Source organism: Chitinophaga cymbidii (assembly GCF_007992715.1).
GTDB classification, from domain to species: Bacteria; Bacteroidota; Bacteroidia; order Chitinophagales; family Chitinophagaceae; genus Chitinophaga; species Chitinophaga cymbidii.
Window position 1 is genome coordinate 519,043 of sequence record NZ_BKAU01000004.1, and the last position, 57,671, is coordinate 576,713.

40 protein-coding genes (2 of these 40 only partly in view) are annotated in these 57,671 nt (G+C 54.7%); 29 read left to right on the top strand and 11 right to left on the bottom strand.

Annotation, left to right across the window (positions count from 1 at the left end; all coding sequences use genetic code 11):
- From CCY01nite_RS18345 to CCY01nite_RS18365, 5 genes are all read left to right on the top strand, one after another.
- Positions 1–1,394: the 3' portion of an FAD-dependent oxidoreductase gene (locus tag CCY01nite_RS18345; RefSeq protein ID WP_146864849.1), read on the top strand. The gene continues 247 nt to the left of window position 1, outside the view; the window shows 1,394 of its 1,641 coding nt (coding positions 248–1,641); its start codon lies beyond the left edge, outside the window; the stop codon is at positions 1,392–1,394.
- Positions 1,395–1,703: 309 nt separating this feature from the next.
- The gene (locus CCY01nite_RS18350) at positions 1,704–2,072 is read left to right on the top strand and encodes a hypothetical protein (protein ID WP_146864851.1); all 369 of its coding nucleotides are present in this window, start codon (positions 1,704–1,706) and stop codon (positions 2,070–2,072) included.
- A gap of 97 nt (positions 2,073–2,169) precedes the next feature.
- Positions 2,170–3,288, top strand: coding sequence for an efflux RND transporter periplasmic adaptor subunit (locus CCY01nite_RS18355; protein ID WP_146864853.1), 1,119 nt, complete (start codon positions 2,170–2,172; stop codon positions 3,286–3,288).
- A 31-nt stretch (positions 3,289–3,319) separates the two neighbouring features.
- Positions 3,320–6,454: an efflux RND transporter permease subunit gene (locus CCY01nite_RS18360; RefSeq protein ID WP_146864855.1), complete on the top strand. Its 3,135-nt coding sequence runs from the start codon at positions 3,320–3,322 to the stop codon at positions 6,452–6,454.
- A complete protein-coding gene (locus CCY01nite_RS18365; RefSeq protein WP_186831133.1) occupies positions 6,447–7,853 on the top strand; it encodes an efflux transporter outer membrane subunit in 1,407 nt (468 codons plus the stop codon). Before CCY01nite_RS18360 ends, CCY01nite_RS18365 begins: the two co-directional genes overlap by 8 nt.
- Here CCY01nite_RS18365 and CCY01nite_RS18370 read toward each other — a convergent pair whose 3' ends face one another.
- The gene (locus CCY01nite_RS18370; RefSeq protein ID WP_146864859.1) at positions 7,854–8,567 is read right to left on the bottom strand and encodes a Crp/Fnr family transcriptional regulator; all 714 of its coding nucleotides are present in this window, start codon (positions 8,565–8,567) and stop codon (positions 7,854–7,856) included.
- A gap of 63 nt (positions 8,568–8,630) precedes the next feature.
- On the opposite strand from CCY01nite_RS18370, the gene CCY01nite_RS18375 reads away from it, so the two are divergent.
- Both CCY01nite_RS18375 and CCY01nite_RS18380 read left to right on the top strand, forming a co-directional pair.
- Entirely contained in the window at positions 8,631–9,038 is a 408-nt protein-coding gene (locus CCY01nite_RS18375) for a glycine cleavage system protein H (RefSeq protein ID WP_146864861.1), read from the top strand.
- Positions 9,031–9,618 (top strand): methyltransferase domain-containing protein, encoded by a 588-nt coding sequence (locus tag CCY01nite_RS18380; RefSeq protein ID WP_146864863.1) that lies wholly within the window; start codon positions 9,031–9,033, stop codon positions 9,616–9,618. Before CCY01nite_RS18375 ends, CCY01nite_RS18380 begins: the two co-directional genes overlap by 8 nt.
- Here CCY01nite_RS18380 and CCY01nite_RS18385 read toward each other — a convergent pair.
- A complete protein-coding gene (locus CCY01nite_RS18385; RefSeq protein ID WP_146864865.1) occupies positions 9,608–10,942 on the bottom strand; it encodes a sensor histidine kinase in 1,335 nt (444 codons plus the stop codon). The genes CCY01nite_RS18380 and CCY01nite_RS18385 overlap by 11 nt on opposite strands.
- Before the next feature lie 177 nt (positions 10,943–11,119).
- Between CCY01nite_RS18385 and CCY01nite_RS18390 the strand changes: the two genes are divergently transcribed.
- Both CCY01nite_RS18390 and CCY01nite_RS18395 read left to right on the top strand, forming a co-directional pair.
- Positions 11,120–12,697: a calcineurin-like phosphoesterase C-terminal domain-containing protein gene (locus CCY01nite_RS18390; RefSeq protein ID WP_146864867.1), complete on the top strand. Its 1,578-nt coding sequence runs from the start codon at positions 11,120–11,122 to the stop codon at positions 12,695–12,697.
- A 281-nt stretch (positions 12,698–12,978) separates the two neighbouring features.
- Positions 12,979–15,618, top strand: coding sequence for an alpha-L-rhamnosidase (locus CCY01nite_RS18395; RefSeq protein ID WP_146864869.1), 2,640 nt, complete (start codon positions 12,979–12,981; stop codon positions 15,616–15,618).
- A 2-nt stretch (positions 15,619–15,620) separates the two neighbouring features.
- On the opposite strand, the gene CCY01nite_RS18400 is transcribed toward CCY01nite_RS18395, so the two are convergent.
- Positions 15,621–17,159 carry a BT2802 family ribose utilization protein gene (locus tag CCY01nite_RS18400; protein WP_146864871.1) on the bottom strand — a complete coding sequence of 513 codons (1,539 nt, stop codon included), beginning with the start codon at positions 17,157–17,159 and terminating at the stop codon, positions 15,621–15,623.
- Between the two features lie 590 nt (positions 17,160–17,749).
- On the opposite strand from CCY01nite_RS18400, the gene CCY01nite_RS18405 reads away from it, so the two are divergent.
- From CCY01nite_RS18405 to rbsK, 11 genes are read left to right on the top strand one after another with little or no spacing between them, the layout of a single operon-like run.
- The gene (locus CCY01nite_RS18405) at positions 17,750–20,677 is read left to right on the top strand and encodes a SusC/RagA family TonB-linked outer membrane protein (RefSeq protein ID WP_146864873.1); all 2,928 of its coding nucleotides are present in this window, start codon (positions 17,750–17,752) and stop codon (positions 20,675–20,677) included.
- Position 20,678: 1 nt separating this feature from the next.
- A complete protein-coding gene (locus tag CCY01nite_RS18410; RefSeq protein WP_146864875.1) occupies positions 20,679–22,190 on the top strand; it encodes a RagB/SusD family nutrient uptake outer membrane protein in 1,512 nt (503 codons plus the stop codon).
- A 17-nt stretch (positions 22,191–22,207) separates the two neighbouring features.
- Entirely contained in the window at positions 22,208–23,779 is a 1,572-nt protein-coding gene (locus CCY01nite_RS18415; protein ID WP_186831134.1) for a carbohydrate-binding protein, read from the top strand.
- Between the two features lie 23 nt (positions 23,780–23,802).
- Complete coding sequence (locus CCY01nite_RS18420) at positions 23,803–24,846, top strand: DUF5007 domain-containing protein (protein WP_146864879.1); 1,044 nt, start codon at positions 23,803–23,805, stop codon at positions 24,844–24,846.
- A 33-nt stretch (positions 24,847–24,879) separates the two neighbouring features.
- Positions 24,880–28,014 carry a SusC/RagA family TonB-linked outer membrane protein gene (locus CCY01nite_RS18425; RefSeq protein WP_246129974.1) on the top strand — a complete coding sequence of 1,045 codons (3,135 nt, stop codon included), beginning with the start codon at positions 24,880–24,882 and terminating at the stop codon, positions 28,012–28,014.
- A gap of 17 nt (positions 28,015–28,031) precedes the next feature.
- Positions 28,032–29,564, top strand: a complete 1,533-nt coding sequence (locus CCY01nite_RS18430; protein ID WP_146864883.1) for a RagB/SusD family nutrient uptake outer membrane protein — start codon at positions 28,032–28,034, stop codon at positions 29,562–29,564.
- A 10-nt stretch (positions 29,565–29,574) separates the two neighbouring features.
- Entirely contained in the window at positions 29,575–30,291 is a 717-nt protein-coding gene (locus CCY01nite_RS18435; RefSeq protein ID WP_146864885.1) for a hypothetical protein, read from the top strand.
- 19 nt (positions 30,292–30,310) lie between these two features.
- On the top strand, positions 30,311–31,897 hold the full coding sequence (locus CCY01nite_RS18440; RefSeq protein ID WP_186831135.1) for a DUF5008 domain-containing protein: 1,587 nt from the start codon (positions 30,311–30,313) through the stop codon (positions 31,895–31,897).
- Positions 31,898–31,909: 12 nt separating this feature from the next.
- Positions 31,910–33,637 carry an alkaline phosphatase family protein gene (locus CCY01nite_RS18445; protein WP_146864889.1) on the top strand — a complete coding sequence of 576 codons (1,728 nt, stop codon included), beginning with the start codon at positions 31,910–31,912 and terminating at the stop codon, positions 33,635–33,637.
- 34 nt (positions 33,638–33,671) lie between these two features.
- Positions 33,672–35,039, top strand: coding sequence for a BT_3987 domain-containing protein (locus CCY01nite_RS18450; protein WP_186831136.1), 1,368 nt, complete (start codon positions 33,672–33,674; stop codon positions 35,037–35,039).
- A 9-nt stretch (positions 35,040–35,048) separates the two neighbouring features.
- Entirely contained in the window at positions 35,049–36,017 is a 969-nt protein-coding gene (gene rbsK, locus CCY01nite_RS18455) for a ribokinase (protein WP_146864893.1), read from the top strand.
- Positions 36,018–36,110: 93 nt separating this feature from the next.
- Here rbsK and CCY01nite_RS18460 read toward each other — a convergent pair whose 3' ends face one another.
- The gene (locus CCY01nite_RS18460) at positions 36,111–37,187 is read right to left on the bottom strand and encodes a Gfo/Idh/MocA family protein (RefSeq protein WP_146864895.1); all 1,077 of its coding nucleotides are present in this window, start codon (positions 37,185–37,187) and stop codon (positions 36,111–36,113) included.
- A gap of 57 nt (positions 37,188–37,244) precedes the next feature.
- On the opposite strand from CCY01nite_RS18460, the gene CCY01nite_RS18465 reads away from it, so the two are divergent.
- Entirely contained in the window at positions 37,245–37,898 is a 654-nt protein-coding gene (locus tag CCY01nite_RS18465; protein ID WP_146864897.1) for a class I SAM-dependent methyltransferase, read from the top strand.
- Positions 37,899–37,900: 2 nt separating this feature from the next.
- On the opposite strand, the gene CCY01nite_RS18470 is transcribed toward CCY01nite_RS18465, so the two are convergent.
- Together CCY01nite_RS18470 and CCY01nite_RS18475 are read right to left on the bottom strand one after the other, a co-directional pair.
- Positions 37,901–38,290 carry a VOC family protein gene (locus CCY01nite_RS18470; protein ID WP_146864899.1) on the bottom strand — a complete coding sequence of 130 codons (390 nt, stop codon included), beginning with the start codon at positions 38,288–38,290 and terminating at the stop codon, positions 37,901–37,903.
- A gap of 6 nt (positions 38,291–38,296) precedes the next feature.
- A complete protein-coding gene (locus CCY01nite_RS18475) occupies positions 38,297–39,145 on the bottom strand; it encodes an AraC family transcriptional regulator (protein WP_146864901.1) in 849 nt (282 codons plus the stop codon).
- A gap of 99 nt (positions 39,146–39,244) precedes the next feature.
- Between CCY01nite_RS18475 and CCY01nite_RS18480 the strand changes: the two genes are divergently transcribed.
- The gene (locus CCY01nite_RS18480; protein ID WP_146864902.1) at positions 39,245–40,408 is read left to right on the top strand and encodes an MFS transporter; all 1,164 of its coding nucleotides are present in this window, start codon (positions 39,245–39,247) and stop codon (positions 40,406–40,408) included.
- A gap of 5 nt (positions 40,409–40,413) precedes the next feature.
- Positions 40,414–41,601: an MFS transporter gene (locus CCY01nite_RS18485; RefSeq protein ID WP_146864904.1), complete on the top strand. Its 1,188-nt coding sequence runs from the start codon at positions 40,414–40,416 to the stop codon at positions 41,599–41,601.
- On the opposite strand, the gene CCY01nite_RS18490 is transcribed toward CCY01nite_RS18485, so the two are convergent.
- Both CCY01nite_RS18490 and CCY01nite_RS18495 read right to left on the bottom strand, forming a co-directional pair.
- A complete protein-coding gene (locus CCY01nite_RS18490) occupies positions 41,543–42,379 on the bottom strand; it encodes a hypothetical protein (RefSeq protein ID WP_146864906.1) in 837 nt (278 codons plus the stop codon). The two genes, CCY01nite_RS18485 and CCY01nite_RS18490, sit on opposite strands and share 59 nt — an antisense overlap.
- Positions 42,380–42,728: 349 nt before the next feature.
- The gene (locus tag CCY01nite_RS18495) at positions 42,729–43,517 is read right to left on the bottom strand and encodes a hypothetical protein (RefSeq protein WP_146864908.1); all 789 of its coding nucleotides are present in this window, start codon (positions 43,515–43,517) and stop codon (positions 42,729–42,731) included.
- Positions 43,518–44,107: 590 nt separating this feature from the next.
- On the opposite strand from CCY01nite_RS18495, the gene CCY01nite_RS26910 reads away from it, so the two are divergent.
- Both CCY01nite_RS26910 and CCY01nite_RS18510 read left to right on the top strand, forming a co-directional pair.
- A complete protein-coding gene (locus CCY01nite_RS26910; RefSeq protein ID WP_246129975.1) occupies positions 44,108–45,883 on the top strand; it encodes a 3-keto-alpha-glucoside-1,2-lyase-like domain-containing protein in 1,776 nt (591 codons plus the stop codon).
- A 20-nt stretch (positions 45,884–45,903) separates the two neighbouring features.
- A complete protein-coding gene (locus tag CCY01nite_RS18510; RefSeq protein ID WP_146864910.1) occupies positions 45,904–47,904 on the top strand; it encodes a hypothetical protein in 2,001 nt (666 codons plus the stop codon).
- Positions 47,905–48,022: 118 nt separating this feature from the next.
- On the opposite strand, the gene CCY01nite_RS18515 is transcribed toward CCY01nite_RS18510, so the two are convergent.
- From CCY01nite_RS18515 to CCY01nite_RS18525, 3 genes are all read right to left on the bottom strand, one after another.
- Complete coding sequence (locus tag CCY01nite_RS18515) at positions 48,023–49,597, bottom strand: Na+/H+ antiporter (RefSeq protein WP_146864912.1); 1,575 nt, start codon at positions 49,595–49,597, stop codon at positions 48,023–48,025.
- Positions 49,598–49,664: 67 nt separating this feature from the next.
- Positions 49,665–50,684 carry an LLM class flavin-dependent oxidoreductase gene (locus CCY01nite_RS18520; RefSeq protein WP_146864914.1) on the bottom strand — a complete coding sequence of 340 codons (1,020 nt, stop codon included), beginning with the start codon at positions 50,682–50,684 and terminating at the stop codon, positions 49,665–49,667.
- 63 nt (positions 50,685–50,747) lie between these two features.
- Positions 50,748–51,413 carry an MCP four helix bundle domain-containing protein gene (locus CCY01nite_RS18525; protein WP_186831137.1) on the bottom strand — a complete coding sequence of 222 codons (666 nt, stop codon included), beginning with the start codon at positions 51,411–51,413 and terminating at the stop codon, positions 50,748–50,750.
- Between the two features lie 128 nt (positions 51,414–51,541).
- Between CCY01nite_RS18525 and CCY01nite_RS18530 the strand changes: the two genes are divergently transcribed.
- The 4 genes from CCY01nite_RS18530 to CCY01nite_RS18545 all read left to right on the top strand — a co-directional run.
- Complete coding sequence (locus CCY01nite_RS18530; RefSeq protein ID WP_146864918.1) at positions 51,542–52,135, top strand: RNA polymerase sigma factor; 594 nt, start codon at positions 51,542–51,544, stop codon at positions 52,133–52,135.
- A 69-nt stretch (positions 52,136–52,204) separates the two neighbouring features.
- The gene (locus CCY01nite_RS18535) at positions 52,205–53,359 is read left to right on the top strand and encodes a FecR domain-containing protein (protein ID WP_146864920.1); all 1,155 of its coding nucleotides are present in this window, start codon (positions 52,205–52,207) and stop codon (positions 53,357–53,359) included.
- 259 nt (positions 53,360–53,618) lie between these two features.
- A complete protein-coding gene (locus CCY01nite_RS18540; RefSeq protein ID WP_146864922.1) occupies positions 53,619–56,975 on the top strand; it encodes a TonB-dependent receptor in 3,357 nt (1,118 codons plus the stop codon).
- A 20-nt stretch (positions 56,976–56,995) separates the two neighbouring features.
- On the top strand, positions 56,996–57,671 hold the 5' end (the start) of the coding sequence (locus CCY01nite_RS18545) for a RagB/SusD family nutrient uptake outer membrane protein (protein ID WP_146864924.1). It continues 878 nt past the right edge of the window; the window shows 676 of its 1,554 coding nt (coding positions 1–676); the start codon lies at positions 56,996–56,998; the stop codon falls past the right edge of the window.

The window sequence follows — 57,671 nt, forward strand, 5'->3', positions numbered from 1 at the left end:
AGTTCTACCACCGCGTATACCTCCATTACCAGGAGTCCGGCGCCTGGCAATGGCAGAAAAAGGAAGAATATGGCAACAAGGGGCAGGGAACACCCGCCATGGACGGCGCCGAGCGCACCATGTGGATCTTTGAGCCGCATGTGGCCGAGCAGATCTTCGAAGACTTTATTAAAGAACATAATATCCAGGTATACCGTGACGAGTGGCTGGACCGCGAGAAAGGCGTGAAGAAAAAGAAAGGCCGCATCGTTTCTATCAGAACGCTCAGCAACAAGACCTTCACCGGTAAAATGTTCATCGACGCCACTTATGAAGGCGACCTGATGGCCGCCGCCGGCGTAAAGTACCATGTGGGCCGCGAGGCGAACAGCGTGTACGGCGAGGAGTGGAACGGCATACAGGTAGGTGTGCTGCATCACGGGCACCATTTCGGCAAAATGAATATCAGCCCCTACAAAGTGCCCGGCGATCCCAACAGCGGCCTGCTGCCCAAGGTGTCTGGCAAAGATCCCGGTAAACGCGGGGATGGTGACGACAGGATACAGGCTTACTGCTTCCGCATGTGCCTCACCAACCTGCCCGAGAACCGCATTCCTTTCCCCAAACCGGAAGGATATGATCCCGGCCAGTATGAGCTGCTGCTGCGCGTGTTCAATGCCGGCTGGCGCGAAACTTTCAATAAGTTCGACCCGATCCCGAATAAAAAGACAGACACCAATAACCACGGGCCTTTCAGCACCGATAACATCGGCATGAACTACGATTATCCGGACGCTACTTACGTTAGAAGAAAAGAGATCATCCAGGAGCATGAGCAATACCAGAAAGGGCTAATGTACTTCATCGCCAACGATCCCCGCGTACCGGCAGACGTGCAGAACAAAATGAAAGAGTGGGGCCTCGCCAAAGACGAGTTCAGGGATAACGGCGGCTGGCCGCACCAGCTCTACATCCGCGAAGCACGCCGCATGATCGGCCAGCATGTGATGACCGAGCATGAAACCCTCAGCAAACGCGACGTGCCGCACTCTGTGGGCATGGGCTCTTACACGCTGGACTCCCACAACGCACAGCGCTATGTAATGCCCAACGGTTTCGTGCAGAATGAAGGCGACATCGGCGTGTCCGCCAAGAAACCTTACCGCATTTCCTACGGCTCCATCATCCCTAAAAAAGAGGAATGTAAGAACCTGCTGGTGCCGGTATGCGTATCCAGCTCGCACATCGCCTTCGGCTCCATCCGCATGGAGCCCGTGTTCATGATCCTCGGTCAGAGCGCCGCCACCGCCGCCGCGCTGGCGATCGATGGCAAGGACGCCGTGCAGGACGTGGATTACGAAAAGCTGAAAACACAGCTGCTGAAAGACAAGCAACGCCTGGAATCAGCCAGATAAATTCATATCTTAAACGCATAAACGACAGAAGCCCTGATCATTCAGGGCTTTTGCCGTTTATATAATAAATACCCGCCCCGGAAATTTTAACATTTTAATGGCTGTTCACATTTGCACCCGCCGCATTACCGCTGCTTTCCTGCGTTTCAGGGCATCCTTCCGCTTCATAATTTGTTAAAAACGAACTAAATAACACAGCTGTTGGTATAACACCAATGTACCATTCTGACGCAAATCATTTTGACTTCTTCGGGTGAAATTTTAATTTTGCGTTTCATGTATCCGGACTGGCACATATTAAAAAGATGGATGATCTGCGCCGTCCTGCTGACCATTCAGCTGGCCAGCTTTGCCATGCCCGTAGCGGCCGCCCATCGCCAGCTGGCGGATGGCGCATGGCGTTTTTACGACGAAGGGCACCGCGCGCCGGAGCATGTGGAAGCGGATGAACAGCCCGCTCACGAAGTCGGTAAAACGCAAAAGCACCGCCGCAAGCACCGCCTCTATATTCCCGCGCCCTCACGGCAATATACCTACGAAAATTACGCGATTTTCCAGCTTTCGCAAGACTACTCCCTCAGCATCTTCATCCCGGAGAATAAAACCGGCGAATACCGTTTCCAGCACGCATTTCTGCCTGCCTATTATCACTTCCTCTTCCGGCTGACCCCGTTCTGAACAAGACACTATTTCGGGTTTTTATTTGATTGTAACCGGCCGCCAGCGCGGCCAGGAGTTGTTTTTTGTTGATTTTAAAGACCAATAATATTTTGTTATGCGCCTGATCAAGTGGATTTATATGTCGCTGCCCGCCTTTGCTATGGCCGGATGCGCCGCGAAAGGAGAGAAAACGAATGAAAATGAAATCAAGGTATTGCCTGTTACGCAGCTGATCGCAAAAGATACCATGCTGTACCGGTCTTATGTGACCAATATACAGGCCGTGCAGAATGTGGAGATACGCGCACGGGTAAGCGGTTTCCTTGAAAAGATCTATGTGGATGAGGGACAGGAAGTGAAAAAAGGACAGCTGCTCTTCAGCATCAGCGATGCGGAATACCGCGCGGAGCTGGCGAAAGCCAAAGCCGTGCTGAGCAATGTGATCGCGGAAACAAAGGCCGCCGAGCTGGAAACCGAGCGCGTAAAGCTGCTGGTGGAAAAGAAAGTGGTCGCCGAATCCGAGCTGGATGTGGCAAAGGCAAGACTGCTGGCCGCCGAAGCGAAGATCGACGAAGCCCGCTCCGCGGAAGCTAACGCAGAAAGACGCCTTTCCTACACCGAAGTCCGAGCGCCGTTCAACGGTATTATTGACCGCATCCCGCTGAAGACAGGAAGCCTCATCAACGAAGGCTCCCTCTTCACTACGGTATCGGACACACGTGAAGTATACACCTACTTCTCCGTTTCGGAGACAGAATATCTTCGCTATACAAAATCCCTGGCCAAAGGAGCCGATCATTACAAAAAGGTGCAGCTGGAACTGGCGGATGGTACCAGGTATCATCATACCGGCACCATCGAAACCATCGAAGGAGAGTTTGAAGAAAACACCGGCTCCATCGCCTTCCGCGCCCGTTTTCCCAACCCGGACAAGCTGCTCAAGCACGGGGCCAGCGGTAAAATAAAGTTGTCCAGCGAGCTGGACAGCGCCGTGATCATTCCGCAAAAAGCGGTCTTTGAGATGCAGGACAAAAACTATGTTTTCGTGGTAGATGCGGACAACAGGGTAAAGATGAGAAGCTTTACGCCACAAACCCGCTTCGCACATTTCTACATTGTGGAAGCCGGCCTGAAGCCCGGTGACCGCGTGGTTTGCGAAGGCGTCCGCAGCATCCGCGACGGCGTGCAGATAAAGCCACGCCCGGTTGCGATGGACAGTTTGCTGCGTATTTGATCAAAGACCTTTATCGGAAAATCACGAGAACATGTTTGACACTTTTATAAAAAGACCGGTGTTATCACTGGTCATATCTCTTATTATCGTATTGATAGGCTTGCTGGCATTGTTCACATTGCCGGTAACCCAGTTCCCAGACATTGTGCCGCCCTCTGTAACGGTGACTGCCCGTTACACCGGCGCCAATGCGGAAGTTTGCGCCAAGGCCGTGGCCACGCCGCTGGAACGCGCCATCAACGGCGTGCCGGGCATGACCTACATGTCATCCGTATCCAGTAACGACGGCATCACGGTGATCACCGTCAATTTCAACGTGGAAACAGACCCGGACCAGGCCGCGGTGAACGTGCAGAACCGCGTTGCCACCATTATCGACGAATTGCCCGAAGAGGTGATCAAAAGCGGCGTCACCACCGAAAAGGAAGTGAACAGCATGCTGCTCTACCTCAACATCATGAGCGAAGACACTACGCTCGACGAGCAGTTCATCTACAACTTCGCGGACATCACGGTGCTGCAGGAGCTGAAACGTATAGACGGCGTGGGCCGCGCCGAGATCATGGGCGCCAAGGAATACGCCATGCGTATCTGGCTGAAACCCGACCGCATGCTGGCCTACAACATATCGGCCGATGAGGTGATCGCGGCCATCCGCCGCCAGAACATTGAAGCGGCGCCGGGCAAGACCGGCGAAGGCTCCGGCAAGCATCCCCATATGCTGCAATACGTGCTGCGCTACACCGGCAAGTTCTTTGAGCCGGAGCAATACCGGCAGATCGTGCTGCGCGCGGGCAGTGATGGCGCCGTGCTGCACCTGAAGGATGTAGCCGATGTGGAATTCGGTTCGCTCACTTACAGCATGGTTTCCAAAACAGACGGAAAGCCATCCGCCTCCATCATGCTGAAACAGCGGCCCGGCTCCAACGCGCGGGATGTGATCAACAACGTGAAGGCGAAAATGGAAGAGATGAAGACCACGTCCTTCCCGCCGGGCATGACCTATAATTTCAACTACGACGTTTCCCGCTTCCTGGACGCATCCATCTCCGAGGTGATGCATACGCTCATCGAAGCGTTCCTGCTGGTGTTCATCGTGGTGTTCATCTTCCTGCAGGATTTCCGTTCTACATTGATTCCCGCGCTGGCCGTACCGGTAGCCCTTATCGGTACGCTGGCCTTCATGCAGATGATGGGCTTCTCCATCAACCTGCTCACCCTGTTCGCGTTGGTGCTGGCCATCGGTATTGTGGTGGACAATGCGATCGTGGTGGTGGAGGCCGTGCATGTGAAGATGACGGAGGAGCATATGCCGCCGATGCAGGCCACGCTGGCGGCCATGAAGGAGATCAGCGGCGCATTGGTGGCCATTACGCTGGTAATGTCCGCCGTATTCATACCGGTGGCTTTCCTGTCCGGCCCCGTGGGCGTGTTCTACCGGCAGTTCTCGCTGACGCTCGCCATCGCCATCGTGATCTCCGGCATCAACGCAGTAACGTTAACGCCTGCACTCTGCGCCATTATGCTCCGGCATGATCCGGGCAAAAAACGCGGCCTGCTGCAACGGTTCTTTAACGGCTTCAACCGCGGCTACAACGCCACGGAGCGCGGCTATTCCAAATTCATTAGCCTGATCGCCGGCAGAAGGCTGATCACCATGTTATGCCTTGTGTTCTTCTTCATCGCCACCTGGGGGATCAGCGCGATCCTGCCGTCAGGCTTCATTCCCACGGAGGACCAGGGAATGATCTACGTGAACGTGACCACGCCGCCCGGCGCTACGCTGGAACGTACGGAACAGGTGCTGGACCAGGTGCAGGAGATCGCGGAGCAGTTCGGAGAGGTGGAATCTATCTCCACACTGGCCGGCTACAGCCTCGTGAACGAAGTGGCCGGCGCATCTTACGGTATGGCGATGGTGAACCTCAAACCCTGGGACGAGCGCGAAGCGAACGTGAGCGCCATGATCGCGAAGCTGCAAAAAGAAACCCGCAGCATCACCGACGCTTCCATAGAATTTTTCCCGCCGCCCACCGTTCCGGGATTCGGTAACTCCAGCGGCTTTGAGCTGCGCCTGCTGGACCGCAGCGGCAGCGGTGATCTCATACAGACCGCCCGCATCACCAACCAGTTCATCGAATCGCTGAACAACCGCCCGGAGATCAGCGGCGCTTTCACCAGCTTCGACGCGGAATTCCCGCAATACATGATACATGTGGACCAGGCCATGGCCGCCAAGAAAGGCGTGAGCATCGACAACGCCATGAGCAACCTGCAAACCCTGCTGGGCAGCTATTATGCTTCCAACTTCATCCGCTTCGGACAGATGTACAAGGTGATGGTACAGGCCCTGCCGCAGTACCGCACCAAGCCGGAAGACCTGCTGCTGCTGCACGTGAAGAACGACAAAGGAGAGATGGTGCCTTATGCCGACTTCATCCAGCTGGAACGTGTATACGGTCCCGAGCAGCTGACGCGCTATAACATGTACACCGCCGCCATGATCAACGGGGACGCGGCTTCCGGCTTCAGCAGCGGCGACGCCATCCGCGCCGTGGAAGAAGTAGCGTCCAAAGAGCTGCCGCGTGGCTTCACCTACGAATGGAGCGGCATGACGCGCGAACAGATCGCTTCCGGCAACCAGGCCATCTTTATCTTCCTGATCTGCCTGGTATTCGTATACCTGCTGCTGGCCGCACAGTATGAAAGCCTGCTGCTGCCGCTGCCCGTGATCCTTTCATTGCCCGCCGGCATATTCGGCGCCTTCCTGTCCCTGCAATTACTCGGACTGGAAAATAACATTTACGCGCAGGTGGCGCTGGTGATGCTGATCGGCTTGCTGGGCAAGAACGCCATCCTGATCGTGGAGTTTGCGATCCTGAAGAATACGCAGGGCGCGTCTGTGCTGGAAGCGGCCAAACAGGGCGCTGTATCCAGGCTGCGGCCCATCCTCATGACCTCCTTTGCGTTCATCGCGGGGCTGATACCGCTGTGTATCGCTTCAGGGGCGGGCGCTTTGGGGAACCGTTCCATTGGTACCGCCGCCGCGGGCGGGATGTTGATAGGCACGCTGTTCGGTGTGCTCGTCATCCCCGGATTGTATGTGCTGTTTGCCTCCATGACCAGGAAAAAGAATGTTGAACTTAAAGCCTACACGAATGAATAAGATAAGCAGGGGATTATTTGTACTGACGATCGCGGGGATAAGTGCCTGCAGCCTGCCGAAGCCGCTAACGTTGCCGGAAACGGTGGCGTTGCCCGTAACGCAGAAGGATACGTTATCGCTTTCCGGCTTTTCACAGATATTCCGCGACCCGCATCTGCGGTCGTTGATAGATACCGCGCTGGTGCGCAACAACGATCTGCTGGCCGCCGCGCAGCGCATACAGGCCGCGCAGGCCAACCTGCTCATGGCCCGGAGCGCCTGGCAGCCTTCGGTGGACCTCGCTGTTTCCGCGGGCGTGGAGAAATATGGCGATTACACGATGAACGGCGTAGGTAATTTCGATACGAACCTTTCGCCGAATATCAACAAGGACCAGCGCATCCCGGACAAGGTGCCGGATTATTTCGTAGGGCTCAGAAGCTCCTGGGAGATCGATCTGTGGGGCAAGCTGAAAAGCAGGAAGAAAGCCGCGTACGCCCGGTTCCTGGCTTCCCGCGAAGGGCAGCGCCTGCTGAAAACGCAGGTGGTGGCGGGTATTTCGTCCATGTACTACGAGCTGGTGGCGCTGGACCAGGAGCTGGCCATCATCCGGCGCAATATCACTTTACAGGAAAGCGCGGTTGCTACCGTGAACATCCAGAAAGCCGGTGGACGCGCTACAGAGCTGGCAGTGCAGCAATTCACCGCGCAGCTGCTGAGCACGCAGGCGCTTGCTTTCCAGGTGAAGCAGGAGATCACCATGCTGGAAAACCAGCTCAATGCCAGCCTGGGCCGCCTCCCAACGCCCATCACCCGCAGCGTTACCACCGTACTGCTCGACGCCGTGAACGGCGGCATCCCGGCCAGCCTGCTGTTGCAGCGGCCCGATGTGCGGCAGGCGGAACTGGAGCTGCTGGCGGGGAAAGCGGACATTGAAGCGGCGAGAGCCTCTTTCCTGCCTTCATTGACGCTGACGCCATATGCGGGGTTCAACGCATTCAAGGCAGGCTTGCTGTTCCAGACGCCCGCCTCGCTGGCCTGGGGCCTTGCGGGCGGCCTCACGGCGCCGGTCTTCAATAAAAGACAACTGAAAGCGCAGTTCAATATCTCCACCGCCGGTACCATGACCGCGTTCTACAACTGGCAGCAGTCCATCATCAACGGTTACCAGGAGATCGCCACGGCATTGAGCAAAGTGGAGAACCAGCAACAGGCGTATCAGCTGAAAAATAAGGAAGTAACGGTATTGCAGGGAGCAGTGGCTACGGCCAATACCCTGTTCTCCACCGGTTATGCCTCGTACCTGGAGGTGATCACGGCGCAGAAAAGCGTGCTGGAAGCGGAATTGGCGCTGATCACATCGAGAAGGGAAGTCTATCGCGGCCTGGTATCGCTGTACCGCGCGCTGGGTGGCGGCTGATCAGCGGATGCCGTAGCTGGATATCTCGATCAGCTGTTTGATATCCTGGATGAAGATCCGCCTGCCCGTAGTATAAAGAATGCCGGCGAGCTTGAATTCCTTGAGGATGCGCACAACATTCTCCTTGGCGGTGCCTACGATGTTCGAAAGATCGTCCCGCGAGATGTTGATGCTGGTTTCTTCAGCAGGCACGCCGGGTTCTTTGTATTTCTCCCGCAGCACTATGAGGGCAATGGCCAGCCGTTCCTTCACCGAGCGGTGCGCAAATACGGAAATGCTGTTGGCGAGCACGGCGAACTCGTGGCTAAGGGCTTGTAACAGCCGCCGGGAGAGGAGGGGGGACTGCTGTAATGTTAAGAGGAAGTCTTCTTTCGGGATGAAAGCGATCAGGCTGTCTTCGATCGTTGCGGCCGCGTCGGGGTAACGCTCTTCGGCCAGGATGGCGTGGTAGCCCAGCATTTCACCGGCGTTGGCCACGTAGATGATCTGTTCCCGGCCTTCCCGGTCCACCTTGTATTTCTTCACCTTGCCCTCCCTGACGAAGAAGATGCCGTCAGGCGCCGCACCCTCGCGGAAGAGCACGCTGCCCTTCGCATATGGCTGTTCGGTCATATGCTTTTTCAGCTGCGAAGTCTCCGCCTCCGGCAGGTTGGTGAAGATGGATTGCGATTTAAAATTCCATTTGTCAATCGGGAATAGTCCGGTCAGGCTCATGGCGGTGTATGAAAATTGATAATTTGCAATTCGCGGTAAGCGGTATAAAGTTACCTTTGTAAGATGAATATATCAACTAATGTAAGGCCGCGCATACATTTTACGAAAGAGCATGAGTGGGTGGATTTCAATGGCACCGTAGGTTTTGTGGGTGTTTCGGCATTTAAATTATCTGGTATCTCGAAGATCGACCGCATCCAGTGGTCCAGGCACAAGGGGACTTATGAACGGGGCGCCCTGGTAGCCAGCATCATAACGGGGGAAGACGAAATACACGTACACGCGCCGGTCACCTGCAAGGTACTCGGCCCGAACGCCAAGCTGCAGGGCAACCTTGAGCTGGTGCTGCGCAGCCCGGAAGACCAGGGCTGGCTGTTTTTCATCACGCCGATGAAGTTCCAGGATAAAAGCATGGATGAGCTGTTGCCGCCGGATGACTATAAAAAGATAATCAGGAAAAAAAATGTATAACCCGCGTATCAAGAGCCTGACAGATACACTATTCGACCTTTATTATCCCGAGCATATCCAGCGTCTTTCAAGACGCCACTGGTCTCCCGTGGTGATCGCGGAAAAAGCGGCTGCTTTCCTCGCCGAAGGGCAGGGTAACAGGATACTGGACATTGGCAGCGGGGTAGGGAAGTTCTGCATCGCCGGCGCACAGCTGTTCCCGGACGTTCAGTTCTATGGCGTGGAGCAGCGAGAAACGCTGTACAACTTCGCTGTAGCCGCCAGGGACAGCATCGGCCTGAAAAATGTCCATTTCATACATGACAATTTCACGCACATCGACCTGGATGCGTACGACAACTTTTACTTCTATAATTCCTTCTTTGAAAATATCGATGAGCAGGACCGGATAGATCACGAGATCGCTTACTCCGCTTCGCTTTATACGTATTATACAAGATATCTTTATTCGGCGCTGGATAAAAGGCCGCGCGGCACAAGGCTGGTGACCTTTCACAGCCTGGAAGACGAAGTGCCGCCTTCTTACCGGATGGTGCACCGGTCTGACGACCTGGTGCTGAAGATGTGGATCAGGCAATAGGGGGCTGCGCCGCCGGTAAAGCCACATAAAAAGTGGTGCCTGCATCTACCTCGCTTTCAAACCAGATACGGCCATGTTGCAGCTCAATGCACTGCTTGCAAAGGAACAGCCCGACGCCTGTTCCTTTTTCATTGGCGGTGCCGTACCGCACGTTCTGCTTCAGCGCCTGGAACTGCCCGTCCCGCAGATGTTCCGCGATCCCTACGCCGTTATCCTTCACCAGGATATATCCTTCACCGTTATCCAGGTATGCAGTTATTTCCACCAGTCCACCAGGGCGGGTGAACTTGATGGCGTTGCCCACGAGGTTGCGCATCACGAGTTGCAGCAGGTCAGTGTCCGCCATCACATACAGCTCCGGGGGCACGTGCTGCTCCAGCCGGATGGATTTTATGCCGGCGGTGATCCTTTGCTGCTCAATTTCTTTTTCCGCTACCTCCCGCACGCATACCGGCGCAAGCCGTGTATGGCCGCCCTCCATGCGCGCCCGCGACCAGGAGAGGAGATTCGCCAGCAGCTCGCTCGTATGCTGTGAAAGCGTAAGCAGCCGCTCTTCCAGCGCCCGCCTTTCCTGTTCCCCAAAGCTGTATTGCTCCATCATCTGCATATAGCTGATGATCGAATCCAGCGGCTTTTTCAGGTCATGCGAAATAATGGAGAACATACGGTCCTTTTCCCGGTGCATCTCTTCCAGCTCCCGGTTCTTCGCCATCAGCGCATCGGTAATGCGGTCCGCTTTCTCTTTTTCCCGCTGGTAGATGTTTTGCAGGTATTTTGTGAGCAGCAGCGTCAGCAACAGGCAGATGATGTAGGTGGATACGATGTCCATGAAACGGTGCTGGGGCGATGTGTACGGATCATAAATGAACCCCTTGTGAAAATACTCCACGTACAACATGGCGGACCCCACAAGGGCATGCAATCCCAGCCACACGAGATGCTGTCGTTTGGGCGTAAACGTTACCAGCAGCATCAACGTCAGAAAGAAAAGATATAAAGCCGGACCGTTGCTGCCGGAATTGAAGAAGTAGGTGAAAACAAGGGTGAGGTAGCTGATGGCCGCATAGATATTCATTCCTATCGCCATCCTGCCGCGGAAACGGGAAAGATAATACAGCACCACCTGGAAAATGATCAGCAACGTTATCAGCAGCGCCATATGGTACAGCCGGAGGAACAGGTTGAACGGCAGCAGGGCGGTCAGCACGATCAGCGTAAACACGCTGATGGCGTTGAATGCACGATGCCCTTCAACCGGAAAATCCTTTTCATCACCGATGAGCTTGAGCCAAATTGGATGTTGAAACAGTTTTTGAAAGATCATTGACAGGTTATCTCTCCTTAATTTAGGTATAACGATTTATCGTAAATTGTTGCAAATTTACGCAATACCATTTAATCTTTTTTGTAACGGGTTTTTAAACTTAATATTTTATTAACCCGGGCGCTGACATGAACCGCCTATTTTTGAACATCTAATTTTAAAATCATCCGGCAAAAAATGAAAAGATCATCACTGGTGGCATGCCTGCTCATTGTTTCCACCGCCGCAATGTCGCAGGGCATTGCGAAAGGCGTTGTGTATGAGGACAGGAATGCGAATGGAAAGAAAGACAGGAAAGAAAAAGGTATCCAGGGCGTATCGGTATCCAATGGTACGGACGTGGTACAAACGGATGGCAGGGGAACGTACACCTTGCCTGTAGGGAATGACAACATTCTCTTTGTTATCAAGCCCTCCGGCTACAAAGTACCGGTTGACCGGAACAACCTGCCCGCATTTTACCGTATTCACAAACCGCAGGGCGCCCCGGCGCTGGAATTTAAAGGCGCCGGACCCACCGGCAAGCTGCCTGCTTCTGTAGACTTCGCGCTGGAACCATACTCCGAAGCGGACAATTTCACCGCCCTGGCTTTCGGAGATCCGCAAGCCTACAATCTCGCGGAAATGGACTACTTCTACCGCGGCGTTGTGAAAGAAGTGGAAGGCCAGCAGGGCGTGAGCTTCGGCATCAGCCTTGGCGACCTCGTGGGGAATGATCTTTCGCTGTTCAATCCCTATATCGGTGCAATAAAGAAGATCGGCATTCCCTGGTATAACCTCATGGGCAATCACGATATGAACTTCGATGCAAAAGTGGATTCCCTGTCAGACGAATCCTACGAAGCGCATTTCGGTCCGGCTAATTATGCGTTCAACTACGGCAAGGTGCATTTCATTGTGCTGGACGACATCCTCTATCCCGATCCCCGCGACGGCAAAGGTTACTGGGGCGGCCTGCGCCCTGACCAGCTGGCGTTTGTAGCCAATGATCTGCAGTTCGTGCCGAAAGATATGCTGATCGTACTCGCATTTCACATCCCGGTTTGGGAAGAAGGCGATTCTTTCCGGGATGAGGACCGCCAGCAATTGTTCGATCTGCTGAAAGATTATCCGCATACGCTGAACCTCTCCGCGCATACGCATATCCAGAACCAGCGGTTCTTTGGGGAGAAGGAAGGATGGAAGGGCGCGAAGGAGCATCATGAGTACAATGCCGGCACTACTTCCGGCGACTGGTATTCCGGTGAGCTGAATGAGCAGGCCATCCCCGTTTCCACGATGCGCGACGGTACGCCGAAAGGCTACGCCTACCTGCGCTTTTCCGGCAACCAGTATGTGATCGACTACAAAGTGGCGGGCCAGCCGGCGGAATACCAGATCGGGATATTTGCGCCGAAAGTAGTGCCCGCGGGGAAACGCACCTCCGCGTTGATCTACGCCAACTTTTTCATGGGCAGTTACCGCGACACGCTGGAATACCGCATCGACAACGGCAAGTGGAGAAAAATGGCGTTTGAAGAAACGTTTGATCCCGCTTACCTGAACCTGCTGAACAAGTGGGACCAGACGGAGGAACTGATGCCGGGCCGCCGCCCCGGTAATCCTTCGCAAAGCACGCACCTGTGGTCAGGCGCCATCCCGGCCAATCTCCGGGAAGGAGAGCATACCATAGAAGTGCGGGTGAAGGACCGTTATGGCAGAACGTTTTCACAAAAGAAAACGATCCGCGCAGCGCAATCTCAACAAGCCAGATAAAACTTCAGAGATTTCAAGACAGAAGCGTGGCCGGCTTTTTAGCCGGCCTATTTTTGTGCGGAAGCTGACCCGGCTCCGCCATAGCAGCTGCCATCCGGCTGACCGGTCATCTATAAAAGCCATGCCCCGCAATCGCATTCGTCAACCCCTGTGCCTTCCATCAACTTATACCCGCTCTCATCCACATTCACTATCCTGTACCATCCTGCTTTTGCCAAGTTTTTCATTCATCGCGTTACAAGATTGCCTATTTTACAAACCAATCACTCAATCGATTTAGCATGAAATTGTTCAGCGCCTTCCTGGCAACGTACTTATGGTTTTCCACGCTTCCGGCAAATGCAGCAACACCCGGTGATCCCGCAGACCTGAAATGTGAACATCTCGTTAGTCCGATCGGTATCGACGCAAAACATCCGCGCTTCACCTGGCGGATAGCGGACGACCGCCCCGGCGCCAGGCAAACCGCTTATCAATTATATGTTGCTGAAGATTCATCCGCGCTGGACAATGGATGGACATCCTCCAAAACCAACACCGCAGACAACCTCGCCATATACCAGGGCCAGCCGCTAAAGCCCTTTACGAAATATTACTGGAAGGTAGAAGTGTGGGACAAGGATGGAAAGAAACATTCCGCCGGTTCCAGCTTTGAAACAGGCATGATGGAAATGGGCAACTGGAAAGGCACGTGGATAAGCGATGTGAATGATGTGGACGTAAAGCCCGCCGGGCTTTTCCGGAAAGTATTCCAGGCAGGAAAAAAGATCCGCTCCGCACGTGCATACATTGCCGTAGGAGGACTTTATGAACTGTATATCAATGGCGATAAAGTCGGTAACCACCGCCTGGACCCAATGTACACCCGCTTCGACCGCCGTAATTTATACGTGACCTACGATGTGACCGCACACCTGCAGCAGGGCAACAACGCCATCGGAGTGATGCTCGGCAACGGATGGTACAACCATCAGTCCACCGCCGTATGGTATTTCCATAAAGCCCCCTGGCGCGCAAGACCCACGTTCTGCCTCGATCTCCGCGTGACATATGAGGACGGCTCCGTGGAAACCATCACCTCCGGCAGGGACTGGAAAACATCGCTCGGCCCGGTGATCTTTAACAGCATCTACACCGCGGAACATTATGACGCGCGCAAGGAACAGCCCGGATGGAACACCATTTCGTTCAATGACGGCAAATGGAAGAACGCCATACCGCGTGCCGCGCCTTCCACGAATATCGTGGCGCAGGCCATGCACCCCGTGGAGAACGTGCAGGCCATTCCCGCAAAATCGATGCGTAAATTCAGCGATTCCGTGTACGTGTTCGACCTCGGCAGGAATATTTCCGGCGTAAGCCAGCTGACCGTAAAAGGTGATTCCGGCACCGTTATCCGCCTCGTACATGCGGAACAGTTATACAAGAACGGCCGCGCCGATCTGTCCAATATTGATGTGCATTACCGTCCCACGGACGATAAAGATCCCTTCCAGACGGATATCTTCATCCTCAGTGGAAAAGGCGAGGAAACCTTCATGCCGAAATTCAACTACAAAGGTTTTCAATATGTGGAAGTAAACAGCAGCCAACCGGTGCAACTGAAAAAAGAAAGCCTCACCGGTTACTTCATGCACAGCAATGTGCCGCCCGTAGGGAAGATCAGCTCTTCCAACCCGGTGATCGATAAAATATGGGCCGCCACCAATAACGCTTATCTTTCTAACCTCTTCGGCTACCCGACGGATTGCCCGCAGCGTGAAAAGAACGGATGGACGGGCGACGGACAGATAGCGGTGGAAACCGGCCTGTACAGCTTCGACGGCATCACCGTATATGAAAAATGGCTCGCCGACCACCGCGATGAGCAACAGCCGAACGGCGTACTGCCCTCCATCATCCCCACCGGCGGATGGGGCTACGAATGGGGCAACGGTCCGGACTGGACCAGCACCATCGCCATCATACCCTGGAATATTTATCTTTTCTACGGCGATACGAGCCTGCTGGCAGCCTGTTACGATAACATCAAAAGGTATGTAAACCATATCGATGATCTTTATCCTTCCGGCCTCACCACCTGGGGGCTTGGCGACTGGGTGCCCGTGAAATCCAAATCGCCGGTGGAGTTCACGTCTACCGCCTACTATTTTACCGATGCCACCATCCTCGCAAAAACAGCAAAGCTGCTGGGTAAATCAGACGACTATACGAAATATACTGCGCTGGCGGAAAAAATAAAGAAAGCCTTCAACGATAAATATCTCGATGCGCAAACCGGCATGTACAGCAAAGGTTTGCAGACCGAGCTGAGCGTTGCATTGTTCTGGGGCCTTGTGCCGGAAGATATGAAAAGCAAAACGGCCGCTCATCTCGCCAAACGTGTGGAGCAGGATAATTTTCACCTGGATGTCGGCCTCCTGGGCACGAAGGCCATCCTGAACGCACTGAGCGAGAACGGTTACCCGGATATCGCTTACAGGGTAGCCAGCCAGGAAGACTTTCCTTCATGGGGCTGGTGGATCGTGAACGGCGCTACTACGCTGTACGAGAACTGGGATATCAACGCTACCCGCGACATTTCCCGCAACCATATCATGTTCGGGGAGATCGGCGCATGGCTCTACAAGGGCCTCGGCGGCATTTACCCCGATGAGCGCCAGCCCGGTTTCAAAAATGTGGTCCTGCGTCCGCACTTCGTACCGGGACTGAACCATTTTGAAGCCGAGCACAACGGCCCGCAGGGAAAGATCATCACTTCCTGGAAAAGAAAAGGTAACAAGATCGCCTATACGATAACCATACCGGCCAATTCCACCGCCACGGTGCATTTCGACAAACCGAACGCTTATCTCAAAGGGAAGCAGGCAGGGCAGGAGGTACAGGTGGCCGCGGGCACGCATGTGTTCGAGGTCAGGTAATGTTACCCGTTATGCGCATGCTGGTATTTCTCCTGCAGGATTTCCCGCAGCGGCTGCTTCTTCAGCTTCGCTTCTATCCACGCGGAGAAATCGAACAGCTTCATCAGCTGCATTTCATACCGCGATTCCCGGATCTTGTCGAATTGCTGGCTGATCTTTTTCCACATCGCCATGCGGTTCGCCATCACCGGTGAAAGCTCGCCCAGCCGCAGGAAACGGATCACCGTTCGTTCCAGCAGGTGCGAACGCTTCGTATCCGCCTGCAGATGCCTGCGGAAAGCGCGCGTTTCATAATGGATGTATTCATAGTTCCCCATTTCATAATGCAGCAGCAGGTGAATGAGCTTGAAAGTGCGGAAGATCGGCAGATGGCTGTACGTGCCCCCATGCTGCAATACCTGTTCCAGGCTGGCGTATGCGCTGTTGGAATCCTCGTTCCCCAGGTGCACCAGCGCCTGGTAGAGATATATTTCCGCCTGCTTGCCCGTATCCAGCAGGTGCATGTTCCGGAATAAGGACTGTTTATATTCCTTTTGCAGGCTGAGCGCATGTTCAAAGTCGCCGCAGTCGATATAGCTCGCCGTATCATAAATGAACAGCAGGCGCTGCACCATCACCTCTATATACGGCGCCTCGCTTTTGAAGCGGCGAATCTTCCAGAGGAAAAGGTGCAGTTCCTTGTAATGCCCGGTGGAACGAAGGCTGTCCAGTATCCCTTCGATCACGTACAAGTGCTCCGCCGGCGTATCCGCCCACACGTTCTCATGGCTTTCCAGCAGCTTGTCCAGCTCGTAAAAGGTCTTCAGCGCTTCGTTGTAGTTGCCCGTGATCAGGAAATAGTTGGCCTGGAAGAGAAGGTGCGTTTTAATGCTTTCCAGTGTTTCCGGCGGCATTTTGGATACCAGGTCCAGCTCATGAAGCAGCAGCTCGTTCAGCGCTTCGCTTTGCTGGGCGGTGCGCACGGTGCCCTTATGCAGCAGGCGGTGGCGCAGCAGTTCATATAAATTGTGATGCTGATGGTTATGGCGGATGGAGCGGATCACGCCGCTGATGACCGTTTGTTTCGCCAGCAGTTCCTTTTCGCTGATCTCCGCATAGTCCAGCATATGCATTGCCTGCATTTCCTGCTGCAGGGCCGTTAGCAGCAGCACGTGTTTTTCGCTGCTGCGGGCCGATTGCTGAATGCGCTGTAATTCATGCATCGCTTTTTCATGCAGGGAACGCTCGAACAGTATCTCAGTTTTCAGCAGCAGCCCCGTAAGGCTCGCCTGCTGGTTATGCTGCAGGCGGAGGTGGAGCAGGCAGTCCATGATCACTTTGTAAAGGTACTTGCTGCATACCTCGTAGCTGGTGCCCGGCCAGGCATGGGAAAATGCTTCACGTGCGGCGGCGGTATTCGGATAAATGTTGCTCTCCAGCAGATCGAACAGTTTGACGTAGTCCTTGCTGCCCTGCTGTAGTGATGAATACAGCCGGAAGTAACGTTTTTCGGCTTTGGTGAGCGTATGCACAAGCCTGATAAGCGTATCTGCTCTCGACATAGCGGTAAAACGAATGTATTGATCAATAATGGCGTCAAATAAACGAATTATAACCCATGGGAACGCTCCCCGGCCGGGCGGCCTGTTTTTTGGGTTTATCCGTTTTGTTCACTTCATGTATTTGGTTGACCCCGACAATTTAGCGCTTTTTATAAATAAATACGTTTTTTGGGATTATCGCTTAACATGTAAAAATGGTAAAAATATTATCATGAACCTGTCTATATTTGGTCTTAATAAACGTACAAAATACATTCAACCAGATCAGGAACCCAGAGTAAAAGGATAGCCGCATGTTGCGACACGTTATGTTTCCTGGAATCGCTTAATAAATGATGGACTGATTAAAATTTCCCGACTAAAAAAAATTCCTAAGTATGCAAAAGCTATGAAAGAGCCTCCAAAAACTATAAGCTGAATGCTAAATCGATTTAGGCTTACAGTATATTTTCGACGTTCAAATGCTAAATCGATTTTCTAGCGAAAGGTTAACAGGTATTTTTTCAAGACTATTTATTTTTTCCACGGACTGGACAGTGTAACCACCGCTGCCGGGCAGGGCTTTTTCTGCCTATAAAAAATATATACTTATGTGTTCATTTGTACGGATCAACATCACGTGCCTGCTGATGTATTGCCTGGCCCATGCCCATGCCGCCGGGGCCACCGGCACCCGCCTCATGCAGGATTCCACGAAGCCCGTGAAGGCTCCGCCCGTTACCCGAAAGGCGGACACCTTAATAATGGAGCGCGAAAACATTTATCCTTATTCCTCGCTGCAGCAGCTCATAAAAGGCAATGCCGCGGGCGTGTATGTACAGGAACCCAGCGGAGAGCCTGGCAGTAACATGAGCATGTTCCTCAGAGGCACCGCTATTCCCATTATCAGCAGCCGCGACATTTATGAAGCGCAGCCCACCGTCATCCTCGATGGCATCCCCATGATCATGGACCATCCTTTTGCCTTCGACATCCAGTTATATGATTATAACAGGATCGGGCCGGCTACCAACATCCTCTCTTCCATCGACCCGGACAATATCGCTTCCATTGAAGTGATAAAGGATTTCGGAAGGGCCGCGATGTACGGCCCCAGGGCGGCCAACGGCGGGGTGATACTCCTCACCACCAAAGCTCCGGTAACGGGTAAACGAAGGATCAGCTTCAATACATATTTCGGCATGGTACAAAGGCCGTCCACATTCACCACGAACGCCAAATTCGAGAACGATTTCCGCCAGCCGTTCTACGATAAGTACGCGAACACAGACCAGTTGCAGAACTATCCGCTGTACCTGCGCGACTCCACGAACGACGCATATTATGGCCCCTCCAACTGGTCTGACCTTTACTTTAAGAACAGGATGGTATATGGTGTGAACGCCAGCCTTTCCAGCGGTACCGAACGCGCGAACTTCATGTTTGCCGTAGGCAACCGCAAAACGAACAACCCGGCGGATGGCGCCCGCCTGGACCGCTATAACGCCATGTTCGAGATCAACATGGTGCCCATCCGCGGCTTCACCGTGTCCGCCATGATCAACGGCACCCGCCTGGAAAGGACCCGCAATACTTTCCTCCGCGACCGCTTTGCGGAAATGCAGTACATGCCGGACCTGAGCAACCCGCTTCCCCCGAATAAAGATTATTACGCGCGTTTCCGGAATGAATACACCAAGTCATTCGATGAAAACAAGCTCAACGAAGTGAACGGATATTTCAAAATGAACATCCGTTTCTCCGACAAGTTCCAGTTCAATTCCGCCTTCGGCTTCGATTACAACGAAGGTCTGCGGGACCTGTTCTATCCCAGCACATTGCTGGAAACAGTGAACTATGTTTCCAATTATTTCGGCTATAACCAGCGCGTGTTCTTCGATAACACCGTAACGTTCCGGCATCAGTGGAACAAGGTGCATGACCTCACCATTGAAGCGGGTGAAGTGTTTCAGTCGGATTACAACCGCTACAACTACGCATACGCTTACAAAGGCCCGAACGACCTGATCCGCGTGAACCTGCTCAATACCGAGGACGGCGACAATAAATTCCGCACCAAGTCCTTCCGCCACGAGCTGACCTATATGTTCCTGGACCAGCACCGCCACCGCCTGTTATCTTTTTACGGCCGCGGCGCCTACAAGTACAAGGACCTGCTGGACTTTTCCGTGTTACTGCGGGCAGACGGTTCTTCGAGCGCGCAGCCGGACAACTGGTGGATGTTCGCGCCTACTTTTGCCGGCGGCCTGAACGCCAAACAACTCTGGCTGGCGGACCACGCAGGCATCAGCAGCCTGCGCCTGCACGCCAGCTGGGGAAGGGTAGGACGATTATTGCCGGACGACCGCTTTGGCGAAGGCCCGCAATACACGTCTGACCTTTCATTCAGCAACAACCCCGTTCGCTTTTCCTATAACGGCTTCCCCGGCATGAGCCGTGCTTATTCCTCCGGGTATATCGGCTACGGTATCAAATGGCCGTATACCGATCAGCTGGAAGTAGGTTTGGATGCAGGTTTCATACAGAACAGGCTCAACCTGTCCCTTGCCTTTTATGACAGGGTAGACAAAAATATGCTGCTCGGCATTCCTTTCTCCGCGGAGTATGGCTACAATATTCAGTACAAGAACGGCATGAAAGTGCGCAATAGGGGCGTTGACCTCTCCGCGCAAATGTCCATGCTGCCAGATGATTACAAGGTACGGTGGGTAGCAGGTGTGAACGCGAACTACAACCGCAACACCCTGCTTGCCCTGCCGGATGGATTGCAGGAACTGGTGGTGGCCAACGGCACAAAGCTCCTGAAGGTGGGCCATTCCATCGATCAGTACTGGCTGCTGCAAAACGACGGTATTTATAACCGCGATGGCGATGTGCCCGTAGAGCCGGGTTCACAGAAACAGCTGAACTACAAAGGTATTCCTATGATCGCCGGTGATCCGAAATGGAAGGATCAGAATGGCGATTATGTGATCGATGATAATGATAAAAGACTGACGGGCCATGCATTGCCGGTTTTCTCCGGCGGCTTCAACAGTGATGTGAGCTACCGTGGCTTTACCCTTGGTTTTGCATTCTATTATACCCTCGGCCGCAAGATCATGAACCATGAAATGGCGAACCGCATGGACTTCGTGAACAGGGAAGGAAAGATAGACATGAGCGCCGTGAAGGAGATCACCTTCTGGACGAAAGCGGGCAACTACGATCAATACCCCGTTTACAATCCCTGGAGCACCGTCATTCCTTACCGCACGGACCAGGACCTGTTCCTGGAAAATGGTTCCTTCCTCAAGCTGCGCACCCTTTCGCTGCAATATGATATGACGCAGGCAAAATGGTGGAAGAAGAACGGCGCGCTGCACAGGCTCACCATTTACGGCACCGGCAGCAACCTTTTCACCATCACGCCTTACACCGGCGGTGATCCCGAGCTGGTGGACTACAACGGCTTTGACAATGGTTATGGCCTGCCCATCCCGAAGACTTATACCATCGGTTTAAAAATGGAACTCTAACATGAAGCAACTATTCATATCTACGATCTTACTGGGCTGCCTGCTGACGGCAGGTTGCAAGAAGCTGCTGGACATCGATTCAACCCACGCAGTGTCTGAAGAGAACTTCTGGAACTCCCATGAAGATACCCGCACGGCGCTGATCAGCGTGTACGGCCTGATGCGCGCCGCGCTGGCGGACAACAATGCGTTCTGGATGTACGGCGAGCTGCGGAACGGCGACTTTGTGGCGCTGCAGCGGCAGGACCTGAAGGCGATCATCCGCGGCGATCTCCGGGCGCAATACCCGCTGCTGCAATCGCTCTCCAACTGGCGCCGTTTCTATGCCGTGATCAACGCCGCCAACATGTTCCTGGAACACGTCGGGGAAGTGAAGGAACGCGATCCCAAATACACGGACCAGAACATGCGGGTAGACATTGCGCAGATGCGCTTCATGCGTGCCTACACTTACTTCTGCCTGGTGACCGTATGGGGCGACGTGCCGCTGATCACCGCTTCGCACGATGGCGTGTTCACCAGCAAACCCCGCGAAAAGCAGGAAACGGTGCTGGCCTTCATTGAAAAGGAAATGCTGCAGTCCGCCGAAGATCTGCCATACCAGTACAGTGCGAACGACCCCCAGCAGCTGGGTAACTACTATAACGAAAGCAACGCCCGCTGGATGGGTACCCTCGCCCGCAAGCTCACCGCTTACGCCATGCTCGCCCACGTGGCCGCCTGGCAGGGCAAATATGTAGACGCCTCCGTATACGGAAAGTTTGTGCTGGACAACTACGGAAAATCCGGCAGCTACTACCTCAGCACTGAAGACCTTACCCGCAGGGGCGGTTACTTCCACTGGAAGCAGCACAACCACATCCTCGGCTTCAACTTCGACTGGGGCCACGTGGACGCATCCTTCTCCGGTCACATCGAAGAGCTGACCCTCGCCCGGCCGGTGGTCAACAAAGCGCTGCCAGATATTTATGTGCCGAAAGACACCATCCTCTCGGTGTTCAACCTGCCGCAGGACGAGCGCTTCAGCCTGGACACCCTTACCGGCGCCCCCACGTCCCAACGCTATTTCACCAGCTTCGCCAGCCAGGTGCCCATTTTCAACAAAGTAAAAGAAATACAGGACGGCGGCACCACAGACCCCTCATTCCGCATTTATTCCAGCAGCATCCTCGTTACGCGGCTGGAAAACATCGCGCTCCTGCAGGCGGAAGCGCTGGCCGTCATCGGTCAGCAAACGAGCGCCATCGAACTGCTGAACACGATCCGCGATCTGCGCAAGATCAAAAAATATGACGCCAGCGAAGGCGACCTCATCGACGCCATCTTCCTCGAGCGCCGCAAGGAGCTGATGGGAGAGGGCTGGCGCTGGTTCGACCTGATCCGCTACCAGAAGATCAAACAGAATAATCCCGCTTTCCTCGAGCTGATCCGCAACGGCGGCATCTACTGGCCCGTGGCGAACGACGTACTGACACAGAACCCATTGATCAAACAGAATCCTTATTGGCAATGATAAAAACTAGTAAAGCAATGCGCAACATAACAATGCTCGCTGGTCTGCTCGTTCTCCTGACCTACCTGGGCTGTAAAAAAGATAAGGGTTTTTATGCGTATGAAAACCAGTTGAAAAGCTATGACGGGAACATCTACGATTTCCTGAAAGAGCAGCATCAATATGATTCTTTCCTGCTGGCAGTGGACCGCGTGAACCTGGGCGACAGCCTCCGGGATGGCGCCTATACCGTGTTTGCGCCCGCCGATGCCAGCTTTAAACAGGCGGTTGATAATATGAACACGCTCCGCGACCTCCAGGAACGCCCGCTGATGCACATCGGTACCGTTCCGGTGGAACAGCTGGATTCACTCGTCAGCCGCTACATTGTGCGCGGCGTGATCCGGGCGGACAGCATGCTGTTCCAGGACGGTCTAACGATGCCGGCTATACGGTACGGCTACCTGATGCACGGCAAGCTGAACTACGCCGATGCCGAAGGGCACGTGAAAGGCGGTCCCGGTGTGATCCGCTACAGCGATACCAAAGGCGTGATCTACACCAACCGCTGGAGCTCCGCCAACACCATGGCCATCGATATCCGCACCACCAACGGCTTTGTGAACATCCTCGAAAAGGACCACATGTTCGGTTTCGACGAGTTCATCCGCAGAATGAACCCCACCAACTCAACGCCCTATAACGAATATCCCTTCTACGTGCCCGGCGTCATCGGCCTGGAACAGTACGACCGTGGCGGCCCCCGGGTGGCATACCAGGATCATTCCCGGGATAACTACGGCGGCAAGCGCCCCACCGAATGGGTAGACGTGACCAACGCGGAAGAGAACGGTATGAAAGTAGGATGGACGGAAGCGGACGAATGGCTGAAATATACGGTAGACATTACAGAAACCGGCGAATATTACTTTACGCTGCGGTACGGCAGCCCCAACGACAACGGCCGCATTCACCTGGAACTGGACGACCAGCCCATTGTCGGCAGTTTCCTCCTCATGCCTAGCTCCGGCGGCTTCAACCGGTTCCAGGATATCACCACCACCATTCACCTGACCGCGGGAAAGCACGTGCTGAAGCTGTACGAAGACTTCGCCAACTACGATCTCCGCTTTATCAAATTCCTGCCGAAAGACCGGCCCCTGCCGATCCCTGGCACCATCACCCTCGAGGATTTCATTCCCGGCGGCGAAGGTATTGGATACCATGATAACAACACCGGCAACAACGGCGGCAAATACCGTCCCAATGAAGGCGTGGACATAGATCTGACAAGGAATGAAGGCGGCGGATATCATATCGGCTGGATGGATACGGGTGAGTGGATGAAATACAGTGTGGACGTGAAGAACACCGGCTTCTACAATATTTATGTGAGAACAGGCACGCCCAACAACAACCGCAAATTCAGGATAGAGTTCAACGGTGAGAACAAGACGGGCACAGTGGTCATTCCCAATACGGGGGATTACAGCAACTGGGGCACCACCGTTACCACCGTGCACCTGGAAAAAGGGCCGCAGGAAATGGTCTTTTTTGTGGAAGACGGCGGGTATGATACAAAGGATATCACCATCCGTCCATTGAACTAACAGCCAAACTTTAAAATAAGATCATGCAAAGGAAAATACTAACGGTCATCATATTTGTGCTGGCAGCGGCCGCCTGCCGGAAGTGGGCGCCGGACGACCTGGACTACCTGAGCCCCCGCGCAGTGTACAACCAGAAAGTGTTCAGTCCCGTTATGGGCAGGACCACGCTGTATTCCCAGATATTCAATACAGACAATTCCAGCACGCCCATTCAGTTCAAGATCACCAACGTACGTTACAAAACAACCGGCGAGCCGGCAACGGACCTCGGAAAGCCGGTGCAGACGCTCGTATGGAAGCAGGCCTACACCGGCGAGGAAAAATCGCTCGCGGAGATAGATGCGAAGCGGGTGGTGGAAACGCACCCGGCCTGGGAGATCCGCCCCAACTCCGGCGAGTTCATTCTCTGGGCGGCAGCGGACAACTCCATCCTGCGTGAGCAACCGGATTCCGGTTATCTCTTCGATGTGGAAGCCTCCAACTCCGGCGGCAAGAACGTGTATACGGACCTGGCGCTGATGCCCTACCGCGAACAGCCCTACGCGCCCTATGAATATGACGCCGTAACCGGTCTTCAGCGCGCGAACTATCCCAATCCTTCCGATTCCTCCGTGTTCAAGCTGATCTACAACAATCCCGGCGTGCAGAACGTGACAGATGATGAAACGAACCTGGGATTGCGCAGCGACAGCGTGCGTGTGCTGTTCAACAGAAAGGGCGACGGCAACTCGCTCACCTTCAAGTTCATGGACAAGGACTCACTGCCCATAGACCCCGCGCGGTTCAACCGCACGGCCTGGGATACCTTAGTGCACGGCTTCAACCGCGTTACCACCAAAACGGAAGTGCGTTATGATGTGGCTTATCCCATCCCGCTCATTCGCTACCGGACGAAATACACGAATGGAGACGGCTCGCAGGCATATGTGAAATTCATCTGGGACCGCGTTGGTTTCGGCAATATCCGCGAAACCTGCTCCATCGACTTTTCCTTTTCCATATACCGGAAAGGCGACTGGGAGATCATATTCTTCTTCCAGCATAATCCAAGGTTCCGCGACGAATAAATACAATCACAGTTAATGATAAACTCTACACTCATGAAATTTCCAGGTATTGCAGGCTTATTGCTGTGTATATTGTCCTGCGCCGTTGCACAGGCACAGACACCGGCAAAGATCCAGGTAAGGGGCGTGATCAGGGATGCCGAAACCAATGAGCCGTTGGTGGGCGTGAGCATCCAGGAAGGTACGCCGCCCAAACCGGTGGGCGTGACCAATGAGAATGGCGCATTCTCTGTGATGGTACCCGCGAACGGCACGCTGCTGTTCCGTTACATCGGTTTTTCCGACTACAAGGTCAAGATTAACAGCAAAAGAGAGATCAACGTGCGGCTGTCCGTGAACGAGAACAAGCTGAATGAAACAGTGATCATCGGCTACCAGCGTAAAACCCGCGAAACCTCCACCGGTTCCACGGTGAAGATCAGCGGCAAGGACCTGCAGGACATTCCCGTGTCTAACGTAGAACAATTATTGCAGGGCCGCGTGCCGGGCCTCAACATCCAGAACAACACCGGCACCCCCGGCGGCCGCGGTATGATACAGATCCGCGGTTTGTCCAACATCGACGTGAAAGGCAATGGTAACGACGCTTTCCTGTCGCCGACCTCTCCGCTGTACGTGATCGACGGGGTGCCCATTGAGGCGGATGCCAACTTTGAATACGGTTACCAGTCCGTCGGACCCGGTGTAAGCCCTCTCTCGCTCATCCCGCAGGAAGACATCGAGAGCATGGAGATATTGAAAGATGCGCAGGCAACGGCCCTATACGGTTCAAGAGCGGCCTACGGGGTGATCCTCATCACCACCCGCCGCGGCAGCTCCGCCGTGCCGCGTGTGCGCTACACCGGCAACTTCTTCGTGAATACGCCACCGAAGCTGCGGGAGACCATCGGCGGGGTGGAAGAGAGACGGCTGCGCATCAACCAGATCTACAACAGCAAGAACCTGGACGATATCTACCGCATTTCCGCCACGCCTTTCCTGGCGGACAGCCTGAACCCTTACTACAACAACTCCACCAACTGGCAGGACATCTTCTACCGCACCACCTATAACCAGTCGCACAACGCCAACATCAGCGGCGGCGATCCCAAGTTCAACTACAAAGTAGACCTCGGTTATTACCACGAGAATGGCGTGATCCGCAATACCGGCTTCGACCGTTATTCCATCAACACCAATATGCTGTATCAGCCTACGCCCAAGCTCCGCGTGCTGACCACGCTTTCCACGCAGGTTGGCAAAAGGAACAAGGGGGACGGTAACGGCCTTATCCAGAACGGGGTTTCCAGCAATGCCAACGCATCGTCGCTGCTGCCCGGCCCTTCGTTCTACCAGAGCACTTCATCCGTATTGTCCGCGCTGGGCACAGAAAACGATAACAAAACAGCGAACGTGCGCACCAGCGTAGACATCAACTACCAGTTTGTGCCCGGTCTTAACGCGGCCACTTTCGTCAGCTACGACTATTCGTCCAACACCGAAGACCGCTTCACGCCCGCGGCGGCGCGTAACGACTTTTCACAGGTGTATGCGTACAACGACCGCAAGTTCACGTTGAGCAACCGTAACATGTTGTCCTATTTCCTCTCGCTGAAGGAGAAGCATAATTTTTACATCGCCTTATTCAACGAAATTCAGAACCGTGGCTTCCAGGGCCAGCTGATCCAGCAGGAGAAAACGCCGAACGACCAGTACCGCGGCCCGCTGGGTTTTGATGGATGGGCCTCCCGCGGCGGCGGCCTCCTGGACAACTACAGCAAGGGGCACATCGCCTCCTTTGCCGGAACGTTCAGCTACAACTACAAACAAAAGTATGTGCTGGACGCGAGCTACCGGCTGGACGGCTCCTCCGGCAGCGGCTTTGAAGATCCCTATTCAAAAAACCCCTCCGTGGGCGTCCGCTGGAACTTCAACAAGGAAAACATTTTTACGGAAAGCTCCTGGCTCACCTACGGCTCCATCCGCGGAAGCTGGGGGCAGAACATCGTGCCGCAGGGCGATATCTTCGCGATCTACGGAACCTATGACCCGCGCGGGACCTACAACGCGAATCCCCGCCTGGGCATCAACTTCGGCCAGCTGCCCAACACCTACCTGAAACCCACCACCACCACGCAATACAACTTCGGTATGGAGCTGGGGCTGTTCAACAGCCGCGTGGAAGTGCTCTTTGACGCATACTACAAAACGGTGCTGAACCTGCTGCGCAATAAATCCGTGTCGAACATGACGGGCTTTGATTTCATCACCACGAACGAAACATCGCTCATCAACTACGGCTACGAGCTGATGCTCACGTTCCGCCCGCTTCCGCGCACCGCCGCCGTGAACTGGACCATCTCCGTGAACGGCGCTATCAACAAAGACATCCTCACCAGCCTGCCTGACGGCGCGCGGCAGCTCGTGCAGTTCGACGGTAACACCTCGCAGCACATTCTTTACCGCGTAGGCCGCAACTCGCTCACCAACTACCTCTTCAATACGATCGGCGTGTATTCGTCCGACAAGGACGTACCTGTAGATCCCGCTACCGGCCTGCCTTACCGCAACGGCGGCGGCACCAGTTACTTCCGCGCCGGCGACCCGATCTGGCAGGATGTGGACGGCGATTACATTCTCACCAATAACGATTACATCGCGGCCGGCAACTCGCAACCCCTTGTTACAGGCGGTTTGCAGTCCAGCCTGAACTGGAAGAGCTTTTCCTTTAACATGAGCGCTTCCTACACCGCCATCCGCGATGTGCTCAACAATGCGCTGGCGCAAAGGATGCAATACCTCGGCAATCCGTACGACCCGAAGGCGATCGTGGATTTCAATACCGTGAATTACTGGAAAGGGCAGGGCAGCAGCGCTGCATACCCGAATCCGTTCGATTACGTGCGTTACTCGCAGATCAGGCCCTACCGCTACGATCAGACGCTGATACAGGAAGACGGGTCTTATTTCAAGATCAACACCATCTCGCTGGCTTACCTGCTGGACAGAACGTTCACGCAGCGCTACGGCCTGAATTCGGTACGTGTTTACCTTTCCAGCAACAACGTAGCCACGTTTTCCAGCTACAGCGGCCCGAACCCCGAGAACGTGTCCGCGCTCGGCCGCGACCAGTCCGGCGGTTACCCGATACCGCGTTCTTATAATGTTGGTTTGAACGTAGAATTTTAATCATAAAAGCATTGAATATGTTTCGCAGGATAATATATATCACGGCACTGCTCACGCTGACCACGCATTACGGGTGCAAGAAGTTCCTGGACGTGAAGCCGCTGGACCGCTTGTCCGGCAACGCATTCTTCCAGACGCCGGAAGATGTGGAGCAGAATGCCTGGGACATTTACGGCCTGTTCCGGGATGCTACCGGCGCATTTCCGTTGTTCTCCGCCGCCGGCGAGTTACGCGCGGGCATGATGGGCGAATCTCCCCAGAAGAACGACGGGAACGATCGTTCATTCGTTGGCGTTATTGCGCAGAACGACCTGATGAATGTGGTGAACACCCCCTCCGGCAAGGATTTCTGGAATATCTTCAACTTACGCCGCTTCACGGAATGGAAACCTTTTTACCGCATCATCCAGGCCAGCAACATCCTTCATTATGAGCTGACGCGCAGGCAGATCGCCGGCCTGTCCGCCGACGATGTGCGCAAATACCAGGCGGAAGCGGTGTTCATGCGTTGCCTTACGTACTTCATCATGGTCAGGCTCTGGGGCGATGTGCCTTATTTCACGGACGCCTATCATGAAACGCCGCTGCCCCGCGAAAAGATGACGGTAGTGGTGAATAATTGCATCGAAGAGCTGAACAACACCAAGAACGACCTGCCCTGGACCTTCACCGACCCCGCCTACCGCGGCGCGCGCGCCAGCAGGGGAGCGGCGCTGGCCCTGATCATGGAGCTGGCCATGTGGAACGCCGGTTTCGATAAGGCCAATGCAAGGAAATATTACGAGCAAACGGCCGCCGCCGGAAAGGAGCTGGAAGAAAGCGAATCATACCGGCTGCTGCCCATCGAGGAATCTTTCACCATCTTCAAAGGCCGTTCGGAAGAAAGCCTTTTTGACATCGTGATCAATTCCAACTACGGCGAAACGCTGGGCGATAAATGGAACGACCTCTCCGAGTTCGTAACACACTGGCCATACAAGCGCCCGGCGCACAACCACCAGTACAGCTTTACGTTCATCCGCTCCGAGCACCTGCGCCGCCTGTATCCCTCCGGCGTACCGGACGCCCGTACCGAAATGTGGTTCGATGCGCAGATGTACGCGAACGACGGCACTTTCCTCTTCCTGAAATATAACAGTCTGCACGAACAGGGCAACGCGGACGTGAACGTGGACAACGACCTGATCGTGCTGCGATACGCCGGTTCCCTGCTGATATATGCCGAAGCGCTGGCGGAACTGGGTACCCAGGACGGGGAAGCCACCCGTTTGCTGAACCTGGTGCGCGGCCGCGCAAGAACGACGCTGTACCAGGGCGGCGGCGGGCCGGCCCTGAAAGAAGCCATCTTTACCGAAAGGGTGAAGGAGCTGATGATGGAAGGACATTATTATTTCGATTTGGTGCGCACCGGCAGGGTGATGAACGCGCAATGGTGTTATTACCCGCTTACCCAGGCGCAATTCGAGAACGGCGGATGGACCTGGCCGCTCAGCCCTTCCGTGCTGGATAACAACCCGTACATGCAACTGAATAATTATTGGTTACGATAAAACATATTTTATGCAGCAGATCAACAGGCTACCTGTTTTAACTGTTTTACTCGGCATCCTGGTGTGGATGAGCGCCTGTAAGAAAGATGAGTATTACAGGGACTCCGGCGTGCACGACCCCAATTTTAAAGGCAGCACCATGGATTACCTGGATGCGGTGCCTTTCCACTTTGACAGTGTGGCGGCCGTGGTGCGGCTGGCCGGCATGGAAGAAGTGTTCCGCGAAGATACGCTCACCTTCTTTTCACCAACGGACCGCAGCATCGGCCGGCTGGTAAAACGGCTGAACCAGAACCTCTATACGCTCGGCTATGATACCATCGTGAACCTCGAAGACGTGCCCGCGGTCATCTGGAGCCAGTACCTGCAGACCTACATGTTCCGCGGCGCCAACCAGCTCAAGGATTATCCGCAGATCGATTACAACCTCCGCTCCATCTATCCCGGGCAAGGTTATCTTTCCTGGAACGGCACGGCCATGAACATCGGCGTGATCTATAACGATGATAACGGCGTAAAATATGTAGGCTACCGCCAGCTGTCCATCGCCTACATCCCGAACCCCGCCAGGCCGCTCGATAACTGGTTCCGCACAGATGTGGCATCCAGCAACATCCTCACCTACAACGGCGCGGTGCATGTATTGCGGGACGATCATAACTATTTCGGATGGGACTACAGCAAATTCCTCGCAGACATGCAGGTGATAATGGATTCCGATGATTGATAAAAACAGAACCACGAACATGAAACTAACGAAATATACCGGCCTGGCCTTGCTCGCCTTTGGCGTGTTCATGGCCTGCAAGAAGGACAATAAAACATTCCCGGACCCCTATGCAGGCGGACGCAAGCCGCTGGGCGTGCAGCTCAGCACCGATCCGCCCACGCCCGGAGATGGAGCGCCCGGCACGGTGATCCGCTTCAAAGCTACCGGCCTCGTGCCGCACAAGGATTCGATCAGCTTCAACTTCAACAGCGAAGCCGGTGAGATCGTATCTGTAGACTCCGCCGGCATCCAGGTGAAAGTTCCGGCAACGGCCAGCACCGGCGTTTCCTCCATCACCATCGGCGATCAGATCTTCTTCGGCCCCGTTTTCTCCGTGAAAGGCAAGCTCGAAGTAGACCCCAACTTTAAAGTGGTCACCGGCTCCAACAACCGGATCTCCGATGTGTACCAGTACCCGGACGGGCGTCTTTTATTCACAGGCTATTTCTCGGACTTCGACCGCAAAGGCGTGGTGAAGCCGCTGAACCGCATCGTGCTTACTTCCCGTGACGGTGAAGTAGACCGTACGCTGCTGTCCGGCAAAGGCGCGGACGGCGGGCTTTCCTCCATCGCCGTGCTGCCTAATGGCAAGCTGGTGATCGCCGGCGGATTTTCATCATACGATATTCACCAGGCGGAAATGCGCAACATCACCGTGCTGAACAACAACGGCTCGCTGGATACCGCTACGGTGAACACTTTCACCAAGCAGGACACGCTGCCTGCTTTCAACGGCGGTACGGACGGCGGCATAGACAAGGTATTCGTGCATAACAACATGATCACCGCGGTAGGAGGGTTCAACTACTACCTGCAATATGTTTACGACAAATCAGATTACCTGATGGAGCGTGACTCGCTGATCACGGACAGTACGATGGTACGCCAGCTGATCCGCTTTTACCCGGACGGATCGCTGGACTCTTCCTTCAACTACGACCTGGCCCGCCACCGCAGCTTCGACGGCGCCAACGGCCCTATCTTCGACGCATTCATGCAGGACGACGGCAAGCTGATCATCGTAGGCCGCTTTACAAGATACAACGGGCAGGATGCGCCTTTCATCGCGCGGCTCAATACAGATGGTAGTCTGGATGCGGGCTTCGGTGGACTGGGCGCGGACAATGGCATCGGCAGCATCCGCTACAACGCGGTTACGCAGAAATACATCCTGGCCGGCAACTTCCGCAAATTCAACGGACAGGACTACAACGGCCTGGTGCTGCTGAACAAGGACGGTACGGTAGATCCAACCTTCCAGCCGCTGCCGATGGGCAACAACGACAGCTATTTTCATGCGCAGCAGCTGAACAACGGCCTCATTGTAGTGAACGGTTACTTCCGCAATTATGGTCCCGTTCACCGCACAGGGCTGATGATCCTGAATCCCGACGGTACGCTGGCTACCGGCTACAACAACGTCGGTGATTTCGAGGGATCGCTGTCGAAAGTATTTGAAACGAAGAACTCTTCCGGTCAAACGCAGGCATTGCTGCTCGGCAGCTTTTACAGGTTCAATGAAAAAGATGCCGGCAACATCATCCGGTTGTTATTAAAAGAATAAAAATCACAGCTCATGAACAGCAAGTTATGGATAGCGCTGATACTGGCAGGTCTTGCAGTGATCGCCTGCAACAAAGGATTTGACCGGCTGATAGAACCAAGGGAATATGAAGATACGACCGGCGTCACCAGCAGAACGCCCAAGGTGCTGATGCTGGTGGTGGACGGTGCGCGCGGGGAATCCGTCCGCGACGCGAAAGCGCCGACCCTGCAGTCGATGCAGGACCACGCGATCTATTCCTGGCACAGCATCAGCGATACGCTCAGTATAAACGCAACCGCCTGGGCAGACCTGCTGACGGGCGTGCGCAAGGAAAAACACCGCGTTACGAACAAGGATTTTTCCGGTAACCGCCTGCAGGAATATCCCGTATTCTTTTCCCATATCAAGGAACGGGACCCCTCATTCCGCATCGGGGCGTACAGCTCCGCGGATTCCCTCGGCACCATGCTCATCACCGGCGCGGACGTGAACGAGACATTCGGGAACAACGACGAAGCGATGGTGAGCAGCCTGCTGGACGAACTGAAGATCGATACGGCCGGGCTTGTGTTCGGCCAGTTCAGCGGCGTGGCGATTGCCGGCAACACGTACGGCTACGACATCAGCCACCCGGAATACAAAGCGGCCATCCTGAAAGCAGACCAGCAGATCGGCAGCATTATGACCGCATTGAAGGCCCGCGCCACCTATGAGCAGGAAGACTGGCTGGTAGTGGTGACCTCCGGCAAAGGCGGGCCCTTCCAGATAGACCCGGGCGAGGATGATGGCACCATTCTCAGCAATACCAAAGTGAACACCTTCACTTTCTTTTATTCCCCGCGGTATACGCCTAATTTCATCGACCGGCCGTATACGGGTAACCGTTATTCCGGCAAGGCCGTGCGCCTTTATGGCGATAATGCTTCCAATGCTGTATTCGCTACCATCGAAGAAGGCCGTGAAGACTACAACCTGGCGGATACCAATGAGGTGACCATCTCGCTGAAACTCAAGAAAAACCGCACGCCCTACGGCGATTTCTCCTATACCTATCCTTCCGTGATGGGCAACAACATGTCCCTCGACTGGTGGAACAACACCGGCTGGAACATTTCACTGGAAGGGAACGGATGGGGCGTACACTTCGGACAGAACGGAAAAGGCTTCAACATGGCTACCGCCGCCAATATCGCGGATGGCCGCTGGCACGACCTCACCACCGTTTTCCTGAACCGCGATAACAAACGTTTTATCCGCCTGTATACGGACGGTGCTTTCAACCGTGAAATGGATATCACCCAATACGGCAGCTTTGATACGGACGCGCCGCTGACGCTTGGCTTTATGCCGGGGAACGTAACGGACAACCAGCGGTGGCTGAACGCCTATATCACGGAAGTGAAGTTCTGGCGCGCCGCGTTGCCGGACAGTGTGGTGGCTAACTACGTATGCAGTCCCGAGTTGCCGTCTTCCCACCCGTACCGGGATTACCTGATCGGTTACTGGACCTGTAAAGACGGTTTCGGTGGCGTATTCAAAGACCAGAGCGACTCGCGGCACGATTTCCAGATCAAGGGAGGTTATGTGTGGGAAGACTTCAGCGATCTGATGTGCCCCACGTCCGCCACCAACCTTTCACAACTGGTGCCCCAGCCGATAGATGTTGTGCGGCAGGTGATGAACTGGTTGCAGATACCGGCGGACACGCGGTGGAAGCTGGACGGACGTGTATGGGTGACCTCCTATACCGGCATTTGAAAAAATGAATTTTCTGACTTACAAACCGTTCCATATGAACATCAGGCTGATCCTACTTTTTGCGGCCATATTCGTTGCCTGTGAAAAAGATAAAAAATTCCAGGATGAGGCAATGGGCCCCGTGAACGTGTCTTTCGCCAGCACGGCGGGCAAGATCAACGTTCCGGATGAGAACAACTACATCCTGACGACGGACAAGCTCAGCATTCCGCTGAATATCGTGATGTCGGCTTCCGCACCGAAATATTTCTCGCTGAACATCAGTGTGGACAATGATACCATCCAGCAGCTGATAGATGAGCAGGCATTGCCAAATACGGTGTTGCTGGATGAATCCTATTACGAGCTGCCCAAGGGCGCGGATATCCGCTTTGGCCTGGATTCGCTGCCGGTAATGCTGGAAGTGAACATGCAGGCGGTAGAAAAGCATTTCGGCAAGGACCTCGCACTGGCGGTGCGGCTGGATAATGTTACCAAGCAGAATATATTATCGCCCACGGGGAAGATGGCTATTGTGGTGATCAAAACTTCCGAGCTGATCAGTGAAGACGACCTTCATTATCTTTCCTTTACGGAAGCCGGTAACATACTGACGTTGCCGTCTTCCGACGATCATACGCTCGGTGAGGTGGAAGTAGTGCTCCCCATCAGCCTCTCGCTCGGTGGTGTAGCCGGTGGGGCTTTTACCCTGAGTGTCAGTGAAGCGGCGGACACCGCGCAGCAGCTGATCGACGACGGCACCATTACAGATGGGGTGCTGTTGAGAAAGGACGATGACTTTACCTTGCCGGAAAATGCTTCATTCGACGCATTTACGAATACCGCGAAGTTCAACCTGCGGGTAAAAACGGCCTCGCTGAAAAATAACGTCACCCGTAAACCGGTGGTGGCGCTGACGATCAGCGATCCTACAAAGCACCTTATAGACGAGGCAAAGAAAACGCTGGTGATGGTGCTTGATCCGAACAAGCTGATAGAAGTGGATATAACGAATACGAATATACGCTATACCACACAGCATGAGAATGGCAACACCAACGAGAATTCACCCAAGCTGATCGACAACAATTCAAATACCAAATTCCTGCTGGGCAGCTTCTCATCCTCCTGGATGAAGCTGGAGTTCGCCGAGCCCACAAGCTCCGGCGCTTACACCATGACTTCCGCCAATGACGCGATAGACAGAGATCCCAAAGCATGGAGAATAGAAGGTTCGAATAATGATGTGGACTGGGTGATACTGGATCAGCAAACGGAACAGTTTTTCGGATCGCGTTTCCAGACCATGAAATATTATTTCCCTGATAAAACGCCGTATAAATATTACCGTTTGTACATTACTGCCCTCAGGAAGGGCACCACGTTCCAGATGGCGGAATGGCGCCTGTTGAAAACACCCTAAATGCTGTTTATGAAGAGCACATTCATCCAAACTAAACAAACCCTCAGGCCCCGGATCACTGTTGCAGGCAGCTCGGCTACCAACATGGTGATCCGGGCCCACCACCATCCCGTTCCCGGCGGAATGGTCATGGGCGATCAGTTTTTCACGACGCCGGGCGGCAAGGGCGCCAACCAGGCGGTGACCGCCGCGCGTCTCGGCGCCGCGGTGACTTTCCTGTCCAGGATCGGCAACGATCTCTTTGGCCGGCAGGCCATCCAGCAATTGATGGAAGAAGGCATCAACACCGATTTTATCCTCTCTGACCAGCGCCTGGCTTCAGGTGTGGCTTTTGTTACGGTGGATGCGGATGCCCGCAGCAGCATGACCATCGCGCCGGGCGCCAACAGCGCCTTTTCGCCCGAAGAGCTGCTGCCCGCCGCCGCGCAGATCGGTCAGTCAGATTACCTGTTACTGCAAATGGATATTCCTGAAGAAACCGTGCTGCAGGCCGCGAAGATAGCGGCCGGCCGGCACGTTCCCGTGATGCTGGACCCCGCGCCGGCATATGCCTGCAGCGAGGAGCTGCTGCAATACGTAACCGTATTCACGCCCAACAGGGCGGCGGCCTCACAGCTTTCCGGCATCGCCGTTACCAGTATGGAAAGCGCTGTGGAAGCGGCGGAGATCATCTGCCGCAAAGGCGTGAAAGCGGTGGTGATGACGTTAGGGGAGCAGGGTGCATTGGCGCTGCACGGCGATCAACTGCATGTTATTCCGCCCGTTCCCGTGGAAGCGGTGGATACCACCGCGGCAGGAGATGTATTCAATGCCGCGCTGGCAGTAGCGCTGGCCGAACAGAAAAACCTGCGTGAAGCAGCCGTTTTTGCAGCGAAAGCCGCCGCGATCGCCGTCACCAGGTGGGGAGCGCAGGCAGCCGCACCATACAGAAGAGAGATGGAGAAGAAAATTTTCCATACATCAAACACATCCGTTTAAACTGGCGCGGATGTGGTCTACAGTATAGCAAAGTCCAGTTGTCTAGTCTATCATCATATAATGTGGCCGGATGTTTCTTACATCCGGCGCTTCTCATAGCTTCACTTTTTTCCCTGTACGGGCGGACTCTTTCGCGGCTTCCAGTATCCGCACCACCAGCAGGTTGTTCTGCAGGGCGTACAGTCCCGTTTCCGGGTTCTGCTTCCCGTTCACTACGTCCGCGAGATAAAGAAAAGGATCTTCATATACCGGTATATCCGTTGCCGTTACTTTCTCCGCTACTGTGCCGGAGGGATCGCGGCGCAGTATGTTGTTCTTGTCCGGCGCCATCACATAGCCTTTGTCGCCATAGATCTCCATGTCTTTGCGGTTAAACGGCCAGTTCCACGAAGCCTGGATGATGCACTGGGCTTCGGGGTAATCCACGATGATGGTCGCGTCGTCTTCTACTTTCGGATAAACGGAAGGCTTGTAGTGCCTTGTTACCGCGGTAACGGCGATGGGCTTTTCGCCTTTCATCAGGTGCGTCATCAGGTTGGCGCCGTAACATCCGAAATCGACGAGCGCGCCGCCGCCGTTCAGCACCGGATCTGTAAGCCAGGCCAGGAACTCCGGGCTGCAGCCGATCTCTTTGGGGCCCTGGTGGCCGTCGTGGATCACCACTTTGCGTACCTGCCCCACGTAATTGCTGTCCTGCACCAGCTGGAAGGATCTGGCCACGGAGGGGTACCAGCTGGTTTCATAGTTGGTAAGCAAATGGATGTTGTGCTGCTTCGCCAGCGCCTCCATTTTCCGCGCATGCGCAACACTCACGGCCAGCGGCTTTTCCACCATCACATGAATGCCGCGCGGAGCGCAGGCTTCCACCACCGCAAGGTGGCTGTGTATAGAGCCGAAAGCCAGTACGGCCTGCGGTTTCACTGCATCCAGCATTTTGCCGAGGTTGGAATAAATGATGTCTTCTGAAAAACCGTAACGTTTGGCATAACGTTTAGCCAGTGCCGTGTCGGCGCTGTACACGCCGGCCAGCTGAATATCGGTTTTGTCTTTCCGGCCAAGTATCCAGCCCACATGTCCGTGGTCTATACCGGCAACGGCCACACGAAGTTGTTGTGCGGCGAGGTCTGTGTGTACCTGCAATACCAGCAGGAGAATGAGTAATGAGCGCATGCATAAATATACTCGTTTTGTGTACCTTTAGCATACTAAGGAAAATATTAGCAGACCATGGAAAATAAAGACCAGCAATATATCGCGGGACAACTGAAATGCCCCGCGGGAGAAGACGGCATCAAAGCGGCGGAGCGGATGAACGACAACAATGCGGGCGTGATCGGCAAAACGTTGGAGCTGACCGCTCCGGCGGACGGAGATGCGATCCTCGAACTGGGACCGGGTAACGGTTATCATGTAAAAGAACTGCTGTCCGCCGCGAACAACCTCCGCTATACCGGCATCGATATTTCCAAAACAATGGTGGCGGAAGCGGGATTGATGAACCGTGAGCTGGTATCCGCCGGTGTGGCGTCTTTCCTGACCGGCGATGGCCGCAGCCTGCCTTTCCCCGATCATTCTTTCGATAAGTTCCTCACGGTGAACACGCTGTATTTCTGGGAAAATGCGCAGGAGATGCTGCGGGAAATATGGCGGGTGCTGAAGCCCGGCGGCAGCATGGTGCTTTCCTTTGGCAGCCAGCGGTTCATGCAGCATTTGCCTTTTGTGCAATACGGTTTTCAGCTTTACAATGAGCCCGAAGTGCTGGCCATGCTGGAAGCGCAGGGGCTGCAAGTGCAAAGCACCGGTCTCTATTTTGAAGATGCGAAAGGCATGAACGGCGAAGTGATAAAGAAAGAGTTCATCCTCATAAAAGCAGTAAAATAATTTTATCGCGCGGGCTCGATCAGGTCCCACAGATTCCCGTACAGATCAGCAAATACCAGCACCTTGCCCCAGGTTTCCTGCACAGGCTCCCGCACAATGCGAACGCCCTGTTCCAGCAGGTTCCGGTGATCCCGTTCAAGATCATCCGTATGCAGGAAGAGAAAAACCCGTCCGCCCGTCTGATTGCCGATCCTGCTTTCCTGTTCCTCATTGGCGGCCCTGGCCAGCAACAGTCCGCATGCGGACCCCGGCGGCGCTACGCGCACCCATCTTTTCGTATCGCTCAATACGGTGTCTTCCAGTAATGAAAAGTGCAGCTTTTGTGTGTAAAAAGCAATGGCCTCGTCGTAATCCCTTACTACAATAGCGATGTGCGCCAGGTTTTGTTGCATAAGCGGTTATTGATGGATGTATCTTTTTTTGAAGTCCCGCGGATTTTCCCCGTTGATCTTCCGGAAAACCTTGTTGAAATAGGAAAGCTGCTCAAACCCGGTGGCAAAGCAGGCGTCGCTGACGGATTTATCCTGTAGCAGCAGGTTTTTCGCCTGGTTGATGCGGCAATGGTTCACAAAATCGGTGAAGGTCATGCCCGTTTGCTTCTTGAAATACCGGCAGAAAGCGGCGGTGGTCATATGCACCTGCCGGGCCACATGGTTCACGTCCGGCCGGAGGTGGTAATTGGCGTCCACATACCCGTAGATGGCGGACATGCGCTCTTTGTCTTTCTGCAACTGGTGATGACTGCCGGCGTGGTCGTTCAGCTGCAACACTTCCTTGCTGGTGGCCATGATCTGGAAGATTTCCAGCAGGCTGATCAGCTGGTGAAAATGATCGGCCGCCGGCATTTGCTTCAGCTTTTCGGCGATCTTTTGCTTGGTTTCGCCGGTGAAGGAGAGGCCGAATTTGGCGTTTTCAAATAGTGTTTTGATGGCGGATAATTCCGGCGCAAGGAGGAAACGCTCGCCCAGGAAATCTTCTTTCAGCTGTACAACGATCTGGTTGATCTCCGTTTTCAGGCCGTAGTCAAAATTGAGATGCGGCACATCGGGACCGATAAAGATCAGGTCGCTGTCCACGTAGCTGGACAAATGCTGGCCCACATGGCGGGTACCGGAGCCGCCTTCCACGTACACGATCTCGTATTCCGGGTGAAAATGCCAGTAGAAGCATTCTTTGAAGCAATCTGTCTTCAACCGGAACGATTTTCCGGCGTCCGGCTGTATCTCCTCCAGCTCGATATTCTTCATAATGGCAAAATTAGGATATAAATCGATATCAATACAGTGCAAATAATAGTCATTATAAGAGAAATTCAGTACAGCAGGTTGCAATAATTTTGCATCATCATGCAATTGGCTTATTCCATATCATTACGTGCGCCGCGGGCTTACCGGCTGGCGCTTTCGGTATTTTTCTTCATCCAGGGCCTGGTTTTCGCCAGTTGGGCGAGCCGCATTCCGGATATCAAGGAGCAAATGCGTCTGAGCGACGGCGCGCTGGGCGGGCTTTTGCTGGCTTTGCCGGCGGGTCAGATGGCGGGGATGGCGCTTTCCGGTTACCTGGTATCCCGCTTCGGGAGCCGGCTGATCATGCTGATCGCGGCATTTTTGTACCCGGGCGGCCTGATCCTGCTGGGCGCGGCTAACAGCGTAACCTTGCTGGCCGGGGCTTTGGTGTTGTTCGGACTCTGCGGCAACCTGATGAACATTGCGGCCAATACGCAGGCCGTAGGAGTGGAGGCGCTTTACCGCCGCAGCATCCTGGCGAGCTTTCACGGGCTGTGGAGCCTCGCCGGTTTCACGGGAGGTTTGCTCGGCGCCCTGATGGTGGCCCGGCATCAAACACCGCTGGTACATTACGCCATCGTTTTTGCGCTGACCATGCTGCTGGTGGCTACTTCCGCGGCGTACCTGCTGCCGCGCGACGCACCGAAGAAAAGCGGCGGGCACTCCATTTTTGTAAAGCCGGACCGGAACATCATCGTGCTCGGCCTCATCACCTTCGCCTGCATGATCTGCGAAGGCACGATGTTCGACTGGAGCGGCGTGTACTTTGACCAGGTGGTGCATGCGCCGGTAGAATGGAGCCGCCTTGGCTTTATCGCTTTCATGAGCGCGATGGCGGGCGGCCGTTTTGCGGCGGATTATTTTATCACCCGCTTCGGCGCCAAACCCATGCTCAAATCCAGCGGTATCATCATATTGACGGGTCTTTTATTGTCCGTTTTACTGCCTTCCATTGTAACGGCTACCATCGGTTTCCTGCTGGTAGGGCTGGGCGTGGCCTCCGTGGTGCCGCTGTCCTACAGCATTGCCGGAAGATCGAAAACGATTCCTCCCGGCGTGGCGCTGGCGATGGTTTCCTCGATCGGGTTCCTGGGCTTCCTGCTGGGGCCGCCGCTGATCGGGTTTGTAGCGGAGGGGTATGGACTGCGCTGGTCTTTCACACTGATCGCCGTACTGGGATTGGGAACAACGCTGCTGGCAGGCAGCATTAAAAAATACGAATAGGGCTTATGGAAGCAAGACGGCGGGCAAGGATAGCGATCGCTTTATTCTTTTTCATTTCGGGTTTGGGGTTTTCAACGTGGGCTTCGCGGATACCCGATCTGCAACAGAAGCTTCATCTGAATGAAGCGGAGCTGGGCAGCGTATTATTTGCGCTGCCTTTCGGCCTTATGTTCACCATGCCGCTCACAGGCATGCTGTTGCAGCGTTTCAGCAGCAATTCGATCATGTTCACGGGGGCGCTGGCTTTTAACGGGATGCTGAGCGTGCTGGGGTTTGTAACGGAGATCTGGCAGCTGGTGATCGCGCTGTTCTGTTTCGGCGCTTCGCGCAACCTGCTCAACATTTCCATGAATGCGCAGTCCGTCGGCGTACAATCGCTGTACGACCGGTCCATCATCACCACGTTCCACGGCATCTGGAGCGTGGCGGGTTTCAGCGGCGCGGCATTGGGAGGTTTGATGGTGTTCTGGCGCGTTTCGCCGGGCATTCACTTCCTGGCGGTGGGTGTGCTGATGGTGATCATGGGATTCTTTGCTTACCCCGGCAGTTTGCACCAGCCGCCGGCATCCACCGGCAGGCGCCGTTTTGCGTGGCCGGATAAAAGCCTGCTGAAATATGGATTGATATCTTTTGCCGTCATGTCCTGCGAGGGCACGATGTACGACTGGAGCGGCATCTATTTCCAGAAGGCCGTGCAGGCTTCGCGGGAGGTGGTGACCGCGGGGTTTGTGGTATACATGGTAGCGATGGCGGTGGGGCGTTTTAGTGGGGACAGGGTGGTGAACCGCCTCGGCGTTCACACGATGATCAAATGGAGCGGTATCCTCATTTTCATTGGACTGCTGCTGGCAGCGCTGGTGCCACGGCCGCTGACCGCCGGATTTGGCTTTATGATGACCGGTATCGGTGTTTCCTGTGTTGTGCCGCTGGTGTTCAGCATGGCCGGCAAATCCACCACCATGGCTAACGGCCCCGCTATTGCCGCGGTGTCAACTGTTGGTTACCTCGGTTTTCTGCTGGTGCCGCCGGTGATCGGTTTTATTGCGGAGGCATTTAGCTTGCGCTGGGCCTTTGGCCTCATGTCCGGCTTCGGCATCGTGATCACCGTACTGATCCTGCTGCTGCACAAAGGCGCTACTGCTCCCGCACGATCCTCGTCAGCTGTACCGGCTCCCCCTGTGGGTCATACGTGATCCTTTCCACAATGAAATCATTTTTATCGTAGACCAGCACGGTGTTATGCACCGAGCTGTCTTTCATATCAATATAACCCTGCTTCGTAACGTTCCGTTTTCCGTTGATGGTGTTGAAGAACTTGTGCGTCAGCACATTTTCGCCGTTATAAACGTTGTAATGCAGCGAAGTATCCGTATCGCTGACCAGCTGTGATTTTACAACGAGCTTTCCTTCCTTGTTGAATTCTTCGGACAGGGCTTCGTCCCCATGTTTATTGTAGGCGTACCGGAAAGCATAGATCATTTTCCCCGCGGCATCATAACAGGTCAGTTCCTTTATCTGCTGCTGATCATCATATGTGTAAACGATCTTCCGGTCCAGCTGCCCTTCTGAATTATAGAACTGGCGGGTCGTATTCAGCCCCTGACCGTCATATTCATTCCTGATAACGGCGGTCACGCTTCCTTCGCTGTCTTTTACAACGGTAGCGGAATCATCGCCCCGGCGGTTGTAGAAATATTCTTCGCGGGAGTTCAGCGTAGAGTCGTTCCTGTTATACAGGCTGCTGTAGACGGCACGGCCATCCGTACCATAAACCGTTAGCTGAAAGAGGAATGCGCTGGCGGTATCCGGCTGGCCGAACCGGTAATCGTACTGATATGCTTTTTCCGTCCGAATCTTGTTGGCGGCGATCTTTTGCCGGAGGATCTCTTTTTTGGTTTCGTTATCGGAACGTTTGGGCTGGCAGGCCAGCAGCAAAAAGGGAAGTATAAGGGACAGGAGGGTGCGCTTCATCGGTTCAATGTTAAGTAATCATCAACAAGATAGAAATAAATCGCTCATCCTTCGCTGATCTTTCGTTTATCCTTCGCTTTTCCAGTCAATTTTCACTGGCGGAGTAAAGGATAAACGAAGGATCAGCGATGGATCACAGAAGGCAACGTGGACTTGATGTGGAGGTGGTCTGCCGTTCATCTGGGCTTGCGGAATCAGGAGGGAAGGGCTTTGGTGGGATGTTCCGGCAATAGAAGATAGTCCGCAGGACAGGCTTGCGAAAAAATGGATGGGCAATGATGATGTGGGAGGGTAGAACGTTCAATGGATATATTACTCACCTGGATGCAACTTTCTGGCAGGGAATGACCTATTCCCGTTGTATGGCGGTCTTATCCGGGCGGAGTTTCCCGGAATCTGCCAGCCGGTTTTGCGCTGTTACCTGTTGCGGAGATGGAGATGCGAAGAAGCTGGCCGGTTGGGGATATGCGGGCTTCTGGAAGACTTCCGCTGTTCCCGGCTCTTTAACGGCGATGATGTCTGCGGCGAGGTATTTCCGGTTACGGGAGGCATCGTTCCCGTACATGGCCCTTACCTGCAGGGTCACTATCAGCGTTCCTTTGCCCGGTACGTCCACGTCCAGCGCGGCGCCGGCAAAGGCTTCATTGGGATGCAGGGAAAGCAGGGCGGTTTCGGTGTTTACTACGCGGCGCTCCGCGAAATGAATGCGGGAAGCGATCACTTTTACTTCCAGCGTAGTGACGCCTTTGAACTGCGGCAGCGTTTGCGCGGGGATGTGCAGTATCCCGTTCCGGGCGAGCGTTGGCGCTTTGGTAAAGAACTTGTCCGTTCCCGTATACCGGTTGAACCGGAAGTCCGCCAGGGCGCCGTGGTTATTGCTTCCGGCCTGGATCAGCAGCTTGTTAAGCCGGTTGATGTAGCTGCCGTCGCAGCGGACATCGAGATCATGCGCGAAAGCGCTGCGGATGAGACGGCCTTTTTTGCTCGCCACGCCGAAGCGAGGGGCGGCGCGGCGGGTGGCGAACGTTTGCCTTACCTGCGCTGGCATGCTGCGGAAGTAGTGTTTACCTTCCCGGTAGTAGCCGATCATGTTACCGGCTTTGCCCGTGAAGGTGAACAAAGATGTTTGTGTAGCCATAGTAGTTGTATTCAGGTGATAAAATAAATATAACACAATCCCGGCAGGAAGGTTCGGGCGGGGATTAGCGGTTATCAAAAGCCGGTTCGCCGGGGGCTGAAGAATATTCAATGCGGAACGAACCAGGTTTTGATAATAGTAAATGCCGGGCGAAGGGGGATTGGATGATTTGAAAAGTCATTTTTCGATGTAAGGTTCAAAAAAATTGATATTCACTACTTTATCTGGGGAGATTTTCGGAAAATGTCCTTGAGGCTCGTGTTGGAAGATATATAACTCTCCAAAACAGCCCTATTTAACTATATTTTGGAGAGTATTAATATGTATCACTCGCCAAAATTTATAGTGATGAGGGAGGTTAGCATGGAGGATTTGTTTAACTAAATGAAAATATGATCCCCATATCGCCGCATTTTGTTTTCATTTAAAATCCGTTCACAATCTGTTTACAATTCAACAGGATTCATCCGACTTTTTGTCCATTCTTCAATTAATTATTCCATCCGTAAGAAACTATTCATATTTTAGCGACCATGGTACTAAGATCAAAAAACAGTCTTTTAAGCCGGTCAGGGATCGGCTTTTTAATTATGTGCAGTGCCGGTCTGGCATTGAATCAGAAGGCCGCGGGCCAGTCTTCGCAGATATCTTTGCAGGACCTTTCTTCGTTTAAAGATCCCGGCAGCAGCTGGCAGATCGCTGGCGATGTAAATGCCAACCTGGAAAAACAGAATGTGCTGCGCACCGCAAAGGGCACAGGCATCCTGGTAAACCTTCCCGGTAAAAGGAATCACGGCCAGGACCTTTTCACCGGTTTTGAACATGGTGACATTGATCTTGAACTGGATTACATGATGGCGGCTGGCTCCAATTCCGGCATTTACCTGCAGGGCCGTTACGAGCTGCAGCTGCTGGACAGCTGGGGCGTAACAACACCCCGCCCCGGCGATAACGGCGGCATTTATGAACGTTGGGACGAAAGCCGTGGTAAAGGGAATGAGGGATATGAAGGCTATGCGCCCCGTCAGAATGCCAGCAAAGCGCCCGGCCTGTGGCAGCATCTGAAAGTATCATTCCAGGCGCCCCGCTTCGATGCTTCCGGCAGGAAGACGGAAAACGCCAGGATCCTGCGTGTGGAACTGAACGGTGTGATGATCCATGAGAACATAGAGCTGAACGGCCCCACCCGCGGCGCTATCGGCGGCGGCGATGAAAAGGCCTCCGGCCCGCTGCGCATCCAGGGAGATCACGGCGCGGTGGCTTTTAAAAACATCAGTATCCGTCAATATAATACACCTTTGCCGGAACTCGCCGGCCTGCAATACACCGCGTATGCTGGTCCCATCGGCAATGAACCGGACCTCAGCAAGCTGAAGGAGCTGTCCAAAGGAAACGCGGCGGCGCTGACCGCTACTTCGCCGGTGCTGGCGAATGAATACGCGCTTGCTTACAAAGGCACGCTGCGCGTGAAGGAAGCAGGGGAGTACACCTTTTCCCTGAATACTTCCGGCGGCGGCGGCATGCTCCGTATCAATAATAAAGAGAGCAGGGGCAACCGCGTGAAGGAAAACCTCTCCGCGGGCGACGTGCCGGTAGAGATCTTCTACGCGCGTTCCAACCAGTGGGGATCACCTTCTCTCGGCCTGACGGTTCAGGGGCCCGGTTTCCGCCAGGCTTACTTTGGCGACGCCGTTACGCCGGACGAGACGGACCCCATTCTGCTGGACGCTTCTTCCAACACCATTCTGCGCAGCTTCATGGACGTGCCCGGCCAGCCGAAGATCGTGCATGCCGTTTCCGTGGGCAGCCCGGAGAAAGTGCATTACACGTATGATATGGACAGAGGTATGATCGTGCAGGTATGGAGGGGCAACTTCCTGGAAACAACTCCCATGTGGCATGAAAGAGGCAATGGTACTTCCCGCCCGCAGGGCGCCGTGCAGCGCTTCGGCGTTCCGTACTTCACGCTGGGCCGCCTTTCCGGCCAGCAGGACGCATGGATAACAGATACCACTGGCAGCGGTTACCGCCCGAAAGGATATGTGCTGGATGAGCAGGACCGGCCTACTTTCCGTTACCAGATCTTCGGCTCCGCCGTGACCGACCAGATCCGTGTATCGGCGGACGGCCACGGCATTCAGCGCGAGCTGAACGTTACCGCGCCCGCGGCGGACCTGTACGCCAAGCTGGCGGAAGGCTCCGTGATAGAGGTGCTGGACAAAGACCTGTACGTGATCGATGGACGCGCTTACTACCTGCAGCTGCAGGACGACGGCGGTGCAAAACCCCTCGTGCGCGACGCCAACGGCCGCAAAGAGCTGATCATCCCCGTACGCGGCAGGTTAAGCTATTCCATCCTTTTTTAAAAACTTTGACTGTTTTAGTAATGAAAAATATTTCGCAAAAGCTTTTTAAGAAAGCAGCATTGTACTTACTGCCTTTGTCCGCCGCCGTTACACAGCTGGCGCCGGCATACGCGCAGGAAACGCCGAAGGAAGAAGATTATTTCAGGATCATGAAGATGAGCGCACCGGAAGGCACCCTGCTGGAAGTAGGCGGGCTGACGGTATTACCGAACGGCGACCTCGGCGTGGCTACCCGCCGCGGCGACATCTTCATCGTGGAAAATCCTACCAGCCGGCGCCCCTTCTTCCGCAAGTTCGCTTCCGGCCTGCACGAAGTGCTGGGCCTGGTGTACAAGGATGGATCGCTGTACTGCGCGCAACGCGGCGAGCTTACCAAAATGACCGATACGAACATGGACGGCAAAGCCGATGTGTTTGAAACCGTATATGCGTGGCCGATATCCGGTCACTATCACGAATACAGCTTCGGGCCGAAGCTGGCACCGGACGGCTCTTTCTTCGTATCCGGCAACGTAGCTTTCGGCGATGAAGAATGGTGGCGCGGTGAAAGCCGTGTGCCCTGGCGCGGATGGATGATGCATATCAGCGCGGACGGCAGTAAAATGGAGCCCTGGGCTACCGGCATGCGCTCTCCCTGCGGTCTTGGTATGATCAACGGTGAATTGTTCTACACAGAGAACCAGGGCGACTGGATGGGTTCCGGTGGCATCTGGCATGTAAGGAAAGGCGATTTCGTGGGGCATCCCGCCGGTCTCCGCTGGGCTAACCTCCCGAACTCTCCGCTGAAGCTCACTGCCGAGCAGATCTATGCGCAGGTGGACGAGCGCAGGATCAAGAATGAACAGGGCCGCTATATCAAACCGGAGAACAGGATCAATGAAAACTTCAAGACCATGTTCGAGGTGAAGAAAGCGATCCCCGAGCTGCGTCTTCCGGCAGTTTGGCTGCCGCATGGCGTGTTGGGGATCTCCAATTCTGAAATGGTGGCCATACCGGAAGGGTTCTTCGGGCCTTTCGGCGGGCAGGCGCTGGTGGGCGACCAGGGACAGAGCAAGATCATGCGCGTGGTGCTGGAAAAAGTAAAAGGAGAATACCAGGGCGTAGCATTCGACTTCCGCAGCAATTTCCAGTCCGGCGTACTACGCCTGGCCTGGGCGAAAGACGGCTCGCTGTTCGTGGGCGAAACGAACCGTGGCTGGGGCTCCGCAGGTGACGCCAACGAAGGTTTGCAACGCCTGGTATGGAACAACCGCGTGCCTTTTGAAATGCGCACGGTGAAAGCCATGCCGGACGGTTTCGAGATCGAGTTCACGTTGCCGGTAGATAAAAAATCCGCATCCGACCTCGCCTCTTATTCCGTGGAAAGCTTTATCTACAAATATCATTCTGTATACGGAAGCCCTGTTGTGAACAACGACACCTGCGAGGTAAAAGGCGTGAAGGTTTCAGAGGATGGGTATAAAGTGCGCATCATCGTTGATAACATGCGTCAGTATTACATTCATAACATCACGCTGAACGGTGTGCGAGAAAGGGATAACTTCTATTCACTGGTGCACCCGACCGGTTACTATACGCTGAACAATTTCCAGGATGGCGCAAAGCTGTCCATGAACGAAGTGAGCACGTATAATTCAGAGAAGGAAGCGAAGGCCAAAGCGGAAGCTACCGCAAAGGCGGAAGCAGCTAAAACTAAAGCGAGCGCTGCGGCAGCAGCCAAAGCAAAAGCCGCCGCTGCGTCCGCTGCAAAAGCGGTGGCGAAAGCGCCTACATATGAAGAAGTGAAGCCGCTGTTGGCGAAATTCACCTGCAATGCCTGCCACAATCCTGACAAAAAACAGGTAGGCCCCGCGTTCAGGGATATCGCCAAACGCAATTATACGAACGACATGATGGTGAAGCTCATCTACAACCCGAACCCCGAGAACTGGCCGGGCTACGCGACAGAAATGCCGCCGATGCCGCAGGTGCCCAAAGCGGATGCTTTGAAGATCGCGGGCTGGATCAATTCATTGAAATAGTTTTGAAAAGCACATAAACAGGGGCTGGTCTTTTGGGGCAGCCCCTGTTTCGTTCTAGCAGTTTTGTAACCATTTTGCGCACATGCAGCGCATATTCCCAAACCTGCCTGCTCCGCGTTCATTCAAACCGTAACCGCATCTTTTCCTCCTCCACATCCAGCAGCAACTGGTATTTGCGGATCACTTCCTCATCCGTGGATACCTCCTTATTCCATTCCCGCAACCATGCCCGCTGCTGTGCAAGCAATTGAAGATATACCGCACGATAGCCGTCCTGCATCCATTCACTTTCATCCGGCACAGTTTCCTGTTCCCACTTTGCGGCGAGCTGCTGCAAGGCCGTATTGCTGCCCAGCGCATCGCTGTGATGCTCGCGCAGCCAGGCGAGGCTGCGGTCGGACAGCTTTTGGCGGATGATCCGGTTCTGCTCCGCTTCGGGCAGGAAATGGTCCGGATCGTCCAGCTGCAGCCAGCGGATGACCAGCGGCAGGGTAAGGCCCTGCACCACCAGCGTGAGCAATATCACCACGAAGGTGATGAACAGGATGAGGTTGCGTTGCGGAAAAGCCGCGCCGCTGGTCACGTACACGGGTATGGACAAAGCCGCGGCGAGTGAAACCACGCCCCGCATGCCCGCCCATCCGAACACCAGCGGCGCTTTCCATCCGGGGCGGCTGTCTGCCGTTGTGATATAGCGGCTGATGAATACGGTGAACGCCGATGCGCCAAGCGTACTGAGCACGCGCGCGACCATCAGTACCACGGTAATAAGCACGCCGTAACCAATGGCCTGCCGAAGGCTCACATCTCCCAGTCCCGCTACGATCACCGGCAATTCCAGTCCTATCAGCATAAACACCAGTCCATTCAGCACAAACCCGAAGGCCGCCCAAACGTTGGCGCCTCTTAACCTGCTGCGGTGGCTCAGGAACAGGTGGCTCTTCGCGGAGAGGAAGAGGCCGCCGCTGACAACGGCCAATACGCCGGAAACATGTATCGATTCGGCGGCGATGTACATCACGTAAGGCGTTGCAAGCGACATCACCACATCGGTATTGGCGTCTGTCGGTAATTTTCTATGCAGAAAATAGAAGACGCAGCCGACGGCGAGCCCCGTCAATATACCCCCCGCTATTACCCATACAAAGCTCAATGCCGCTTCATGAAAAACGAACCGGCCGGTATCCACCGCGATAAACGCAAAACGGAAAACGATCAGGCTGGATGCGTCGTTCAGCAGGCTTTCTCCTTCCAGGATGGAAGACATTCTTTTCGGCACTTTCACATGCTTCAGGATGGCGGTGGCGCTCACCGCATCGGGCGGGGAAACGATGCCACCGAGGAGGAATCCCAGCGCCAGCGTAAATCCCGGGATCAGGTGGCTCGCCACCAGCGCTACCACGAGCGATGTGGCGATCACGATCAGGAAAGCAAAGCTGCCGATCACGCGCCGCCATCGCCAGAACTCTTTCCAGGAAGTATACCAGGCCGCTTCATACAGCAGGGGAGGAAGGAAGATAACAAATATCAGTTCGGGGTTGATGTGGATGACCGGCATACCGGGGATCAGGCTGATGGCGAGGCCGCCGAGCACGAGCACGACAGGGTAGGCGGTCCTGATCTTGTGGGCGAGCATCACCAGCAGGAGGATCAGCATCACCAGCGCGATGTACAACGTAAAATCATGCAGCATATGAACCGGCAATTTAATAGTACAAAAACGCATTTGCCAGCCGCGGCGAAACAGGAAATTACGAAAATCAGCTATGCCGTGGCTCGAGCCGGAATTCCTTTGCTAGCAGCCGGAAAGATTCCATCCTGGCGGCGGCGTCTTCCGCGATGGTGCTGAGTACGATCTCGTTCACGCCGTACTGCGCGCAGAGCGCTTCGATCTGCTGCCGCATGCTTTCGGGTGTGCCGCAGATCATGCGGCCGCGGTTGTAGTTGATGCGAAGCTGTTCGTCCGGCATGTACTCTATCTGTTCGATCTCTTCGTAGGAGGGAATGGGCGTGTCCCGTCCTCTTTCGATGTGCAGCAGGCGGTAATCGAATTCGGCTTTCCATCTTTCAATGACGGCGTCATCTTCCGAACAAAAGGCAAAGATGGAAAAGTTGGCTTCGGGTGCTTTCAGTTCGGCGGAGGGCCTGAAGTTTGCGCGGTATTGGGCTACCGCTTCGGGGCCGCCGTTCGGGTTGATGAACTGCGCGAAGGAAAGCGCCGTGCCGAACCAGGCGGCCAGCTGGGCGCTGCCGCCGCTGGAAGTAAGCAGCCATACCGGGGGCACGGTTTCGGCCTGCGGCATTGCTTTTACTTTTTCCTGCACGGAACCGGGCTCCGCATGATCGGAAATGAAATGTTTCAGGTCTTTTATCTGCTGGATGAACTCGCTTTCTGAAAAGGAGTTCTGGGGGTTCAGCAGCCGCGCCGTCAGCCGGTCGCCACCGGGCGCGCGTCCGATGCCGAGGTCTATGCGGCCGGGGAACAGGGCTTCCAGCATGCGGAAGTTTTCCGCTACCTTGAGCGTGCTGTGGTTGGGGAGCATGATACCGGCGGCGCCTAAACGAATATGGCGGGTTTGTCCCGCCAGGTAAGCTATCAATACTTCCGGTGTGGAACCGGCGATGTTGGGAATATTGTGGTGTTCCGATACCCAGAATCTTTCATAACCAAGCTGGTCCGCCAATACGGCCAATGTTCGGGTTTCCTGTAAAGCCTGTTCCGTTGTGCTGCCCAGCCGTACATGCGACTGGTCCAGGATGCTTAATCTGATCTTTTTCATCCGCTACTGTTCTGTCGTGTGATAAATCTGTCGTGAAATAAAGATACAAAATTAAGGCTTGCACTAATTTAATCCGGGCTTTTGATCGGGGTTTAAAATATGTTTGTCAGACATGCTCAGCAATATCACTGCCATCACCCCCAGCACGATCAGCAGCGTCATTTCCAGGTGCGAGCTGAGCACGGAGCCGCTGGCAATATTGTGCGAGCCGGTTTGCAGGTTCTTGCCTTCGCCCACCTGAATTTCCGTGAGGTTGTTCAGCAGGGTCACCGTCTGCCGGAAACCCTCATCCAGCGAAACCTCCCCATCCACTGAAAGCCCGCCGGGCCCGGTAGCCAGTGTGAAGCTGGCAGATTCCAGCCGGTTGTACCGCTGCAATTGCTCCTTGAAACGCAGCCACAACGTTTGCTCGTTCTTTGTCAGGTAAGTGCTGTCATATGCCTGCACAAGGCTGTCGATCTCCCCGTCCCTGGCCTTTTTTAGTGCCATCCAATCCTCGGGCAGCCCCGCCTTTTCTTCCAGCATCAGCCGCTTCTGGTAAAGCCGGTTGGATATTTCGTATAGATAGGTGGCCGGCAGCAGCCTGTCCTGGTAAATGGAAGAAACAGATTCATCCAGCCGCGAAATGTTCTTCCTCGACCGCAGGTTATTCAACAACACCAGCACAATAATGACGATCAGCACACAGCAAATCTTGAATTTATTCCTGATCTGGAAGAATCCTTTCATAACGTAGCGTTTAGCTCTAATATAAGCATTATTCCGGCTGTTCGCGGGCATGGCGCCACAAAGTCGTCCGATAATATTTTTTTTCTTTAGATTTACGCAACGGCAACACACCAAAATCACAAAACGTTATGGATCGGATGTTATCCGCGAAGGATTGGCTGGTACGCATGAAAGAAGGTGACGAGTCGGCTTTCACCAGCATTTACCGCCACTATCATCCACCGCTTTACTATTACATACTGCGCTTTTGCAAGATACCCTCGCTTGCGGAGGACCTGGTGCACGATGTGTTCATGAAGGTGTGGGAGATCCGGGAACGTATTGACCCCGAGCTGCCTTTCTCCGGCTATATCTACCGCATTGCGCGGAACCATGTATTCAAAACCCTTCAGAAGATCGCAACGGACCGCTCGCTCCGGGAGCAGCTGTTACAGCAGCTGCACGTCAGGGAAAGTGAGCAGCCCGAGCAGATCGCGCAGGCCAGGGAATATGACCGTCTTTTCCACGAGGCGCTGGACCGCATGCCGCGCCAGCGTCTGAACGTTTTCCGCCTCTGCCGCCAGGAGGGCAGGAGTTATGACGAAGCCGCCGCTATACTGGGCATTTCCCGCAATGCCGTAAAGAAACACATGGTATTGGGCATGCGTTTTATCCACGATTATGTCTTCCGCTACGGCGATGTGATCTGCGCTTTGTATCTCACCTCGAAAAATTTTTTCTGACGGAGGTACCCTCCACGCACAATTCCGGATAATATTACCAGGTACCCGCCAAAAAGGGCGCCTGTTCATATGGCTCCACACGAAGAACTGTTACAGAAATACCTGGATGGCCAATGCACCCGTGAAGAAGCAGAGACCCTCATGAAATGGCTGCAATCCACCGGCTCCCACCGCGCCCTGCTCCACAGCATGCAGCAGGAATTCGAACGTTCCATGCATACACATGCAGAGATCCCCGCCGCCATCAGCGACCGGATAGAGACTCGCCTGCTGCAGGACATCAGCGCCGGCAAGGTGGTGAACATGCGCGCCCGCGCCCGCCGCAACTGGATGATAGCGGCTTCTGTAGCGCTGCTCATCGCCGCGGGCATCTATTCATACAGGGTCACCCGCCCCGCCGGAACACCGCCGGCGCTCACCGCGCAGCGCACGGAAGACGTGGCGCCCGGCAGCAACAAGGCCGTGCTCACGCTCGCCAATGGCGCCACCGTGATGCTGGACAGCGCGGGCAACCAGGTGATCCGCCAGGGAAGCACCACCGTGCTGCAGCAGAATGGACAGTTACAATACGACAGCAAACCGAATGAAGGGACTGTAGGTTACAACACACTCTCGGTGCCGCGCGGAGGGCAGTTTCATGTGGTGTTGCCGGACGGGAGCAAGGTATGGCTCAATTCCGCATCCAGCCTGAAATACCCTACCGCGTTCACCGGAAAGGAAAGATCGGTGGTGCTGCAGGGCCAGGGTTATTTTGAAGTGTCGAAGAACGCGCAGCAGCCCTTCCTTGTGAAGGTAGGCGAAATGGAAGTGCAGGTGCTCGGCACCAGCTTCGACGTAATGGCTTACAGTGATGAAAGCAGCATCAACACCACGCTTGTGGAAGGCGCGGTAAAGGTCGCCGGCCGCGTGCTCAAACCCGGGCAGCAGGCGCGTTTCGACCCGCTGACCGGCAGCTTCAGCATACGGCCCGCGGACGTGCAGCAGGTCATCGCCTGGAAGACCGGTTTCTTCGAATTCGATAACGCGGGGCTGGACGACATCATGCGGCAGGTAGCCCGCTGGTATGACATCGATATCACTTATACGGATAAACAAACGGACCGGACGTACGGCGGCCGCATCAGCAGAAGCCTGCCGTTGTCTGAAATACTGCATATGCTCGAACCCAATGGCGCCAGGTTTACGCTGGAAGGAAGAAAACTGAAAGTATCATCAACCGAATAAATGGATCAGGCCCGCGCTTAAACAAAATTAAATTCACCGTTATGAAAAAAACAACTGAAACAGGTTAAGGTAGCGGCATGCCCAAAAAAGAACCGGAAGCGCTTGCAACACTTCCGGCCAATAGCCTGGGTATCCTGCCAATAGTCCCTCTAAGAACTATTATTTCGTAATTCCCAAACAACACAAAAGTATGAAATTAAACTTTAGTGGCGGAGCTTTCTATATACGAAAGCGCACATCAACCAAATTGTTCCAAGTTATGAAACTGACCACCTTTTTGCTGTTCGCCGCCTGTATGCAAATCAGTGCAAAAGGGCTTTCACAGCAGATCTCCATTTCAGAGCGGAACGCCCCGTTGAAAAAGGTGCTGAAGGAGGTCGCCCGGCAGGCGGGCATTTCCCTGGTGTATGACGAAGTTTTGTTATCCCGTTTGAAGCCTGTGACCGTTGAGCTTAAAAATGCCACCGTGCAGGAAGCGATGAGCACCTTGCTCAAAGATCAGCCGGTAGCTTACAGCATCGACGGCAAACGTATTATTATCCGGCAGCCTGCGCCTGACGGCCGGGCGCCGGCGGACACGTCCATTACGGTCAGCGGCCGCGTCACCAATGATGCCGGAGAAGCCATCCCCGGCGTTACCGTGCGCATTGCCGGCACTTCGTCCGGCACGGCCTCCGATGCCAGCGGACGGTATTCCATCCGTGTCCCGGGCGCCGGCGCTTCCCTGATCTTCAGCTTTCTCGGATATAACTCCCGCACGCTGAAAGTTTCCGGCAACAGCATGGACGTGAAGCTGCAGCTGTCTGAAACCGAGCTGACGGAAACGGTCGTGGTAGGCTACGGCGTGCAAAAGAAAAGTGTGGTGACAGGCGCCATTTCCAGCGTACGGGCGAAAGACCTGGAAGACATGCCCATCACCCGCCTCGAACAGGCGCTGCAAGGCCGTACCAGCGGTGTGACCATCGCGCAAAGCTCCGGCCAGCCCGGCTCCGGCGCCACCGTTCGCGTACGCGGCATCACCACCTTCAATAATAATGATCCTTTGTGGGTAGTAGACGGCGTGGTGGTGGATAACGGCGGTATCGGCTATCTGAACCAGTATGATATTGAATCGATAGAAGTATTGAAAGACGCAGCCTCCCAGGCCATCTACGGCGCGCGCGCCGCGGCAGGCGTTATCCTGGTGACCACCAAAAAAGGAAAGGCCGGCAAGCTGACGGTCAACTATAACGGCTACTATGGCACCTCCGCGCCCGCCCGCAAGCTGAAGATGCTGGACGCCACACAGTATGCCACCCTGCGCAACGAAGCCTCCGTGGCGAAAGGCGACGGGATCGTATTTGCAGACCCGGCATCGCTCGGCAAGGGCACCGACTGGCAGGCGCAGATCTTCAACAACAACGCGCAAAGACAAAATCACGAGATCAGCGTGAGCGGCGGCAATGAAAAATCCACATTCTATACTTCCTTCGGCTACTTGCAGCAGGAAGGGATCGTGGCCTCCGCCATCTCCAAATACAAACGCTTCAACATTCGTCTGAATTCCATTCACAAGCTCACGCCCTGGCTCGTTTTTGGCGAGAACGTTGGGTATGCGTACGACAAGAACGTTGGCCTCGGCAATACGAACAGCGAATTCGGCGGCCCCCTCAGCTCCGCGATCAACCTCGACCCGATCACGCCGGTGGTCATCACAGACCCCGCCGTGGCAGCCGCTTTCCCTTACACGGAACCCGGCGTGCGCAGGGATGCGATGGGCCGTCCCTATGGCATATCTTCCGATGTGACCCAGGAAATGACCAACCCGCTGGCTTATATCACCACGCGCCTCGGCAACTACGGCTGGTCGCACAACATCGTGGGCAACACCTACCTGGAAGCCGAGCCCATAAAGGGATTGAAACTCCGTTCCACCCTCGGCGCCAAGATCGCTTTCTGGGGATCGGAATCCTTTACTCCTATATCTTATCTCAACTCGTCTACCATTTCATCCCGCACTTCCTTTAACCGCACCTTCAACAGCGGTTATAACTGGAACATAGAAAACACGATCTCTTACACCCGCTCCATCGGCGATCACAATTTCACCGTGCTGGCGGGGCAGGGCGCGTATATGGACAACCGCACGCGCAACACCAGCGTAACGTTCAATGATGTGCCGGCGGATAATTTTGACGATGCGTCCCTCAACTTCAAAGTGCCGGAAGACAAGCGGCTGACCAACGGCGGGGAAGGAGCGGACCATCGCATCGCCTCCCTGTTCGCAAGATTGAACTATAACTACAACGAGAAATACATGCTGGAAGCGATCGTTCGCCGCGACGGCTCTTCCCGCTTCGGCGCGAACAACAAGTTCGGCATATTCCCTTCCTTCTCCCTCGGCTGGGTAGCGTCCCGCGAAGACTTCTGGCCGGAGAACCAGGTGGTGACCTTCCTGAAGTTCCGTGGCGGTTACGGCGTGGTGGGGAATGATAACATCGGCGACTTCGCTTTCCTGTCCACCATCGGCAGCGGCAGGAACTATGCTATTGGCAATTCCGGCAGCTACTTTGTGGGGTACAGCCCCAATGCGCCCTCCAACCCCGATCTGAAATGGGAGGAAACCAGCCAGGCCAATATCGGCTTTGAAGCGACGGTATTGCGGAACATCACCGTGGCGTTCGACTGGTTCAAAAAAGCAACGAAAGACATCCTCCAGAACCCGCGCATACCTTCCTATGTCGGCGCTATCTCCAATCCCGCCGCTAACGTGGCGGATATGGAGAACGCCGGCGTAGAACTGGAACTGGGATACCGCAACAGCATCGGGGAATTTGATTTCTCGCTGAACGGCAACGTATCTTACCTAAAGAATAAAGTCACCAATCTCGGTGAGGGCATTGAATTCCTTTCCGGCGGCTCCAGCTTCCAGAATATGGGCGCCATTACCCGCACCGCCATCGGCCAGCCGATCAATTCTTTCTTCGGCTACCGCACGATGGGCATCTTCCAGACACAGGCCGAAGTGGATGCTTATGTAGGCAAAGACGGTACAAGGATCCAGCCGAATGCGAAGGCCGGTGACTTCCGTTGGGAAGACAGGAACGGCGATGGACAGATCACGCCGGATGACCGCGATTTTATCGGCAACCCCACGCCCAAATGGACGTACGGCTTTACCGCCAACGCCGCTTACAAAGGTTTTGATATTGTGCTGTTCGGACAGGGCGCCGGCGGCAACCAGATATTCCAGGGGCTGCGCCGCCTGGACATTGCTAACGCGAACTGGCAAACGAAAGCGCTCAGCCGCTGGACAGGCCCGGGTACATCCAATGATCATCCCCGCCTCGTTACCAACGACCCGAACAAGAATTTCACCAACAACTCCGAATTCTACCTGGAAGATGGCAGCTACCTGCGCATCAAAACCCTCCAGCTGGGATACACCCTGCCCGGCGCCGTTACCAAAAGGATAGGGCTGGAAAGGCTGCGGGTGCATGTGATGAGCGAAAACCTCATTACGTTCACGAAATACACCGGCTACGATCCCGAGATCGGCGGCGGCGTTTTCAGCATCGACCGCGGCATCTATCCGCAGGCGCGTTCTTTCATGTTCGGTTTGAACGCAACTTTCTAATCACTTAAAGCAGATCAACAATGAAGAGAAAATACATTCCATTCATCATCATACTGGCGGCAGGACTGCAAATGACAAGCGGGTGCGGCACGAAGTTCCTGGACGTAAAACCAAGAGGTCTTGATCTCGAATCGAATTATTACCGCAACGAAACGGAAGCGTTCAACGGGCTGGTGGCGGCATACGATGTTGTCGGCTGGCAGGGCGGCGGTTACGTTACGCGGGTAGGCGCTTTCGATGCCGCGTCAGACGACCATTTCGCGGGTGGTGGTAACTCCACCGACATCAACGACCTGCAGGTGATCGACAACTATACACTGACACCGGAGATCGGGCCGCATAACGAGCTGTGGAGAAAAGGATTTTCAGGCGTGTTCCGCTCCAATGTGATCCTTTCAAAATTGCCGGACGTGCCGATGGATGAAAACCGCAAGAAACGTTTCATCGCTGAGGCGAGATTTCTGCGCGCCTATTTTTATTTCGACCTGGTGCGCATGTTCAAGAACGTGCCGCTGTTCACCGAGCCCGTTTCCACCAGCGAAATGTACGACGTGCTGCAGGCGCCGCCCGCAGATGTATACAAGCTGATCGAAGATGATCTCCGCGCCGCGATAGACGAACCCAATCTGCCGGACCAGGTGCCGGTTGCTTCGGAAGGGGGCAGGGCCACCAAAGGCGCCGCGCATGCGCTGCTCG

What these genes read in the sequence shown, in the direction of transcription:
- CCY01nite_RS18350 (WP_146864851.1), top strand. Translation starts at nt 1,704, where the DNA reads ATGATCTGCGCCGTCCTGCTGACCATTCAGCTGGCCAGCTTTGCCATG.
- CCY01nite_RS18355 (WP_146864853.1), top strand. Translation starts at nt 2,170, where the DNA reads ATGCGCCTGATCAAGTGGATTTATATGTCGCTGCCCGCCTTTGCTATG.
- CCY01nite_RS18360 (WP_146864855.1), top strand. Translation starts at nt 3,320, where the DNA reads ATGTTTGACACTTTTATAAAAAGACCGGTGTTATCACTGGTCATATCT.
- CCY01nite_RS18365 (WP_186831133.1), top strand. Translation starts at nt 6,447, where the DNA reads ATGAATAAGATAAGCAGGGGATTATTTGTACTGACGATCGCGGGGATA.
- CCY01nite_RS18370 (WP_146864859.1), bottom strand. Translation starts at nt 8,567, where the DNA reads ATGAGCCTGACCGGACTATTCCCGATTGACAAATGGAATTTTAAATCG.
- CCY01nite_RS18375 (WP_146864861.1), top strand. Translation starts at nt 8,631, where the DNA reads ATGAATATATCAACTAATGTAAGGCCGCGCATACATTTTACGAAAGAG.
- CCY01nite_RS18380 (WP_146864863.1), top strand. Translation starts at nt 9,031, where the DNA reads ATGTATAACCCGCGTATCAAGAGCCTGACAGATACACTATTCGACCTT.
- CCY01nite_RS18385 (WP_146864865.1), bottom strand. Translation starts at nt 10,942, where the DNA reads ATGATCTTTCAAAAACTGTTTCAACATCCAATTTGGCTCAAGCTCATC.
- CCY01nite_RS18390 (WP_146864867.1), top strand. Translation starts at nt 11,120, where the DNA reads ATGAAAAGATCATCACTGGTGGCATGCCTGCTCATTGTTTCCACCGCC.
- CCY01nite_RS18395 (WP_146864869.1), top strand. Translation starts at nt 12,979, where the DNA reads ATGAAATTGTTCAGCGCCTTCCTGGCAACGTACTTATGGTTTTCCACG.
- CCY01nite_RS18400 (WP_146864871.1), bottom strand. Translation starts at nt 17,159, where the DNA reads ATGTCGAGAGCAGATACGCTTATCAGGCTTGTGCATACGCTCACCAAA.
- CCY01nite_RS18405 (WP_146864873.1), top strand. Translation starts at nt 17,750, where the DNA reads ATGTGTTCATTTGTACGGATCAACATCACGTGCCTGCTGATGTATTGC.
- CCY01nite_RS18410 (WP_146864875.1), top strand. Translation starts at nt 20,679, where the DNA reads ATGAAGCAACTATTCATATCTACGATCTTACTGGGCTGCCTGCTGACG.
- CCY01nite_RS18415 (WP_186831134.1), top strand. Translation starts at nt 22,208, where the DNA reads ATGCGCAACATAACAATGCTCGCTGGTCTGCTCGTTCTCCTGACCTAC.
- CCY01nite_RS18420 (WP_146864879.1), top strand. Translation starts at nt 23,803, where the DNA reads ATGCAAAGGAAAATACTAACGGTCATCATATTTGTGCTGGCAGCGGCC.
- CCY01nite_RS18425 (WP_246129974.1), top strand. Translation starts at nt 24,880, where the DNA reads ATGAAATTTCCAGGTATTGCAGGCTTATTGCTGTGTATATTGTCCTGC.
- CCY01nite_RS18430 (WP_146864883.1), top strand. Translation starts at nt 28,032, where the DNA reads ATGTTTCGCAGGATAATATATATCACGGCACTGCTCACGCTGACCACG.
- CCY01nite_RS18435 (WP_146864885.1), top strand. Translation starts at nt 29,575, where the DNA reads ATGCAGCAGATCAACAGGCTACCTGTTTTAACTGTTTTACTCGGCATC.
- CCY01nite_RS18440 (WP_186831135.1), top strand. Translation starts at nt 30,311, where the DNA reads ATGAAACTAACGAAATATACCGGCCTGGCCTTGCTCGCCTTTGGCGTG.
- CCY01nite_RS18445 (WP_146864889.1), top strand. Translation starts at nt 31,910, where the DNA reads ATGAACAGCAAGTTATGGATAGCGCTGATACTGGCAGGTCTTGCAGTG.
- CCY01nite_RS18450 (WP_186831136.1), top strand. Translation starts at nt 33,672, where the DNA reads ATGAACATCAGGCTGATCCTACTTTTTGCGGCCATATTCGTTGCCTGT.
- rbsK (WP_146864893.1), top strand. Translation starts at nt 35,049, where the DNA reads ATGAAGAGCACATTCATCCAAACTAAACAAACCCTCAGGCCCCGGATC.
- CCY01nite_RS18460 (WP_146864895.1), bottom strand. Translation starts at nt 37,187, where the DNA reads ATGCGCTCATTACTCATTCTCCTGCTGGTATTGCAGGTACACACAGAC.
- CCY01nite_RS18465 (WP_146864897.1), top strand. Translation starts at nt 37,245, where the DNA reads ATGGAAAATAAAGACCAGCAATATATCGCGGGACAACTGAAATGCCCC.
- CCY01nite_RS18470 (WP_146864899.1), bottom strand. Translation starts at nt 38,290, where the DNA reads ATGCAACAAAACCTGGCGCACATCGCTATTGTAGTAAGGGATTACGAC.
- CCY01nite_RS18475 (WP_146864901.1), bottom strand. Translation starts at nt 39,145, where the DNA reads ATGAAGAATATCGAGCTGGAGGAGATACAGCCGGACGCCGGAAAATCG.
- CCY01nite_RS18480 (WP_146864902.1), top strand. Translation starts at nt 39,245, where the DNA reads ATGCAATTGGCTTATTCCATATCATTACGTGCGCCGCGGGCTTACCGG.
- CCY01nite_RS18485 (WP_146864904.1), top strand. Translation starts at nt 40,414, where the DNA reads ATGGAAGCAAGACGGCGGGCAAGGATAGCGATCGCTTTATTCTTTTTC.
- CCY01nite_RS18490 (WP_146864906.1), bottom strand. Translation starts at nt 42,379, where the DNA reads ATGAAGCGCACCCTCCTGTCCCTTATACTTCCCTTTTTGCTGCTGGCC.
- CCY01nite_RS18495 (WP_146864908.1), bottom strand. Translation starts at nt 43,517, where the DNA reads ATGGCTACACAAACATCTTTGTTCACCTTCACGGGCAAAGCCGGTAAC.
- CCY01nite_RS26910 (WP_246129975.1), top strand. Translation starts at nt 44,108, where the DNA reads ATGTGCAGTGCCGGTCTGGCATTGAATCAGAAGGCCGCGGGCCAGTCT.
- CCY01nite_RS18510 (WP_146864910.1), top strand. Translation starts at nt 45,904, where the DNA reads ATGAAAAATATTTCGCAAAAGCTTTTTAAGAAAGCAGCATTGTACTTA.
- CCY01nite_RS18515 (WP_146864912.1), bottom strand. Translation starts at nt 49,597, where the DNA reads ATGCTGCATGATTTTACGTTGTACATCGCGCTGGTGATGCTGATCCTC.
- CCY01nite_RS18520 (WP_146864914.1), bottom strand. Translation starts at nt 50,684, where the DNA reads ATGAAAAAGATCAGATTAAGCATCCTGGACCAGTCGCATGTACGGCTG.
- CCY01nite_RS18525 (WP_186831137.1), bottom strand. Translation starts at nt 51,413, where the DNA reads ATGAAAGGATTCTTCCAGATCAGGAATAAATTCAAGATTTGCTGTGTG.
- CCY01nite_RS18530 (WP_146864918.1), top strand. Translation starts at nt 51,542, where the DNA reads ATGGATCGGATGTTATCCGCGAAGGATTGGCTGGTACGCATGAAAGAA.
- CCY01nite_RS18535 (WP_146864920.1), top strand. Translation starts at nt 52,205, where the DNA reads ATGGCTCCACACGAAGAACTGTTACAGAAATACCTGGATGGCCAATGC.
- CCY01nite_RS18540 (WP_146864922.1), top strand. Translation starts at nt 53,619, where the DNA reads ATGAAACTGACCACCTTTTTGCTGTTCGCCGCCTGTATGCAAATCAGT.